This is a genomic window from Allochromatium humboldtianum (genome assembly GCF_013385175.1).
In the GTDB taxonomy this organism is placed as follows: domain Bacteria; phylum Pseudomonadota; class Gammaproteobacteria; order Chromatiales; family Chromatiaceae; genus Thermochromatium; species Thermochromatium humboldtianum.
The window spans coordinates 229603-285399 of sequence record NZ_JABZEO010000003.1 but is presented as its reverse complement, the minus strand read 5'-3'; the positions used below and the strand labels follow the sequence as shown (position 1 = coordinate 285399).

Annotated in this window: 58 protein-coding genes and 1 pseudogene (2 of these 59 cut by a window edge); 33 read left to right on the top strand and 26 right to left on the bottom strand. The window is 62.9% G+C overall.

Annotated features, from left to right (window positions below):
• The 12 genes from HW932_RS06015 to HW932_RS05960 form a co-directional block, all read right to left on the bottom strand.
• A protein-coding gene (locus HW932_RS06015; protein ID WP_176975581.1) for a BatD family protein crosses the window boundary here: on the bottom strand, window positions 1-187 show its beginning. Its footprint begins 1703 nt before the window's first position; the window shows 187 of its 1890 coding nt (coding positions 1-187); its start codon is at window positions 185-187; its stop codon lies off the left edge, out of view.
• Entirely contained in the window at window positions 181-1836 is a 1656-nt protein-coding gene (locus tag HW932_RS06010) for a tetratricopeptide repeat protein (protein ID WP_176975580.1), read from the bottom strand. The genes HW932_RS06015 and HW932_RS06010 overlap by 7 nt, the downstream gene beginning before the upstream one ends.
• 269 nt (window positions 1837-2105) lie before the next feature.
• The gene (locus tag HW932_RS06005) at window positions 2106-2645 is read right to left on the bottom strand and encodes a hypothetical protein (RefSeq protein WP_176975579.1); all 540 of its coding nucleotides are present in this window, start codon (window positions 2643-2645) and stop codon (window positions 2106-2108) included.
• Window positions 2642-3676 (bottom strand): tetratricopeptide repeat protein, encoded by a 1035-nt coding sequence (locus tag HW932_RS06000; protein ID WP_246296678.1) that lies wholly within the window; start codon window positions 3674-3676, stop codon window positions 2642-2644. The genes HW932_RS06005 and HW932_RS06000 overlap by 4 nt, the downstream gene beginning before the upstream one ends.
• Window positions 3639-4277, bottom strand: a complete 639-nt coding sequence (locus tag HW932_RS05995) for a hypothetical protein (protein ID WP_176975578.1) — start codon at window positions 4275-4277, stop codon at window positions 3639-3641. Before HW932_RS05995 ends, HW932_RS06000 begins: the two co-directional genes overlap by 38 nt.
• Window positions 4267-4716 (bottom strand): hypothetical protein, encoded by a 450-nt coding sequence (locus HW932_RS05990; RefSeq protein ID WP_246296677.1) that lies wholly within the window; start codon window positions 4714-4716, stop codon window positions 4267-4269. Before HW932_RS05990 ends, HW932_RS05995 begins: the two co-directional genes overlap by 11 nt.
• Before the next feature lie 26 nt (window positions 4717-4742).
• Window positions 4743-5561: a MotA/TolQ/ExbB proton channel family protein gene (locus tag HW932_RS05985; RefSeq protein WP_176975576.1), complete on the bottom strand. Its 819-nt coding sequence runs from the start codon at window positions 5559-5561 to the stop codon at window positions 4743-4745.
• Window positions 5562-5987 carry a hypothetical protein gene (locus tag HW932_RS05980; protein ID WP_176975575.1) on the bottom strand — a complete coding sequence of 142 codons (426 nt, stop codon included), beginning with the start codon at window positions 5985-5987 and terminating at the stop codon, window positions 5562-5564. It abuts the gene before it with no gap.
• A complete protein-coding gene (locus HW932_RS05975; protein ID WP_246296676.1) occupies window positions 5984-6604 on the bottom strand; it encodes a hypothetical protein in 621 nt (206 codons plus the stop codon). Before HW932_RS05975 ends, HW932_RS05980 begins: the two co-directional genes overlap by 4 nt.
• Window positions 6605-6619: 15 nt before the next feature.
• Entirely contained in the window at window positions 6620-7318 is a 699-nt protein-coding gene (locus tag HW932_RS05970) for a hypothetical protein (RefSeq protein WP_176975573.1), read from the bottom strand.
• Between the two features lie 46 nt (window positions 7319-7364).
• On the bottom strand, window positions 7365-8669 hold the full coding sequence (locus tag HW932_RS05965) for a TerD family protein (RefSeq protein WP_176975572.1): 1305 nt from the start codon (window positions 8667-8669) through the stop codon (window positions 7365-7367).
• Between the two features lie 115 nt (window positions 8670-8784).
• Entirely contained in the window at window positions 8785-9096 is a 312-nt protein-coding gene (locus HW932_RS05960) for a DUF1840 domain-containing protein (RefSeq protein ID WP_176975571.1), read from the bottom strand.
• Between the two features lie 148 nt (window positions 9097-9244).
• Here HW932_RS05960 and HW932_RS05955 point away from each other — a divergent pair, with 148 nt between their 5' ends.
• Entirely contained in the window at window positions 9245-10918 is a 1674-nt protein-coding gene (locus HW932_RS05955) for a glutamine--tRNA ligase/YqeY domain fusion protein (protein WP_176975570.1), read from the top strand.
• 11 nt (window positions 10919-10929) lie between these two features.
• Here the strand turns inward: HW932_RS05955 and HW932_RS05950 are convergent, their stop codons facing one another.
• Window positions 10930-12966 carry an ABC transporter substrate-binding protein gene (locus HW932_RS05950; RefSeq protein WP_176975569.1) on the bottom strand — a complete coding sequence of 679 codons (2037 nt, stop codon included), beginning with the start codon at window positions 12964-12966 and terminating at the stop codon, window positions 10930-10932.
• 102 nt (window positions 12967-13068) lie between these two features.
• Window positions 13069-13620, bottom strand: coding sequence for a Uma2 family endonuclease (locus HW932_RS05945; protein WP_176975568.1), 552 nt, complete (start codon window positions 13618-13620; stop codon window positions 13069-13071).
• Between the two features lie 197 nt (window positions 13621-13817).
• Between HW932_RS05945 and HW932_RS05940 the strand changes: the two genes are divergently transcribed.
• A complete protein-coding gene (locus HW932_RS05940; RefSeq protein WP_176975567.1) occupies window positions 13818-14492 on the top strand; it encodes a uracil-DNA glycosylase family protein in 675 nt (224 codons plus the stop codon).
• 45 nt (window positions 14493-14537) lie between these two features.
• Here HW932_RS05940 and pgl read toward each other — a convergent pair whose 3' ends face one another.
• Window positions 14538-15224: a 6-phosphogluconolactonase gene (pgl, locus tag HW932_RS05935; protein ID WP_176975566.1), complete on the bottom strand. Its 687-nt coding sequence runs from the start codon at window positions 15222-15224 to the stop codon at window positions 14538-14540.
• Window positions 15225-15335: 111 nt separating this feature from the next.
• Here pgl and HW932_RS05930 point away from each other — a divergent pair, with 111 nt between their 5' ends.
• From HW932_RS05930 to HW932_RS05910, 5 genes are read left to right on the top strand one after another with little or no spacing between them, the layout of a single operon-like run.
• Window positions 15336-16382 carry a response regulator gene (locus tag HW932_RS05930; RefSeq protein ID WP_176975565.1) on the top strand — a complete coding sequence of 349 codons (1047 nt, stop codon included), beginning with the start codon at window positions 15336-15338 and terminating at the stop codon, window positions 16380-16382.
• A gap of 24 nt (window positions 16383-16406) precedes the next feature.
• On the top strand, window positions 16407-16892 hold the full coding sequence (locus HW932_RS05925) for an ATP-dependent zinc protease family protein (protein ID WP_176975564.1): 486 nt from the start codon (window positions 16407-16409) through the stop codon (window positions 16890-16892).
• Window positions 16889-18346 carry a circularly permuted type 2 ATP-grasp protein gene (locus HW932_RS05920; protein ID WP_176975563.1) on the top strand — a complete coding sequence of 486 codons (1458 nt, stop codon included), beginning with the start codon at window positions 16889-16891 and terminating at the stop codon, window positions 18344-18346. The genes HW932_RS05925 and HW932_RS05920 overlap by 4 nt, the downstream gene beginning before the upstream one ends.
• A gap of 13 nt (window positions 18347-18359) precedes the next feature.
• On the top strand, window positions 18360-19379 hold the full coding sequence (locus HW932_RS05915; RefSeq protein WP_176975562.1) for an alpha-E domain-containing protein: 1020 nt from the start codon (window positions 18360-18362) through the stop codon (window positions 19377-19379).
• Entirely contained in the window at window positions 19379-19669 is a 291-nt protein-coding gene (locus HW932_RS05910) for a hypothetical protein (RefSeq protein WP_176975561.1), read from the top strand. The genes HW932_RS05915 and HW932_RS05910 overlap by 1 nt, the downstream gene beginning before the upstream one ends.
• Window position 19670: 1 nt before the next feature.
• Here HW932_RS05910 and HW932_RS05905 read toward each other — a convergent pair whose 3' ends face one another.
• Entirely contained in the window at window positions 19671-20990 is a 1320-nt protein-coding gene (locus HW932_RS05905; protein WP_176975560.1) for a YhjD/YihY/BrkB family envelope integrity protein, read from the bottom strand.
• Between the two features lie 291 nt (window positions 20991-21281).
• On the opposite strand from HW932_RS05905, the pseudogene dnaE reads away from it, so the two are divergent.
• The 6 genes and pseudogenes from dnaE to HW932_RS05880 form a co-directional block, all read left to right on the top strand.
• Window positions 21282-24872, top strand: a pseudogene (gene dnaE, locus HW932_RS05900) (DNA polymerase III subunit alpha); the annotation flags it as partial.
• Between the two features lie 75 nt (window positions 24873-24947).
• Window positions 24948-26204, top strand: coding sequence for a helix-hairpin-helix domain-containing protein (locus HW932_RS22165; protein ID WP_425485110.1), 1257 nt, complete (start codon window positions 24948-24950; stop codon window positions 26202-26204).
• A 79-nt stretch (window positions 26205-26283) separates the two neighbouring features.
• Window positions 26284-26592: a type II toxin-antitoxin system HigB family toxin gene (locus HW932_RS05895; protein WP_176975558.1), complete on the top strand. Its 309-nt coding sequence runs from the start codon at window positions 26284-26286 to the stop codon at window positions 26590-26592.
• A complete protein-coding gene (locus HW932_RS05890) occupies window positions 26582-26941 on the top strand; it encodes a helix-turn-helix domain-containing protein (protein ID WP_176975557.1) in 360 nt (119 codons plus the stop codon). Before HW932_RS05895 ends, HW932_RS05890 begins: the two co-directional genes overlap by 11 nt.
• A gap of 187 nt (window positions 26942-27128) precedes the next feature.
• Window positions 27129-27659, top strand: coding sequence for a metal-dependent hydrolase (locus tag HW932_RS05885; protein WP_176975556.1), 531 nt, complete (start codon window positions 27129-27131; stop codon window positions 27657-27659).
• Entirely contained in the window at window positions 27652-28719 is a 1068-nt protein-coding gene (locus HW932_RS05880) for an ADP-ribosylglycohydrolase family protein (protein ID WP_176975555.1), read from the top strand. The genes HW932_RS05885 and HW932_RS05880 overlap by 8 nt, the downstream gene beginning before the upstream one ends.
• Before the next feature lie 27 nt (window positions 28720-28746).
• Here HW932_RS05880 and arfB read toward each other — a convergent pair whose 3' ends face one another.
• Complete coding sequence (arfB, locus tag HW932_RS05875) at window positions 28747-29166, bottom strand: alternative ribosome rescue aminoacyl-tRNA hydrolase ArfB (RefSeq protein ID WP_176975554.1); 420 nt, start codon at window positions 29164-29166, stop codon at window positions 28747-28749.
• Between the two features lie 150 nt (window positions 29167-29316).
• Between arfB and HW932_RS05870 the strand changes: the two genes are divergently transcribed.
• The 5 genes from HW932_RS05870 to HW932_RS05850 all read left to right on the top strand — a co-directional run bounded on the left by HW932_RS05870 (window position 29317) and on the right by HW932_RS05850 (window position 33267).
• Entirely contained in the window at window positions 29317-30513 is a 1197-nt protein-coding gene (locus HW932_RS05870) for an RtcB family protein (protein WP_176975553.1), read from the top strand.
• Window positions 30514-30545: 32 nt separating this feature from the next.
• A complete protein-coding gene (locus HW932_RS05865; RefSeq protein ID WP_176975552.1) occupies window positions 30546-31028 on the top strand; it encodes a hypothetical protein in 483 nt (160 codons plus the stop codon).
• A gap of 44 nt (window positions 31029-31072) precedes the next feature.
• The gene (locus HW932_RS05860; RefSeq protein ID WP_176975551.1) at window positions 31073-31627 is read left to right on the top strand and encodes a hypothetical protein; all 555 of its coding nucleotides are present in this window, start codon (window positions 31073-31075) and stop codon (window positions 31625-31627) included.
• 202 nt (window positions 31628-31829) lie between these two features.
• Window positions 31830-32198 carry an HPF/RaiA family ribosome-associated protein gene (locus HW932_RS05855; protein ID WP_176975550.1) on the top strand — a complete coding sequence of 123 codons (369 nt, stop codon included), beginning with the start codon at window positions 31830-31832 and terminating at the stop codon, window positions 32196-32198.
• Window positions 32199-32337: 139 nt separating this feature from the next.
• Window positions 32338-33267 (top strand): SDR family oxidoreductase, encoded by a 930-nt coding sequence (locus tag HW932_RS05850; RefSeq protein WP_176975549.1) that lies wholly within the window; start codon window positions 32338-32340, stop codon window positions 33265-33267.
• Window positions 33268-33286: 19 nt separating this feature from the next.
• On the opposite strand, the gene HW932_RS05845 is transcribed toward HW932_RS05850, so the two are convergent.
• Complete coding sequence (locus HW932_RS05845) at window positions 33287-34543, bottom strand: glycerate kinase type-2 family protein (protein WP_176975548.1); 1257 nt, start codon at window positions 34541-34543, stop codon at window positions 33287-33289.
• 161 nt (window positions 34544-34704) lie between these two features.
• Between HW932_RS05845 and HW932_RS05840 the strand changes: the two genes are divergently transcribed.
• Window positions 34705-34947 carry a hypothetical protein gene (locus tag HW932_RS05840; RefSeq protein ID WP_176975547.1) on the top strand — a complete coding sequence of 81 codons (243 nt, stop codon included), beginning with the start codon at window positions 34705-34707 and terminating at the stop codon, window positions 34945-34947.
• A 6-nt stretch (window positions 34948-34953) separates the two neighbouring features.
• On the opposite strand, the gene tsaB is transcribed toward HW932_RS05840, so the two are convergent.
• The 3 genes from tsaB to HW932_RS05825 all read right to left on the bottom strand — a co-directional run bounded on the left by tsaB (window position 34954) and on the right by HW932_RS05825 (window position 37716).
• Entirely contained in the window at window positions 34954-35634 is a 681-nt protein-coding gene (tsaB, locus tag HW932_RS05835) for a tRNA (adenosine(37)-N6)-threonylcarbamoyltransferase complex dimerization subunit type 1 TsaB (protein WP_176975546.1), read from the bottom strand.
• Window positions 35635-35639: 5 nt separating this feature from the next.
• Window positions 35640-36566: a hypothetical protein gene (locus tag HW932_RS05830; RefSeq protein WP_176975545.1), complete on the bottom strand. Its 927-nt coding sequence runs from the start codon at window positions 36564-36566 to the stop codon at window positions 35640-35642.
• Window positions 36567-36729: 163 nt separating this feature from the next.
• Window positions 36730-37716: an adenosine kinase gene (locus tag HW932_RS05825; RefSeq protein WP_176975544.1), complete on the bottom strand. Its 987-nt coding sequence runs from the start codon at window positions 37714-37716 to the stop codon at window positions 36730-36732.
• Window positions 37717-37828: 112 nt separating this feature from the next.
• Here HW932_RS05825 and HW932_RS05820 point away from each other — a divergent pair, with 112 nt between their 5' ends.
• Window positions 37829-38311, top strand: a complete 483-nt coding sequence (locus HW932_RS05820; RefSeq protein ID WP_222932237.1) for a hypothetical protein — start codon at window positions 37829-37831, stop codon at window positions 38309-38311.
• A gap of 9 nt (window positions 38312-38320) precedes the next feature.
• Here HW932_RS05820 and cydC read toward each other — a convergent pair whose 3' ends face one another.
• From cydC to HW932_RS05805, 3 genes are all read right to left on the bottom strand, one after another.
• On the bottom strand, window positions 38321-40057 hold the full coding sequence (gene cydC, locus HW932_RS05815) for a thiol reductant ABC exporter subunit CydC (RefSeq protein WP_176975542.1): 1737 nt from the start codon (window positions 40055-40057) through the stop codon (window positions 38321-38323).
• A complete protein-coding gene (gene cydD, locus HW932_RS05810) occupies window positions 40054-41832 on the bottom strand; it encodes a thiol reductant ABC exporter subunit CydD (protein WP_176975541.1) in 1779 nt (592 codons plus the stop codon). The genes cydC and cydD overlap by 4 nt, the downstream gene beginning before the upstream one ends.
• Window positions 41833-41915: 83 nt before the next feature.
• Complete coding sequence (locus HW932_RS05805; RefSeq protein ID WP_281358187.1) at window positions 41916-43391, bottom strand: sigma-54 dependent transcriptional regulator; 1476 nt, start codon at window positions 43389-43391, stop codon at window positions 41916-41918.
• A 221-nt stretch (window positions 43392-43612) separates the two neighbouring features.
• On the opposite strand from HW932_RS05805, the gene rpsP reads away from it, so the two are divergent.
• From rpsP to sbcB, 5 genes are all read left to right on the top strand, one after another.
• Complete coding sequence (rpsP, locus tag HW932_RS05800) at window positions 43613-43873, top strand: 30S ribosomal protein S16 (RefSeq protein ID WP_176975719.1); 261 nt, start codon at window positions 43613-43615, stop codon at window positions 43871-43873.
• A gap of 29 nt (window positions 43874-43902) precedes the next feature.
• Entirely contained in the window at window positions 43903-44412 is a 510-nt protein-coding gene (gene rimM, locus HW932_RS05795; RefSeq protein WP_176975539.1) for a ribosome maturation factor RimM, read from the top strand.
• 63 nt (window positions 44413-44475) lie between these two features.
• Window positions 44476-45225 (top strand): tRNA (guanosine(37)-N1)-methyltransferase TrmD, encoded by a 750-nt coding sequence (gene trmD, locus HW932_RS05790; RefSeq protein ID WP_176975538.1) that lies wholly within the window; start codon window positions 44476-44478, stop codon window positions 45223-45225.
• Between the two features lie 20 nt (window positions 45226-45245).
• Window positions 45246-45590 carry a 50S ribosomal protein L19 gene (gene rplS / locus HW932_RS05785; RefSeq protein ID WP_176975537.1) on the top strand — a complete coding sequence of 115 codons (345 nt, stop codon included), beginning with the start codon at window positions 45246-45248 and terminating at the stop codon, window positions 45588-45590.
• 56 nt (window positions 45591-45646) lie between these two features.
• On the top strand, window positions 45647-47080 hold the full coding sequence (gene sbcB / locus HW932_RS05780; protein WP_176975536.1) for an exodeoxyribonuclease I: 1434 nt from the start codon (window positions 45647-45649) through the stop codon (window positions 47078-47080).
• A gap of 21 nt (window positions 47081-47101) precedes the next feature.
• Here the strand turns inward: sbcB and HW932_RS05775 are convergent, their stop codons facing one another.
• Window positions 47102-47470 (bottom strand): response regulator, encoded by a 369-nt coding sequence (locus HW932_RS05775; RefSeq protein ID WP_176975535.1) that lies wholly within the window; start codon window positions 47468-47470, stop codon window positions 47102-47104.
• Between the two features lie 168 nt (window positions 47471-47638).
• Between HW932_RS05775 and HW932_RS05770 the strand changes: the two genes are divergently transcribed.
• From HW932_RS05770 to HW932_RS05735, 8 genes are all read left to right on the top strand, one after another.
• Window positions 47639-48007, top strand: coding sequence for a type II toxin-antitoxin system TacA family antitoxin (locus tag HW932_RS05770; protein ID WP_246296675.1), 369 nt, complete (start codon window positions 47639-47641; stop codon window positions 48005-48007).
• Window positions 48007-48555, top strand: coding sequence for a GNAT family protein (locus HW932_RS05765; protein WP_176975534.1), 549 nt, complete (start codon window positions 48007-48009; stop codon window positions 48553-48555). The genes HW932_RS05770 and HW932_RS05765 overlap by 1 nt, the downstream gene beginning before the upstream one ends.
• 262 nt (window positions 48556-48817) lie before the next feature.
• Complete coding sequence (locus HW932_RS05760; protein ID WP_176975533.1) at window positions 48818-49066, top strand: hypothetical protein; 249 nt, start codon at window positions 48818-48820, stop codon at window positions 49064-49066.
• 26 nt (window positions 49067-49092) lie between these two features.
• Window positions 49093-49632 carry an NYN domain-containing protein gene (locus HW932_RS05755; protein WP_176975532.1) on the top strand — a complete coding sequence of 180 codons (540 nt, stop codon included), beginning with the start codon at window positions 49093-49095 and terminating at the stop codon, window positions 49630-49632.
• A gap of 123 nt (window positions 49633-49755) precedes the next feature.
• A complete protein-coding gene (locus tag HW932_RS05750) occupies window positions 49756-50424 on the top strand; it encodes a hypothetical protein (RefSeq protein ID WP_176975531.1) in 669 nt (222 codons plus the stop codon).
• 3 nt (window positions 50425-50427) lie between these two features.
• Window positions 50428-51810, top strand: a complete 1383-nt coding sequence (locus HW932_RS05745; RefSeq protein ID WP_176975530.1) for a ThiF family adenylyltransferase — start codon at window positions 50428-50430, stop codon at window positions 51808-51810.
• A gap of 2 nt (window positions 51811-51812) precedes the next feature.
• Window positions 51813-53717, top strand: a complete 1905-nt coding sequence (locus HW932_RS05740; RefSeq protein WP_176975529.1) for a sel1 repeat family protein — start codon at window positions 51813-51815, stop codon at window positions 53715-53717.
• A complete protein-coding gene (locus HW932_RS05735; RefSeq protein ID WP_176975528.1) occupies window positions 53704-55404 on the top strand; it encodes an NUDIX hydrolase in 1701 nt (566 codons plus the stop codon). Before HW932_RS05740 ends, HW932_RS05735 begins: the two co-directional genes overlap by 14 nt.
• 56 nt (window positions 55405-55460) lie before the next feature.
• Here HW932_RS05735 and HW932_RS05730 read toward each other — a convergent pair whose 3' ends face one another.
• Window positions 55461-55797 carry the 3' portion of an AAA family ATPase gene (locus HW932_RS05730; RefSeq protein WP_246296674.1) on the bottom strand. 1775 nt of this gene lie beyond the right edge of the window, so 337 of the gene's 2112 nt are visible here — the last part of the coding sequence; its start codon lies off the right edge, out of view; its stop codon occupies window positions 55461-55463.

The following is a 55797-nucleotide window of genomic DNA, read 5'->3' as shown; positions in this document are numbered from 1 at the left end:
GTTGGATCTGTGTCGGTTGCGGCGGCTGGCCGTAGTAAGGCTGTCCGTAATAGGGCGGAGCGTAATACGGCTGTCCCGGCGCACCCTGATAGGGTTGACCATAGTAGGGCTGAGCACCGATAGGGCTGCTCGCGACGATCAGGGCCGCAACCGCCGTTCGCCTGGACGATTCGCTTGGGATCACCATGGGCGCGTCTCCCGCCACTGGCCGGTCGTTCCAGGCATCTGGCGCATCTCCTCGATTCGGAACTGATTACGCATCAACAGGCTGGGATCGCCCTGGATCTGTCTGAGCCGTTGCTCCATGACCGCCATGCCGGGACCGCCCATGAGTCCGAGTCCGTCGAGCGCGGGCATCTGGCCCTCGCGCGTTTCGGACTGGCGCTCGCTGCCGGGCTGGAGTCCGAGCTGGTCGAACTGGTCGACGGCTTCGGTCTGGCTGGCGTCGAGCGAATCCGGGGGGCGCATGTCGGCGCGTTCGGCGCGACCGCCCGAGCGGCTGGACTTGGGCGGTTCGTCCTCGCCGCCGCCGGCGCGCTCGTCACGGCGTTCACGTCGGCCGGCCTCGCTGCCGCGTTCGTGCTCGTCGGCGCTGGGTTCCTGATCCGAGCGGCCGGGCGTGGTCGTATCGTCCTGCCGACCGCCCGCCTGATCCTCACGCTGTTCTTTGCCGCCGCCGGCTTCGTCCGTGCCGGGCTCGGTCTGCTCGGACTCGCGCTTGCCGCGTTCCTCGCCCTCGGCGCCCGATCCGTCTTCGCGCCGCTCGACTTCGGCTGAATCGGCATCGCGCTCGCCCTCGGGGCGGATCTCGCGCTCGGCGCCGCGTGCGTCCTGTTCGGTCGCGTCGCGGTCGCGTCCGGTCTGATCGCGGTCGGACCGCTGCGCGTCCGGACGCTCGCCAGCCTGCTGGTCGCGTGTCTCATCGCGATCGCCGCGCGCTTGGTCGCTGTCCTCACCGCGTTTGTCTCCAGTGCCTGTCGTCTCCTGACTCTGCTCGCCGGTCTGCTCCTGACTGTCAGCGCCTTCGCCCGGCGTGCTGTCCTGCTCGCGACCGGCGCTGGTCTCGGACGACTCACCGCCGGACTCGCCCGTCTGCGATTCTTGCCCGCCTTGCTGGCCAGTGCCCTTCTGGCCTTCCTGTTGCTCGGACTCGGAAACGGATTCGCTAGACTCCTGCGGCTGGCCCTCTCCACCGGACTGCTGTTGCTCGCTCTGTTGTTCCTGGCTGGATTGCTGTTGCTGCTCGGACGCCTGCTTCTGTTCCGATTCCTGCTGTTGCTCGGAGGCTTGCTTCTCTTTGTCCTGCGCTTGCTGAGAAGCGGGCTCGCGCTGTTGGGACTCCTGCTGCTGGCTGTCCTGACGCTGATCGCTGGACGACTTGGAATCCGGTTGCGATTCCTTCCGGTCTTTGCGCGAGTCGTCCGCTTTTTTAGCGTCGGGCTTCTGCTCGGTCTGTTCGCGGAACTGCTCCTGCTCCAGGCGCGCGAGCATGGCTCGGGTCAGGGCCAGGTTGTAAGCGGCGTCCTCGTGTGATGGATTGGTGGCGAGTACAGATTCATAGGCTTCGGCGGCGCCGATATAGTCGCCGAGTTTGAAGCGGGTGTTGCCCAGATTGTACCGGGCCGCTTCATCGAACGAGCCGCCCCGCGCCTGACTGAAGGCATGCTCGGCCTGCCGATAGTCGCCCTCGCGATAGAGCGCCACGCCACGCCGATAGGGATCGCTGAACGACTCGGCGGCGCTCGCATAATCACCGGCGCGATAGACATCGTAGGCGTGCTGCTCGTCGGTGCGGAACCAATCGGCGTGGACGCTCAGCGGGGCCGCCCAGAACACTAGAGCAACGATCCGGAATCCAGTTGGGCGCGCGTGACGCCCCCATGCCGGAGCCTGGAAACACGTTGGCGGCTGGAACTGGGGAGCCATCGAGTCTGTAGAGTTCAAGGGGCGAGGATGAACACAAGAGGCCTTCGGTCTCGCCTGATGGGGCGAACACCACGCGGCTCAGGATACAAGAATGGGATGCGATGGGCGTTATCCGTCATCTTGCGTTCGTCAGCTGATTGAGAGACGGCCAGTATCCCATAATCATAGGACGACGACATCTAAACCGCCGCTCGATGCATGGCGATCAAGCCGACGTACCAGACCGGATAGTCCCAGTGAAACCGCCCTGGCTCCCGAACCGGATCCATGAGAACTCGCAAGCTCGATCCGGCGAGCACGAGGATCGTGTGGACTCCGGCCACGAGGATGGATTCGCCGCTCTGTCCCAGGTTCGGCCAGGACTCCTGCAGGGGCGTCAGGATCAGCGACGCGCTCTCGTGCGCCAGCCCGAAGGCGGCCGCCGCCGTGAGTCCGCCGAGCAGATGGGACTCCAGCGCCCGGCGATCGAGCCGGCGGCTCAGGATCGGCAGCAACACCAGTATCCAGATGCTGAGATAGGCCGATTCGGGACCGGCCAGCGGAGGGGTTTCATGGCCCTGGAGCGCTCGCGCCACTGTCCACCAGAAATCCGAGACGAACAGCGTCGCCAGGGTCAGGCCCAGAGCCGACCGGCGTATCCAAGGCCCGGCACAGCGGGGGCGCCAGCCGGCCGTCCCGAGCAGCAGTATCCAGCCGCAGAGCATGATCGCCGTACTCATGGTTTCTGCTCCGTCGCCGGGGTCGATGCCGGCAATCCGGCGATCCGCTCCAGGATCAGACGCTCGCAAGCCTTCGGCAGCGATCCGCGCCGTTGCTCGGCGTGCTCCAGCGTGATGCGCGCGCGCTCCAGATCTCCCGACCAGTGATAGCCCAGGCCGGCGACTAGGGCGAGGGCGACATTGGTCGGTGCGCCCTGACGCGCGAAGCGGTCGGCGAGATCGCGGAACTGGGTCTGATCCTCGGCCAGGGCGGGCAGGGCGCCGAGATCCTGGATCAAGCGCCGCGTGCGGTCGAGACAGACGGCGGCGCGTTGGCGTGGCTCGGCCAGCCGGCGCGCCAGCACTTCGAGCCTCAGGCGGCGGGCGTCCCAGAATCCGGGGTCATCCGTGATGGCGGCATTCAACGCCGTCTCGGCCTCGTCGAGCCGATCCTGCTCCCAGGCGCTGTCGGCCAGGATGAACCAGGCGTCGGAGCGCAGCCGTTCGGGCAGCTCCGGCACCGCCAGCGCCGCGCGTGCAGCGATCCGCGCCGACTCGAAATCCTGTAAACGCCGCTGGAGACGCGCGCGTTCCAGATGGGCGCGGAAGCGGATCAACGGCTCTTCGGCCTGCGTCAAGGGTTCGATCAACGCCAGCTTGCGCGCGGGATCGCCACTGAGCGCGGCGAGCTGGAAGGCCAGACGCGCCTCGTCGTCGATCCGACCCCAAAGATTGCGATAGCGCATGAAGACCGTGTCACCCGCCGAACGGCGCGAGGAATCGCTCGCCGTGGGACTCAGGGCCGCGACGCCGCGCTCGCCCAGTTCCGACCACAGCGTTTCCCACGCCTCGACGGCCTGACGGGCCTCGGCCGAGTCACCCAGTCCGCCCGTCTCGGCGGATCGATCCGGAGCCTGCATCAGTCCCCAGAGCACACCGACCAGCACCGCCAACAGCGCCGGCGCGGCCAGACGCGGCGCAAGCCGTGGGACTGGGCGCGGCGCCTGTGGCGGACTACCAATAGAGGCCATAGTGCGTGAACTGGGCGACATGACGGCCGATCAGCACGGGTTCGTCCGGCCGCTGAGTGAACCAGCGAAACCGCTGACCACGGGTCTGTAGCCGTTCATAGATCGGCACGAAGGTCTCCAGACCGTCGGGATGGACGACGAAGACGGGCGCGATCCGGTCGCGTGCCGCGTCCTGGGCCAGTTCATCGACCAGTCGCTCGGTCTGCTCGGCGCTCCAGGGCGGCGACCGGCTCAGGATCGCCTCGCGATCGAGCCGGAACTCCAGCTGAAAGGTATCGATGTCGCGCGTCACCAGCGGCTCGGGTCGCCAGACGAAACGCCCCTGCCAGGTAGCGCCCGAGCGCGTGTCGGGCGCGGCGGTGAGAGCCGTGACCACGGCTTCCTGGTCCCAGATCGCCACCCGATCGGCGAGCACGAAATAGAAGCGCGAAAAGGGCGGAAAGCGTTCGCGCTGCGGCTCGACGAAGTGGGGTCCGGCGCTCGGACGGGCCGGGAGCTGGCTGGCCCCTTCATCGCGCTGACGCGGCGCGGCCAGCGCGAAGAGCGTCACGATCAGCAGGATCGCCAGCAGATTGGTGGCGATGTCGAGAAAGGCGCTCGGGGTCGCGCCGTCAGTCTCCATGTCCGCGCCACTCGGTCAGCAGACGGGGCAGCGCGTCGGGCGCCGTTGACAGCGGCCGGAAGCTCAGCCGGAACGCCCGGCGCGTTTCGGCGCGCGGATCGAGCCGGCTGGTGAAGCGGCTGAAGGCGTCCTCGAAGGCGCGGCGGGTGCCGAAACAGTCCTGGGTGAGCGCGAAGACCAGATTGCGGACGCCATCACTTTGAGCCGCGAGTCGTGCCAGCAGCGCATCGAGTTCGGTCTCGCGATAGACGATCGGCTCGGCCTCGGGTCCGGCATGGAGCGTCACCGCGCCCTCAGCCTGACAGACGATCAGATCGTCGATCGCCAGCGGACGCCCGGTCTCGGGCCGGTTGGGGGCTTGCAGGGCGAAGACGACGATCAGGATGCCGACGAAGGCCAGCACCAGATCGAGAAAGGGCAGCAGATTCGGCTCCGGCATCAGCGGCATCGATGGGCGCCGGCGCATCAGTCGGCCGCTTTCGGAACAACGGCGTCCCGCTCGGGGACATCCGGAAAGAGCCGGTCGAGCAGCCGCCGGTAATAGAGCATGTCGAGCGTCTGTGCCCGCGCGCGCAACACCAGCAGGGCCAGCATCAGCGGGATCACCAGTACCAGTCCGACGAAGGTGGTGTCGAAGGCGAACTGGAGTCCGCCGAGCACCCCGCCGAGTCCGCCCCCATCGACGGCCGTGACCGCGACGCTGTCGGCCAGTCCGCCGATGGCCTGGGTGATGCCGAGCACGGTGCCGATGAATCCGAGCATGGGCAGCACCCAGATGGCGAAACCGATGGGGGCGAAGTTGTGCTGATGCTGCTGTCCGCGCACCAGGAGTACATAGTCGCTCAGATGGACCGAGTCCTCACGCGCGTGGGTCCGGCCATGCCAGTGTCGCAGCGCTGTTGGAACCCGCTCGGCGTCGGCCTGTTCGCGTCCGGAGAGGAAGTCGATCCAGTCCTGGAGGCGAGGGCGGACGGACTGGCGACCGTCCTGGTCCGGCGTGTCTCGCCCGATCAAGGCGCGGCGCTCACTCTGGAGCCCCAGATATTGCAGGACGGCATAGAGCGCGCTCGCCACGAACAGCGCCAGCATGAAACGGCAGTAGCCGTTGCCCAGATAGCGCCCGATCCAGTCGGGCAGGGCGTCCGGCTCCAGAAAATGCATCAGGGTCGGATAGAGCGCCAGCGTGATGAGCAGGGCGACGATCAGCGGCCGGGCGATCTGGCGCTCGGAGAACAGCCCGACGGCCTGATCGAGATCGAGCGATGGCTGAGCGGGTGGAGACATCTACCGATCCGGTTGGGTCGTGGCGGAATCATCCAGGGTCTGTTCGAGCACCTGGAGTTGATGCGCGATGTCGCGCCGCGTGGCCCGCAGTTCCTCAATCCGGGCGCCGATCTCACCATAGAGGCGTTCCTGGCGCGCGCGTTCGTCGTGGTTCTGAGCGGCGTCGGCGCGGTCGAGCGCCTGCTCGGCCTGGGCGATGAGCTGGGTCTCCAAGTCATCGAGCCGGGTCAGCAGACGCTGGATGTCGTCGAGCCGGGCCTGGAGCGCCGCGCGGTCCGAGCCGATGTCGATGGCCGGTGGCGTTGTCGACACCGAGGCCGCCGGCTCAGGCGGCACGGCTCCTGAGTCGGCGGCCAACATCAGGCCCAGGCAGGACAGCAGGAGCCGGGACCGCACACGCGGTCCGGGAACGCCGGTCGGCTTCATGGCGCGATCGGCACCTGCTGCGCGTCGTTGGCGGTCTTGACGATGGCCTGCATGTTTTCGTTCAGGCTCGTCAGATTGGCGCCGACCTTCTGAAGACTCTCGATCGCCTTGTCGGCCTGACCCAGCTCATAGTAAGCAAGCACGATGTCGCGATCGGACTCGATGGCGCGCATCAGCGCCAGCGAGTTGGCGCGCTCGGTGCTGATCTGGTTGCGCAGCTCGCGCCCCTTGTCGAGCCGGCTCTGCCAGGCCTGAGCGATCGGCAGGAAGGCCGGATTGGACTCGGACTTGGTCAGCGTCTCCTGACGGCGCTGCTCCCAGAGTTCGAGCAGGGCGTCGAGTTCGGTCCAGATCTCGCTGTCCTCGTCCATGCTCGCGTTGACGCGCTTGACCGATTCGAGCATGGCGTCGAGCACCTCGCCGCCCTTCTCGATGGAATCGCGGCTGGCCTGGATGTTGGCCTCCAGTCCGCTCAGATTCTCCTGGAGCTGCGCCGCCACGGCGTTGACCTTGTTGAACAGCCGGCCCATGTCGGGCTGATCGGCCGTTTGGGCGAGACCGGCGGTGCTACCGAGCGTCAGGAGTCCGGCGAGCAGCAGGGCGGATGTCTTCTTCATCATGGGCAGTTCCTCTCAATTGGCGATGGGGACCGAGGCTTGCAGACTCTGCTGGGTCTTCTGTTCGACGACCGTCATGGCCTGGGTGATGTCGTTCAGGCCCTCGACCACCGAACGCGCGGCGGCGATGGCCTCCAGCACCTTGCCGATCTTCATCTCCTGGAGGATTACCCGGTGCTGGCGCATGATGGTCGAGAGCTTCTCCTGGGCCAGGGTGCGGCTCTGGTTCAGACGCTCGTCGACGATGTCGTATTCCTGGATGGCGCGCTCGAGCTGGGCGATGCTCTGCTCGCGGTTGGGATAGTCGGGCGGCTGGCGCTCATACCAGCTCTTGAGCACGATGGTGCCCTCCTTGGCGCGGTTGAGCGCGTCGGCGAAGTCGCTGTTGAGATCGAGCTTGTTGAGCACGCCGTAGACCTCGTCGCGCAGGGTGAAGAACAGGCTGTCGACCTGGGCTTCCTTCTCCTGCTCCGAGGTCAGGCGCGCGACCTCTTCGAGCTTTTCCATCGCCGTCTGGATGCGCGCGCCGAGCTGGGCGCTGGAGGCACGGATGTTGGACATCTCGGCTTCGAGGATGACGGTCGGATTGCTGCGGTTGGGATTGCGGGCGCTGTACTGGCCCTCCTGCGCCCAGAGCGGCGCGCTCAGGAGCAGGGCGCACAGCAGCAGCCCGGGCCGGAGTCGAAGGCGCGTTGGAATGGAACGATCGGGCATCTGGAGTCCTCGTGGTTGGTCGTCGGTCTCGCGGCGTCGGCGAGGCTCAGTGGCCGCAGGCTTCGATGTTCTCCTGGAAGCCGTCGAGCAGACGCGCGGTCTTGTTGCGCAGATAGGCCAGGTCGCGCGCGATGTCGGTCAGATCCGATTCGAGATTGCGCGCGCGGTCGGCCTCGCGCACCAGACGTTGGAGGATGATGGGCCTGGACTCCTGGTTCAACTCCTTGTCGAGACGCTTGATCAGGAGTCCGGCGCAGTTGTTGAGCTTGATCGACTCGTCCATCCAGGCGGCGATCGGTAGCTGGCCCAGTTGCTCGGCCTCCTGGCGATTGCCGTCGATGAAGGGCGCGGCGCACCCCGAGGTCAGTTGACGCAGTTCGTTGCGCCACTTGCCCAGGAGCTTGTTGCTGCGCTCGACCCGCTGCAGGATGCGGACATAGTTGTCGCCGAGGGCGTGATAACGCTCGAAGACCTGAGCATCCTCCCAGGGGCAGGTCGGCGCCTGATAGAGGGTCGGGAGGCGGCGCCAGGCCGTTGGGCCGTCGTCGCGCTCTGCCGTCGCGGGCGGCGGCTGAGGGGGATCGAGCGTCACGCCCGTGCTCGGGTCCGGGCTGAAACGTTCGCGTGCCTCGGCCCAGAGCTCGCCCGGTCGTTCGAGCCAGTCGGGCGCGAACATCCAGATCGCGCCGGTCGCGGTGGCGAGCAGGATCAGCAGGGCCAGACTCCAGGTCAGCCAGCCGGGGCGCGCGCGCCGGTGTCGTTCGGACGTTGGCGACGGAGCGGATTCGAGCGGAATCGGCATCGGTGGCGCCGGATCGCTCGGTGGCGGCCCGGATGACGCCTCCTCGGCGACGGCCACGCCGAAATGCTCGGCCAGCGGCTGGAGTCCGCCGCGAAAGCCCTGGCCGACGGCGCGCAGCTTCCAGCCCGCGCCGTGGCGATAGAGTTCGGCGAAGATGAGCGCCTGCTCGTCTCCGGCCTCGGTCAGTTCGAAGGCGAGCGGTTCACCTGTGGCAGGCGTGGTCGTGAGCCGGGCGCCGATGAGATCGCGAAACGCGCCGTGCGAGAGGGCGGCGGCGATGACGAGACGATCGACACCGGCCGGCAGATGTTCCGGTTGCACGCGAATCTCGGCGCGACCGGCGGCGGGTGTCGACAGCGCCACGACCCCGCCGGGCGCCTGGAGCTGGTTGTAGAACACGAACCAGTCGTCGTTTGGAATCCGCCCATCGGCACCGACGGCGAAGCACACGACATCCAGCGTATCCCGGTTTGGCGGCCAGCACAGTTCGATGCGCACCGTGCCCGCACTCGACAGCGGTGCGTTCGCGCCCTTCGGCAGTGTCTTCATCTCGGCGCCTCGCGCGGCAGAGAGTCCATGCACCTTCCTCGATAGTGTGTCGATCGACGCTCGCAAATCGGAACCGTCATGCTGCCGCAAGCGGTTCGGATACGCAACACGGCGCCTACTCCCACATGACGTTCTCGCCCTCGCGCGCGGCGGCGGTCAGCAGCTCGATCAGGGGCAGGGCGCGATGGGCGAGACTGACGTGGGGGGGGGCGTCGCCCTTGCGCGGGTTCGGCGTGGCCGGGTCGAGGGTGGCGTCCGGGTGCTCGGCGACGGCGGTCTTCAGGCGTTCGAGTGCGGCGGGTATGTCCTCGGCCAGCAGTGCGCCCGGCACCGCACCACTGTGTCCCATCAGCTTGATGAGGGTGACGGCCACGTCGCCGAACATGGTGATGGTGGCGTAGGCCGGGGTCTCGAAGCGGATCAGCATGAGCGATGTCCTCCGGAGTGTGGTCGAATGGGCTGGGTCGGGGACGAGTGTCCGACGAACCGGCATGATCCATCAAGACGCGCCTCGCCGTGCGGTTTAAAATGCGCCGATCGTTTTCACTCATTATCATCCAGCCCGCCGAGACACCATGACCGACGCCGCCGAGTCGCCACGTACCCATTTCATCCGCCAGATCGCCGAGGCGGATCTCGCCTCCGGCAAGCATGACCGGATCGTCACCCGTTTTCCGCCCGAGCCGAACGGCTATCTGCACATCGGGCACGCCAAATCGATCGTGCTCAACTTCGGTCTGGCCGAGTCGCTGGGCGGGATCTGCAATCTGCGCTTCGACGACACCAATCCGCACAAGGAGAACCTCGAGTTCGTCGAGGCGATCCAGAAAGACGTGCGCTGGCTCGGCTTCGACTGGGACGACCGGCTCTATTTCGCCTCCGATTACTTCGAGCGGCTCTATGGCTTCGCCGTCGAGCTGATCGAGAAGGGGCTGGCCTATGTCTGCGATCTGTCGGCCGAAGAGATGCGCGAGTATCGCGGCACGCTCACGGAGCCGGGCCGAGACAGCCCCTGGCGTGGGCGTCCGGTGGCCGAGAACCTGGATCTGTTCGCGCGGATGCGGGCCGGTGAGTTCCCCGACGGCTCGCGCACACTGCGCGCCAGGATCGACATGGCCTCGCCCAACATCAACCTGCGTGATCCGGTGCTCTACCGCATCAAGCATGGCGTGGTGCATCATCAGACCGGCAGCGCCTGGTGTCTGTATCCGACCTACGACTACACGCACCCGATCTCGGATGCGCTCGAAGGGGTCACGCATTCGCTCTGCACCCTGGAGTTCGAGGACCATCGCCCGCTCTACGACTGGGTGATCGCCAATGTCTCGGTGCCGAGCCGCCCGCGTCAGATCGAGTTCAGCCGGCTCAACCTCGAATACACCGTGATGAGCAAGCGCCGTCTGACCGATCTGGTCGGCGAGGCGCATGTCGACGGCTGGGACGATCCGCGTATGCCCACGCTTGCCGGATTGCGTCGGCGCGGCTATACGCCAGCGGCGATCCGCGTCTTCTGCGAGCGCATCGGCATCACCAAGTCCGACAATCGCGTCGAGATGGCGATGCTGGAGAACGCCATCCGCGAGGATCTGGATGCCAATGCCCCGCGTCGGCTGGCGGTTCTCAATCCGCTCAAGGTCGTGCTCACCAACTATCCGGAAGACCGGACCGAGAGCATCGAGCTGGCCAATCATCCCAAGGATCCCGAGCTGGGCACGCGCACGCTGCCCTTCGCACGCGAACTCTATATCGACCGTGCCGACTTCGAGGAGACCCCGCCCAAGGGCTTCAAGCGGCTGATTCCGGGCGGCGAGGTGCGGTTGCGCGGGGCCTATGTGATCCGCTGTGATGAGGTGGTCAAGAATGCGGACGGCGAGCTCGTCGAGCTACGGTGCTGGGCTGATCTCGACACCCTGGGCAAGAATCCCGAAGGGCGCAAGGTCAAGGGCGTGATCCACTGGGTGTCGGCCGAGCACGCGGTGGCAGCCGAAGTCCGGCTCTATGACCGGCTGTTCAACGTGCCCATGCCGGGCGCGGGCGGGAGCGACTATCGCGCCGATCTCAACCCCGAGTCGCGGCGGGTGCTGATCGGCGCGATGCTGGAGCCGAATCTGCGCGGCGTGCTGCCGGGCGAGCGCTTCCAGTTCGAGCGCGAGGGCTATTTCGTCGCCGATCCCGATTCGACGTCTGAGCGCCCGGTGTTCAACCTCACCGTCGGCTTGCGCGACACCTGGGGGAAGAGTCAGTCCTGAGCGCGACGAGTTCACCCGGCATGAGACGCGCGGCGATCCACATGGCTCGCCGCCTCGCGCTCCAACGCCTCGTCGGGTGAGCCGGTATCGACCGCGATCCGGTTGCGCCCTTCACCCTTGGCCGCATACATCGCCGTATCGGCGCGCCGCAGGATGTCTTCCTCGTCCGCCGCCTCGTTGAACACCGCCACGCCGAGGCTGGCCGTGCAGCGGTGTTCGATCGCCGTCTCGACCTGCGCACGCGCCAGCCGGTAGGGTTCACCAACCCGGTCGAGAATCTTGCGCGCGAGGCGTTCCGCCTGATTGCGTGCCAGTCCCTGATCATCATCCAGATTTCCCAGCAGCACGACGAACTCATCACCGCCGAAACGCGCGACCGTGTCCATGTCGCGCACGCACGCGCCGAGCCGCCGCGCCACCTCGACCAGCAACAGATCGCCGACCGCATGACCATAGCTGTCGTTGAGCGGCTTGAAGTTGTCGAGATCGAGGAACATCAGCGCGCCATGACCGCCATCGCGCCGCAGCGCGGCCAGCACGCGCCCGAGACGGTCGAGCAGCAGACGCCGGTTGGGCAGCCGGGTGAGGGCATCGAAGAAGGCCAACTGGCGGATCTCATTCTCCAGCCGCTGACGCTCGCTGATGTCGTTGGCCAGTGACACCACCTCGCGCGGCTCCCCCGGCCGCTCGGGCAGCCAGGCGTTGAACCACTCGCAGGTGATGACGCGCCCATCGCGGGTCAGATTGTCGTTGATGCCGTGGGGCAGGACGTTTTCACGGACCAGGCGTCCGAGACGTGGTGTCAGGCGTTCCCGGTCGGATGTCGGTACCATGAAGTCGATGAAGCTTCGGCCGAGCACCTCCTCGCGCGTCCAGCCGAACAGGGCCTCGGCTTGACGGTTCCAGTCGGTGACGATGAAGCCCTCGCGCCAGACGACCCCCGCCGAGGCCGTGGTCTGGAAGATGATGCGATGGCGTTCCTCGCTGCGTGACTTCTCGTCGAGCGCCAGACCAAGGCGGCGGTTGATGCGCGAGACATAGACAGCGATGACGCTCACCAGCGTCAGCAGGGCCAGGGCGATATACAGATTGGTCAGGTCGGGCCGGCTGTCCGGCTCGTACAGAAAACCGTCGAGCGCATAGTCGCGCGGCAGCAGACCCAGATCGGCATAGGTCGCGGCGATATGACGCCAGCGACCCCGGTTCATGTAGCCGACTTCGATCAGGTCGGTGCGTAGCAGCGGCACCATGCGCTCGGCCTCGAACAGATAGAACGCGCGCGGATGCTGTTTGGAATGCCGGGCGAGAATGAGATCGGCGATCTCATCGGGATGCTCCATCGCATACTGCCAGCCGCGCAGACTGGCCTCGCGGAAGGCGCGCACCCGTTGCGGATGTTTCTTCAATTCCTGCTCGGTGGTGAACAGATTGTCGCCGTAGAAATCGATACCGACGCTGCGGGGTGTGTAGGTCTGGTAGGCGATACCGGCGTCTTCCAGATAGTACAACTCGTTGGTGACGTAGGCCGACATCGCGTCGACCTGCCCGGCGATCAAATCCTTCGGCTCGAAGCTGTGGGGTACTTGGACGAGACGGTCGAGGTTGATGCCTTCTTGCTTCAGATAGGCGACCAGTTCGTCGGACTGGGGCTCGATCATCACCCGCTTGCCGACGAGGTCATGGATGCCCTGGGTACCCGGCCTGGTGAGATCCTGACGCGCCACCAGCACCAGCGGCGAATGCTGGAACACCACCGCCAGCACCACGACCGGCTGTCCGGCGGCACGCGCCAGCAAGAGGCTACTGGTGCCGACGCCATACTGCGCCTGACCGGACAGCACGGATTCCAGCGGATCAAGACCGGGACCGGCTTCCAGCAGGCGCACGTCCAGGCCGGCCTCGCGGTAGTAGCCCTGTTCCAGGGCCGCGTAATAGCCGGCGAATTGAAAGGCATGGCTCCACTTGAACTGAAGGCTGACGGTTTCAAGCGCCTGCGCCGGTTCGCCGGCCTGGGCCAGGGTGCAGACGCATAGGAGGCCGTAACACATCGCACGCACACAAGCCGAAATCTCGCCGCGAATCAACATGCGTGCTGTCCTCGGTGACGGATGGGAACGCCGGAGTCTGTTGCGCCGGCTCTCCCGTACCACTCAGCTCGTGCCGAGCAGGGCCTCCAGATCCAGTTCGATGGCCTCGAAGGGCGGGAGGCGGGCACGTCCACTCCCTTCGAGCATCGCGATCTCGCGCCAGTCGCCGTCGATGAGCCGGTAGGCGGTCAACCGTCGCTCCTCGGGCCAGATCAGCCAGTAATCGGGTACGCGATGCCGCTTGAGCAGTAGCGGCAGAACCAGGGTGTCTTTTTTCTCATGTCCGGGCGAGACGATCTCGCAGACCCAATCCGGCGGCAGATCGATGACGCCGCTGGGTAGCTGGGGCAGACGCTCCCGACGCCAGCCGGCCAGATCATGCGATGGGCACTCGTGCACCTCATAGGCAACGCTGACCTCGTTAGCGAACCACCAGCCGCCGCCGGAACCATCGCCTTCGTCGAAAGGCCCGAGCGCGAGCGTCGTGCGGTTCTGCGCACGACCGTGGGCAAACCGCGCCATCGGCCGACGCACGATGTCTCCGTTGATCAGTTCCACCCGATCTTCCGGGCACAGGAGCAGATCGTCGATCGTGTTGAGTTTCAGTGCTTCCATGGGATACCTCCGGCAAAGGATCGAAACGCCCGTATATTCGCGCAACCGACCAGCCGACTCCAGCGCCCCGGCCGGTCCACCGACGAAACACGATAGCGATTTCGTCATGCAGCGCCCAAAATAGCGACCCAAACGCCCGCACTCCAGACGCGGGAGCCGCCCGAACGAAATCTCACCTGAGACGCCCGATCATACCGATGACCACCGGATTGCCGAACACGAAGATTGAACGCGACACGCGCCAAGCGGCGCTGCTCGCCCTGCACGCCGACTTGGAGACCTGCCGCCGCTGCCCCAAGATGTACGGCCCGGCGGTCCACAGCGAATCCGTGCTCTCGCCCGTGATGCTGATCGGGCAGGCGCCCGGCACGCGCGAGATCGAGCAGCTCAAGCCCTTCTGCTGGACCGCCGGCAAGACGCTGTTCAACTGGTTCGCCCCACTCGGCCTCGACGAGACCGCCTTTCGCGCCCGCATCCTGATGAGCGCGGTCTGTCGCTGCTTTCCGGGCAAGAATCCCAAGGGCGGCGACCGAGTACCGGACCGCGACGAGGTCGCGCGCTGTGAGCGCTGGTGGCGTGGCGAACTGGAACTGTTGCGCCCGCGTCTGCTGCTGCCGGTCGGCAAGCTCGCCATCGCGCAGCTCATGCCGGTGCCGCGCCTGAACGACGTCATCGGCCGCCAGTGGACCTATCGTTCACCCGAGGGCTGGGAGGCCGACGTCATCCCGCTGCCGCATCCGTCCGGCGCCTCGACCTGGTTCAAGGTGGAGCCGGGGCGCACGCTCCTGGCCCAAGCGCTCGATCTGATCGCCGTGCATCCGGCCTGGCGCGCCGTGCTGGACGCCGAATCGGGGCAGGCCGCGCACACCTGAAGCGCTTTCAGGACGGTGTTCGTCCGCATGGTCGTCGGTAGCCCTTCAGCCGTCTGCCGCCTCGGCATCCATCAAGACCTCCAGACGACCGGACGTGACGATCCGGGACACCGGCAGATCCGCCCCGGCACGCCAGTGTGCCAGCGCCTCGCGCTTGCCTCGACCCGTGACCAGGATCAAAATGGCCCGACTCGACCCCAAGGCCAAAGGCGTCAGGGACACGCGATCCGCCGGCGGCTTGGGCGCGTCATGGACAGGCATCACCAGGGCCGCGTCCGGGATGGCGTGGCCTGGAAAGAGGCTGGCCGTATGCCCATCTTCACCGAGCCCCAGCAGCACCATATCGAAGGGGAGCCGGTCGCGGATCAGCTCGGCATAGCGCGCGGCGGCCTGCTCGGCCCCCAGCTCGGCGCGGATCGGGTGGATGTTGTCCGGCGGGATCGGTACCCGGTCGAGCCAAATCTCATGCGCGGCCAGACTGTTGCGCTCCGGATCGTCCGCCGGCAGACAGCGCTCGTCGCCGAAGAAGACATGCCAGCGCGACCAGTCCGCCGGCCGGTCGACGAGACGCCGATAGACCGCCAGCGGTGTACGTCCGCCGGCGAGTACGATCTGAAAGCGTCCGCGCTCGGCGATGGCGCGCTCGGCAGCGGCGAGCAGGCGCCGGGTCGTCGTCTCCGCGACCTGTTCGGTTGAAGCGAAAGACTGGAAGTCGGGGCTGGTATCAGGCATGGTTTGTTTATTCTATTGCGCGCTCGGCGTGGTTATGACTCAGCGAGGAACCGTCCTCGGTCAACTGGGTTCGCGTCAACCCGTTCATCTGATCATGGGAATGATGGGCCAATGAAGATACTCCTGGTCGACGACTCCAAATCCGCGCGTTATGCGCTCAGGCTGCAACTCCAGAAACAGGGCGCCGAGGTCGAGATGGCCGAGTCGGCCGAAGCGGCCTTCGAGAAGCTCAAGGGCGAGCTGCCCGATGCCATCCTCATGGATCACATGATGCCGGGACTCAATGGTTTCGAGGCTCTGGAGGTCATCCGCGACGATCCGCGCACGGCCGCCATTCCGGTCATCATGTGCACCTCTCACGAGGAACCCGAGTTCGTCGCCACGGCGCAGAAGAAGGGTGTCTTCGGCATCCTGCCCAAGTCGGCCGCGCCCGAACTGCTGCCGGAGATGATGGCCCGTCTGCAAACCGAACTCAGCGCCGCCGTCAGTCCGCCAGCGCCGACTCCAGCTCCCGCACCTGTCGCCGAAAAACCCGCCGCCCCTCCGCCTGCGGTGCCACCCGCCCAAGCGCCCGCCGTTCCGCCCGGTTTGTCGGAAGACGCCGTCGTCAAGCTGTTCGAATCGCGTCTGGAAGAACGTCTGCCACGCTTGATCTCGCCGATGGTGGACGAACTCAGACGCGATCTGAGCGAGGTGATTCTCAGCGAAACCAAGCGCCTGATCGAGGAGCGTCACACCGCCGAGCAGTCGGCCAGACAAGCGGCGCCACCCCAGCCGACCATGGCCGATCTCCAGGCCATCTCGACACGCCTGGCCACCGAGACTCTGCCCGATCTCATCAAGCGCGCCATTCAAGCCGAGCGCGTCCAGCTCCAGGAGTGGGTCGACAAGCGTATCGGCGACGCCCTGACACAGACAACGGCGAGCGAAGCCCAGGAACGCTCCGACGCCGACGAGATCGCACGCAAAGCCGTAGCCATGGCGCGGCGCGAATCCAAGGAGGCCGTGGACGCGGCGCTGGCGACCGCGCAACAGTCCATTCAGTCGCTGGAGCAGCGGCTCCCGTCGCTGGGGCCGGTCTATGCGCTCATCGTGCTGGCGATCGTGCTCGGACTGGGGGCGGCGGGCGCGGTTTACTATCTGCTTGCACCGATGTGAGACGAGCGCTGCGGAACACTGTCGATGCCTGATTCGGAATCGTCTTCGTCAGACTTGATCCTGGGCTGGCGCGAATGGCTGGCTCTGCCCGAGCTGGGTCTGCCCGCGATCAAGGCCAAGGTCGATACAGGGGCGCGCACCTCGACCCTGCATGCCTTCTATGTCGATACCTTCAGGCGTGACGGACGGCTGTATGCACGCTTCGGCGTGCATCCGCTCCAGCAGCGTGCCGATCTCGTCATCCACGGCGAGGCGCCCGTGATCGACCGGCGGCAGGTCTCGGATTCGGGCGGGCATCGCGAGGAGCGCTATGTGATCGAGACCCGGCTCGCCCTGGCCGGCCGGGAATGGCCGATCGAACTGACCCTGACCAATCGCGAGACCATGCTGTTTCGGATGCTCTTGGGACGGACCGCCATCAATGGGCGTGCCTTGGTCGATCCCAAGAAATCTTTCCTGACCGGCCAGATGCAACGGCCCTGGGAATCCTATGGAGTGACTGATTCATGAGCATCGACTGGAACGACTATGCCTGCGAGGGCTTCTACGACGAGCTTGTCGAGGCGCCCGGCCGGGGGCGCGACTGTGTCGATGGTCTGCTCCAGGATCTGGAGGATCTCGGTCATGACGAGCTGGTTGCGCGTCAGGAAGCGGCGGATGTGGCCATCAAGGAGATGGGTATCACCTTCACCGTCTATTCGGAGGAGGGCGGAGCGATCGACCGCACCTGGCCGTTCGACATCATCCCGCGCATCATCCCGCAGTCCGAATGGACGCGGGTCGAGGCGGGTCTGCGCCAGCGCGTCCAGGCGCTCAATCTGTTCATCGACGATCTCTACCACGATCAGCACATCATCGCCGACGGCGTCTTTCCGGCGGACGTGCTGGCCAAGTCGGTCAACTTCCGTCCGCAGTGCGTCGGCGTGGACCCGCCGCTCGGGATCTGGGCGCACATCTGCGGTTCGGATCTGGTGCGCGACGGCGACGGAACCCTCTATGTGCTGGAAGACAATCTGCGCGTGCCCTCGGGCGTGTCCTATATGCTCGAAAACCGGCTGGTGGCCAAGCGCGTCTTCCCCGAGCTGTTCGAGCATTATGCCCCGCTGCCGGTCGACGACTATCCCTCCCAGCTCTTCGACACCCTGGCGGCGCTCTCACCGCGTCCGGCCGACTATCCCGAGGTCGTGGTCCTGACGCCGGGGATCTACAACTCGGCCTATTTCGAGCACGCCTATCTGGCCCAGCAGATGGGCTGCGAGCTGGTCGAGGGCCGCGATCTGTTCGTCGACGATGACGATTGCGTCTATATGCGCACCGTCGATGGCGCGGCGCGGGTCGATGTCATCTATCGGCGCGTCGACGACCTCTTTCTCGATCCCGAAGCCTTCCGACCCGACTCGGCGCTTGGCGTACCCGGTCTGCTGCGGGCCTGGAAGGCGGGCAAGGTGGCGCTGGCCAATGCGCCGGGCGCCGGGGTGGCCGACGACAAGGTGGTCTATGCCTTCGTCCCCGAGATCATCCGCTACTATCTCGACGCCGACCCCATCATCCCCAATGTGCCGACCTATCGCTGTATGGACCCCGAGTCGCTGGCCTATACGCTCGAACACATGGAGGAACTGGTGGTCAAGCCGGCCAACGAGTCCGGCGGCTACGGGATGCTGGTCGGCCCGGCCTCGACCAAGGCCGAGCGCGAGCGCTTCGCCGAGCTGATCAAGAAAGATCCGCGCAACTACATCGCCCAGCCGGCGCTCAAGCTCTCGACGGTGCCGACCATCATCGGGCGCAAGCTCGAACCCCGGCATGTGGATCTGCGGCCCTTCATCCTCTCGGCGGATCGTCAGCAGGTCACGATGGGCGGACTGACGCGGGTGGCCATGCGCAAGGGGTCGCTGGTGGTCAACTCATCGCAGGGCGGCGGGAGCAAGGACACCTGGATCCTGCCGGATTGCACCAAAGACTGAGGGAGTCGGACCCATGCTGTCGCGTGTCGCTGAAAACATCTACTGGCTGTCGCGCTATGTCGAGCGCGCGGAGAACACGGCGCGCATCGTCAGCGTCAATGCCAATCTCCTGCTCGACCTGCCACGCGGCATCGCGCCCGGCTGGCGTCCGCTGATCGACATCACGGGCGCCAACGCGCTGTTCGAGGAGCATTACAAGGACTATGGCGAACGCCAGGTGGTGCGCTTCCTGATCGGCGACGAGCGCAATACCGGCTCCATTCTCTCGGCTTTGGGCGCGGCGCGCGAGAACTGCCGCACCATCCGCGACTTCGTGCCGCGCGAGTCTTGGGAGCTGCTCAACGAACTCTATCTCCATGCTCGCGACGATCTGTCCAAGGGACTGACCAAGGGCGGGCGCCATGTCTATCTCAAGTCGCTCATCCAGGGCGTGCAGACCATGGCCGGCATGCTCTCCGGAACCATGCTGCACGATCAGGGCTACGACTTCCTGCATCTCGGACGCTTCATCGAGCGCGCCGACATGACCACGCGCCTCATCGACGTGCGCTCGGCCAATCTGCTGCCCGAGGAGACCACGGAACTGCGTCCGTTCGAGACCATCCAGTGGATCAGCGTGCTCAAGTCGCTCACCGGCTATCAGGCCTATCGGCGCAGTGAACAGGTACGGGTGCAGCGCGATCCGGTGCTGCGCTTCCTGCTCCAGCACCCGGCCTTTCCGCGCTCGGTCGGCTACTGTCTGGAGTCGCTGCGCAAGAGCCTGGAGAAGCTGCCGCGCAACGAGTCGACGCTGCGCGTCACCGGACGGCTCAAGCGTACCCTGGAGGGCGTGGCGCCGGAGCGGTTGGATCAGCGTCAGCTCCATGCCTTCCTCGACGAGTTCCAGATCGGCATCGGCGAGCTGCATGGCGAGATCGCCCGCACCTGGTTCCCGCCGGTGCCCGAGTCGGAGCCCCAGTCTCACGCTCAATCCCAGTCGCAATCACAAGTACAAACGACGGCCAAGACCGACGACAAAGAGGAGAGAGGATGATGAATGTCGCTTCACTGCCCGCGATCCTGCTGACCCTGGCCGGCTGGACACTGACCGCCCTGAGCGCGGCGGCCATGCTCTCCGGCCCCTACGATGGACGCACCTGTCAGACCGACTGCGTCCAGGCGCTGTTCTTCTCCGGCATGGCGACCGGCGTCCTGGGGCTGATCCTGGGTATCGTCGGCCTGCGTTTCGCCACCGGGCGCCGGCTCAGTCAGGTCTCGCTGTGGCTGGCCGGGCCGCTGTGCGCCATCTTTGCCGCGCTCTTTCTGATCGGCAATCTGGCCTGACTCAACCCGCCGCCAGATCGCGCAGGCTCAGATCCTTCAGGCTCTCGGTCAGGGCCGTCTCGATCCGGGACTCGATCGCGGCGATCGCCGGCTCGACCGTTCGATCGGCCGCGACCACCCGATGCTCGCCCCACTGACGCACCCGCTCCAGGATGTCCAGCACCGCGATGTCCTCGGGCGGGCGCGTCAGCACATAGCCGGCCGGCGCCTCGGCGGTGCGCACGATATAGCCCGCCTGTTCCAGCAGATCCAGGGTCGCCTGGATGGTGCGTGCCGGCTGGCGCGCCGCCTTGGCCAGGGTCTCGCGATCCAGCGGCGGTTCGGCGGCCAGATGCGCGCGCGCGATACCGCTCGCGATGCTCAGGGCCAGACGTTCGCGCCGGCGCGGACTCGGCTCCGGCTCGCGCTCGGGTGAGTCGAGCAGTTCCGGGTGCTGCTGGTAGAAGGCGATGCTGCTGCCGACGAGCAGGATCAGCCAGCCGAGATAGATCCAGATCATCAGCAGGATCAGGATCGCCAGACTCGAATAGATGGCGGTGTACTGGGTCGAGCCGGCCATGAAGTGCGCGAACAGCGCCCCGATCGACTGCCACAGCAGGCCCGCGACCAGACCGCCGATCAGCGCCGAGACCAGCCGCACCTGGGTGTTGGGCACGAAGCGGTAGATGAAGGCGAAGGTGGCCGAGATCATCAGATAGGGCGCGAGTAGCCGCACCAGCTCCATCAACCAGCTCACCGGCTCGTAGTCCATCGCCGAGCGCATCAGCGGGTTGCCGCCGAGCGAGGCCGAGACGCCGACCGCCGAGAAGAACAGCACCGGCCCGATGGTCAGCACGCTCAGATACTGGGTGAAGCGCTGGGCGAACGGGCGGACCTCGTCGACGCGCCAGACATGGTTGAACGACTGCTCGATCTTCTGGATCAGCGAGACGACGGTATAGAACAGCATCCCCACGCCCAGCGCCCCGAGCACCCCGACCTGCATCCGGTCGACGAAGCCGATGAGCTGCTGTGTGATCTCCACGCCCGATTCGCCGAGCGGTTCGAGTGCACCGGAGAGCAGCGGCTCGATCTGGTTGTGCACGCCGAAGCCCTTGAGCACCGAGAAGCTGACCGCCAGGAGCGGCACCAGCGAGAGCAGGGTGGTGTAGACCAGGCTCATGGCATAGAGCGTCAGGTTTCCCTGAGTCAGATCGCGCGCCACGGCATGGACGAGCCGTCCGAGCCGGATGGCCTGGGCCTGCCAGCGCGGCAGTTGGCGTGGATCCTGTCCCCAGAGCAGGGTTTCCATACGGGTCTGGAGGCTTGGGTTCGATGTCATCGTGTGCGGCCTTATGGATCGATACTTGGATTCCATCGGTTCAGCCTAATCAGAGTTTTGGGGTATTTCAAATGCCGGGGCCGTTCGGTTCCGGATCATTCGCGCCGCCGCTCGGAGCCGATCCAATCCAAGTCACGGATCTAGCGAGGCTTTCCGCGACCCTCCGTCAGACACCTATCCCAAACCCGATTTCGATGGATTTTTCCGTCTCGGACAGGGGCGGGTCCGGCCGTTAGACTAGCGTCCCCCGTTCGGGGTCGCCCCCCTTCTCAGCCGTCGCGCAGGACTTCCGTGGACCCAACCTTCGTACATCTGCATCTGCATTCCGAGTATTCGCTGGTCGATGGGCTGGTGCGCATCAAGCCGCTGGTCAAGGCGGTCGCGGCGGCCGGGATGCCGGCGGTCGCCGTCACCGATCAGGGCAACCTGTTCTCGCTGGTGCGCTTCTACAAGGCCGCCGTGGGCGCTGGGGTCAAGCCGATTGCGGGCGCGGATCTCTGGGTGCGGAATCCGGAAGACGCCAATCATCCGCATCGCCTGGTGCTGCTGGCGCAGGACGAGCCGGGCTATCGCAACCTGACGCGGTTGATCTCGCGCGGGTTCGTCGAGGGGCAGCATCTGGGGGTGGCGCAGGTCGAGCGTGACTGGGTGCTGGAGGCGCATCAGGGCTTGATCGCACTCTCGGGCGGGCCGCGCGGCGACGTGGCCGAGGCGCTGCTCAAGGGTCGACCCGAGATCGCCGGTCAGCGGCTCGATGCCTGGCTGTCGGTGTTCGAGGATCGCTATTACCTGGAGCTGATGCGTACCGGACGCCCCCAGGAGGGCGAGCTGGTCGAGGCGAGCGTGGATCTGGCCATCCGGCGCGGCGTGCCCGTGGTGGCGACCAACGACGTGAGATTCCTGGCGGCCGGTGACTTCGAGGCCCATGAGGCGCGTGTCTGCATCCATCAGGGCCGCACGCTCGACGACCCGCGCCGTCCGCGCGATTACAGCGAGGAGCAGTATCTGCGCACCCCGGCGGAGATGGCTGAACTCTTTGCCGATCTGCCCGAGGCGCTGGAGAACACGGTCGAGATCGCCAAGCGCTGCAATCTCGAACTCCGGCTGGGGAAGAATTATCTGCCGGTGTTCCCGGTGCCCGAGGGCATGACCACCGACAGCTTCTTCGCCGAGCAGTCGCGCCGGGGGCTGGAATGGCGGTTGGAGCGGATTCTCGATCGCGCCGCGCCTGAGTATGCCGAGCGGTGTCGGGTCTACGAGGAGCGGCTCGAAACCGAGCTTGCCGTCATCATCCAGATGGGCTTTCCCGGCTACTTCCTGATCGTGGCCGACTTCATCCAGTGGGCCAAGGACAACGGCATCCCGGTCGGGCCGGGGCGCGGTTCGGGCGCCGGCTCGCTGGTCGCCTATGCGCTCAAGATCACGGATCTCGACCCGATCGAGCATGAGCTGCTGTTCGAGCGTTTTCTGAACCCCGAGCGCGTGTCCATGCCCGACTTCGATATCGACTTCTGCATGGAAGGGCGCGATCGGGTCATCGACTATGTGGCGCGCAAGTACGGGCGCGAGGCGGTGTCGCAGATCATCACCTTCGGCACCATGGCGGCCAAGGCGGTGGTGCGCGATGTCGGGCGCGTCATGGGGCATCCTTACGGCTTCGTCGACAAGATCGCCAAGATGGTGCCCTTCGAGCTGGGGATGACGCTCGATAAGGCGCTCAAGGAGAGCGAGGATCTCAAACGCGCCTATGACCAAGACGAGGAGGTGCGGGCCATCCTCGACATGGCGCGCAAGCTGGAGGGGCTGACCCGCAACGCCGGCAAGCACGCGGGCGGCGTGGTGATCGCGCCCACGGTGCTAACCGATTTCGCGCCGCTCTATTGCGAACCGGGCGGGGTGAATCTGGTCACGCAGTACGACAAGGACGATGTGGAGCAGGTCGGGCTGGTCAAGTTCGACTTCCTGGGATTGCGCACGCTCACCATCATCGACTGGGCGCTCAAGACCATCAATGCCGGGCGTGCGGCCAAGGGCGAACCGCCGCTCGACATCGAACGCATCGATCCGCGCGATCAGGAGGCGTTCGATCTGCTCAAGCGCTGCGAGACGACGGCGGTGTTCCAGCTCGAATCGCGCGGCATGAAGGAGCTGATCAAGAAGCTCCAGCCCGATTGTTTCGATGAGATCACGGCGCTGGTGGCGCTGTTTCGGCCCGGCCCGCTGCAATCGGGCATGGTCGACGACTTCATCGAGCGCAAGCATGGACGCGCCGAGGTCGCCTATCCGCATCCGGACCTGGAGCCGATCCTCAAGCCCACCTACGGCATCATTCTGTATCAGGAGCAGGTGATGCAGATTGCGCAGGTGTTGGGCGGCTATACCTTGGGCGGAGCTGACTTACTTCGAAGAGCCATGGGCAAGAAAAAGCCCGAAGAGATGGCCAAGCAGCGCGAGACCTTTGAGCAGGGTGCGCTAGCGCGTGGAATCGATGGTCAGCTGGCGTCGCATGTATTTGATTTGATGGAGTATTTCTCCGGTTACGGCTTCAACCGCTGTGTCGTTGGTGACACGCTCGTTGCCGACCCGGCGACCGGTGAACGCCGCAAGGTCAAAGAGATCTACCGTAACGGTATCGCCTCGGTCGCCAGTCTGATGCCGGATCACCGCATGGGCCGGAGTTCGGTGGTCCAGGTGATGGAGAACGGCATCAAGCCGGTCTTTCGGCTCAGAACCTCGCTGGGCAAGACGCTGCGTGCGACCGGCAATCATCCGCTCCTGACGGCGAGTGGCTGGAAGCGTCTGGATGAGCTGAAGGAGGGCGACCGCATTGCCTCACCGTCACGGCTGCCGATCGAGGGTCAGGAACGCTGGCCCGAGCACGAGCTCATCACGCTGGGCTGGGTCTTGTCGGAGGGCAATACCTGTCATCCGAGCGGCTTCTATTTCTACAACAAGGATGAAGTCGCCAGAGACGATTTCCTGGCTGCTGCGAGCGCCTTTCCCGATACGCAACCCACGGTGCGTCTCAGGCCGGAACGGGCTGATACCTGGTGCGTCTATGTCGGAACCGGGCGCGATACGCGCATTCGTGTCGGCGGTGGTCATAGTTTCACGTCGCGCTCGGGCGCGCGTCTGTGGCTCGAAGAGCTGGGGATGATCGGTCACAAGGCGCCGGACAAGCATTTTCCCGCTGGTGTGTTTCGCCTCGACAACGCTTGTTTAGCCGTCTTGCTCGGACGGCTCTGGTCTGGGGATGGCTATATCGCAGGCGCTTCTAGAAACAACATGACTCCCTATTTAGCGAGCGCCTCACAGCGTCTAGCTAGCGAGACTCAGCATCTGCTGTTGCGCTTGGGTATTGTCAGCCGACTGACCGAAAAGCGCTTTCCCTATAAAGATGGACGCATCGGATATACGCTTTATCTTGTCGGTCGACGCAGCATCGAGACATTCGTCCAGGTCATCGGTCCACATCTGGTCGGACGAAATGTTCAGCTCAATTATTTGTGTGACTATCTAGCTCAGACACCCGCTGATCGCGAGTCGATCGATACGCTGCCGTTTGAAATCAACGAAACGATCAGACGCTATAAAGACATCAGCGGTTTGACTTGGAGTCAAGTTGCTGGTGGTAGCGGTGTAACTGTTAGCATCAATGGATTTTATGGCTCAGAGAGGAATAGGGCGCCAAGAAGAGGCTTTCGTCGCGCCACGATCCGCAAGCTGGCTGATTTCTTCGGGGCCGACGATCTGAGACAGGCCGCCGATGCTGAGATCTTCTGGGAGCGTATCGTCGCCATCGAACCCGATGGCGCGGCCATGACCTATGACCTGGAAGTCGACCACACTCATAACTTCGTCGCCGACGACATCATCGTCCATAACTCACACTCAGCCGCCTACGCCCTAGTCAGCTACCAAACCCTCTGGCTCAAGGCGCACTATCCGGCTGCCTTCATGGCCGCCGTGCTCTCGGCGGACATGGACAACACCGACAAGGTCGTCACCCTGATCGACGAATGCCGGACGATGAAGCTCAGGGTCGAGCCGCCGGCCATCAATCGCTCCGACTATCACTTCACCATCGCTGACGACAAGACCGTGGTCTATGGTCTGGGCGCGGTCAAGGGCGTGGGCGAGTCGGCGATCGAGGCCATGCTGGAGGCCCGTCGTGCCGGCGGTCCTTTCCGCGACCTCTGGGACTTCTGCGGACGCATCGACCTGCAACGGGTCAATCGCCGCGTGCTGGAGTCGCTGGTCCGCGCCGGCGCGCTCGACGAACTCGGACCCAACCGCGCTACGCTCATGGCTCATCTGCCGCTGGCGCTCAAGGCCGCTGAGCAGTATCACAGCACCCGTGCCGCCGGTCAGGTCGACCTGTTCGGTGCGCTCGAACCCAGCGGGCCGCCCACGCCGGACCCGCAACTCGCCCGTGAGACCCTCGCCGACTGGGAGGACGAACAGCGTCTCCAGGGCGAAAAGGAGACGCTCGGACTCTATCTCACCGGACATCCGATCGACCGCTACGAGGACGAACTCAAGGCGATGGGCGGGGCGCGCATCGCCCGCTTGCTGGAGACCGATCGCGAACTCGGGCGCCGCGACCGGCGCGACCGCGAAAAACGCACCGTCGTCGGTCTGGTGGTCGGTGTGCGACATGGCAAGACCCAGCGCGGACGTATGGGCTCGGTGGTGCTCGACGATCGCACCGGACGCATCGAGGCCACGGTCTTCTCCGAACTCTATGAACAGGCGCGTCATCTGCTGGTCGCCGATCAGATCCTGAGCATCACGGGCGCGCTCAACTTCGACGAGTTCCGCGACGCCTGGTCGCTGCGCGCCGACAGCGTGCGCACCTTCGAGGAAGCGCGCGCAACCGCCGCCGACCATCTGCTCCTGACGCTGGATCTGTCCGATCCGGCCGTCCATGCGCGCGGACTGGAGCGGGTCGAGGAACTGCGCGCCGTGCTGCTCGCCCATCGCGATACGGCGCGCGAGACCAGTGTGCCGATCCGGCTGATCTACCGTCGCCCCGGTGCTGTGGGCGAGCTGATGCTGGGGAGTGCCTGGCGCGTTCGTCCGGCCGATGCCCTGCTCAAGCAGTTGCGCCAGTTGTTGGGTGCCGAGAGTGTCCGCGTCTCTTACGAGCGCCCGGTCCAACAGGCCCCCATGCCCGATTTACAGCCACCGCCACGCCTGCGGGCGGTGTCCTGAGGGCGTCCGGTATGTCCTATCACCCCCAAGATACCTCACTTTCTTGCTGTCCTCCCGTAATGGGAGGTAAAGTGACCCTATGCGTATCATTGCCAAGAGCACCTTGAGAAAGTTCTGGGAGCAACCTCAGTACGCCGATGCAAAAGGGCCGCTGGAGAGTTGGTACGACGAAGCCGTGCAGGCGCGCTGGATCTCACCGCAGGATGTCAAGGCCCAATACCGCCATGCCAGCATCTGCGGCAATCACCGTGTCGTCTTCAATATCGGCGGCAACAAGTACCGGCTCGTTGTGGAGATGCAGTACCGGGCCGGCATTGCCTGGGTCAAGTTCATCGGTACCCATGCACGGTATGACGAAATCGATGTGGAGACCGTCAATGAATATTAAGCCGATTCGGAACGATGACGACCTGCGCACCGCTTTCGAGCGTCTCGAAGCCATTTTCCAGGCGCCCGAAGGATCGCCGGAAGCGGATGAAATGGAGATCCTGGTCGCTTTGGTCGAAGCCTACGAGAACCGGCACTATCCAATCGGGCCGGCCGATCCGGTCGAGGCGATCAAATTTCGCATGGAGCAGCAGGGGTTGGCCGCAAAGGATCTGGAACCCTATATCGGTTCGAGCGGTCGGGTTTCGGAGGTCTTGAACCGCAAGCGACCCCTGAGCCTGCGGATGATCAAACGCCTGCACGATGGTCTGCGCATCCCCTATGAAAGCCTGCTGTCGCAAGCTCATTGAATTTGATCCGGCTCGCTCGTCCCGCCGATACCCTTTCTGCACCATCAACTTTTGCGGCCTTCAAGGACATGGCTAGCTGTCGAGTCCCGCCCCGGACTGTCCGGGAGTCTTCGGTGAAGCTCGGTTCCGTGTGTAGCGGTTTGCGCTAAACTGGCCGGACCCGCACTGACTCAGCATGAGCGCACCCATGCCGTTCACCCCCCTGCATCTGGGACCGGGAATCGCTCTCAAGGCCGGACTCGGCGAGCGCTTCAGTCTGCTGGCCTTCGGTCTGGCCCAAGTGGCCATGGATCTCGAACCACTGATCGGACTCATCTCCGGTGCACCGATCCTGCATGGCGTCACCCATACCTATCCGGCCGCGCTGGTCATCGGACTGGCTGTGGCCGCCATCACGCCACCGCTGGGACGTCCGATCCTGCGCCGCTGGAATCGAGAGCTGACCTATTACCGTCTCGACCGACTGGTTCGACCGGCGATCCTGGTACGCGGATCAGTCATGCTGGGCGCCTTGAGCGGAACCCTCTCGCATGTGGCGCTCGACAGTCTCATGCACGCCGACATGCAGCCACTGTCACCCTGGTCGTCGGCCAATGGCTGGCTGGGAGCGATACCGATGTCGGCGCTGTTTTGGGGCTGTGTGATCAGCAGCGTCCTCGGAGCCGCTGTCTGGCTGATCCGCCGTTGGTTCGAGCGTTCTGGAGGCCGCCATGCCTGATCCATCCATCCCGGATTGCAAGGCTATCGTCGGCTGCTTGCTCGGCACAGCCGTTGGCGATGCACTGGGCCTGCCCTACGAGGGATTGTCGCCCCGACGCGCCGCGCGATTGCTCGGCCCACCGGAGCGTCAGCGACTGCTCGGGCGCTGGGGCCTGGTATCGGACGATACCGAGCACACGGCCATGGTCGCGCAGGCCCTGATCGCCAGCGGCGGCGACCCGGAACGCTTCCGCCGCTCACTGGCCTGGCGGTTGCGCTGGTGGTTTCTGGGGCTGCCGGCCGGTGTCGGCTGGGCCACACTGCGGGCGATCCTGCGTCTCTGGATCGGGATTCGCCCCGAGCGCAGCGGGGTCTATTCGGCGGGCAATGGTCCGGCCATGCGCGCGGCCATCCAGGGCGTGACGATCGCCGATCCTGAATCACTGCGCGCCCTGGTTCGCGCCAGCGCCCGTCTGACCCATACCGATCCCCTGGCCGAGCAGGGAGCCTGGGCCGTGGCCTGGGCGGCACGGATGGCCAGCGCGGGTCCAGTCGACCCGGCACGCTATCTCGCCGAGGTGCGCACGTCACTCGGCACCGAGGGTCAGACGCTCACGACCCTGATCGAACGCACCGTCGATTCGGTCAGCCAGGGCGAGTCGACCGAAGCCTTTGCTCAAAGTCTGGGATTGGCGCGCGGCGTCTCGGGCTATGTCTGTCATACGGTGCCGGTGGCCCTGCACGCCTGGTTGTCGCATCCGCGCGATTACCGGGCGGCCGTCGTGGCCGTCATCCGCTGCGGCGGCGATGCCGACTCGACGGCCGCGATCGTCGGAGGGATTCTCGGCGCGTCCGTGGGGCGGGAGGGGATTCCCGGCGACTGGCTCAACGGGGTGATCGAGTGGCCGCGCTCGGTCGTCTGGCTGGAACGGCTCGGCGAGCGTCTGGCCGAGAGCCGGACACCAGGAGCAACGGTGCGACCGCTACCGCTGTTCGTGCCCGCAGTGCTGATCCGCAATGCGTTCTTCCTGCTGGTGGTGCTGGCCCATGGCTTCCGGCGTCTGGGGCCGCCGTACTGAGGCGCGCATCGACCAACGCCTCAAGCATCAGTCATCCGACGGTCGACGCCGCTGCTGCTTGAGCCGACTCTGCACCTGCTTGGCTTGGAGCCGCCGTTCGCGCGAGGCCCGGGTCGGCTTGGTGGCGATACGCCGCTTGGGACGGTGGAGCGCCTGACGGATCAGACCGGCCAGCCGCTCGCGCGCATCCTCACGATTGCGCTCGCGTTCGCGGAAGCGATGGGCCTCGATGGTGATGACGCCGTCCTGATCCGCGCGCCGTCCCGCCAACTGCACCAGACGGCGGCGGACGTCCTCGGGCAAGGCCGATGAGCCGGCGGCATCGAAGCGCAGTTGCACGGCGCTCGCAACCTTGTTGACGTTCTGACCGCCGGGTCCGGGCGCGCGGATGAAACGCTCGGACAACTCGGCATCGGGGATGAACACTGTGGGCGTGATCTGGAGCATGGTTGGATTGTGACAGGCACGGGCGAAGCGCGACAGGGTGTCGTGAATCGGCGCGTTATACTTTTCCTCAGAGCCGGCCTGAGTCCGCCGCTGCTCAAGGCCGTGAAGCCATACAGTCCCACTTCCGTCGCTTCGAGCACAAGAACCGACATGACCATCAAGCAAGTCATCACCGACGGCGACAAGCCGATCAAGGTCTGGACCGACGAGCTGGACGCGCTCTCGCGCGAGCAGTTGGTCAACCTCTCCACATTGCCGTTCATCCACCGTCATATCGCCGCCATGCCCGATGTCCATGCCGGCATGGGCGCCACCATCGGCAGCGTGATCGCCACCGACAAGGCCATCATCCCGGCGGCCGTCGGCGTGGATATCGGCTGCGGCATGGCGGCGGCGCGCACCTCGCTGACGGCCGATCGGCTCGACCCCTCGGCACTCAAGCGCGTCTTCGACCAGATCAGCCGCGACGTGCCGGTCGGACGCGATCAGCACCGCGACGACCGCGCCCGCACCCAGGCCGCCGAACCCTTCGCCGACCCTCTGGCGGCGCTGACCGACAAGCATCCCCAACTGCGCAAGGCGTTCAAGCGCTTCGACAACTGGGTCAACCAGCTCGGCACGCTCGGTAGCGGCAATCACTTCATCGAGGTCTGCCGCGATGAGGACGATCGGATCTGGGTCATGCTGCACTCGGGCAGTCGCGGCATCGGCAACGCCATGGGCACCTATTTCATCGATCTGGCACGGCGCGAGATGCAGCGCTGGATGATCCAGCTCCCCGACCGCGATCTCGCCTACTTCCCCGAGGGCACCCAGTACTTCGACGACTATGTCGCCGCCGTGTCCTGGGCGCAGGCCTATGCGCGCGCCAATCGCGAACAGATGATGCTCCTGGTGCTGGCCGCGCTCGAACGGCATCTGCCGGCCTTCGAGCTGACCGACGCGGTCATCGACTGCCACCACAACTATGTCGAGCGCGAACATCACTTCGGGGCCAATGTCTGGGTGACGCGCAAGGGCGCGATCCGGGCGCGTGAAGGCGAACTGGGGATCGTGCCGGGCAGCATGGGCGCGCGCAGCTACATCGTGCGCGGCAAGGGGAATCCCGAGAGCTTCTGTTCCAGCGCCCACGGCGCCGGGCGGCGCATGAGCCGCACCGCCGCCGAGAAGCAGTTCACGGCGGCTGATCTGGAGGCCCAGACCCAAGGCGTCATCTGCCGCAAGGACAAGGGCGTACTCGACGAGATCCCCGGCGCCTACAAGGACATCGATCAGGTCATGGCCAATCAGGCCGATCTGGTCGAAGTCGTGCATACCCTCAAACAACTGGTCTGCATCAAGGGGTGAGGTCGCCAATGCCGATCATCTGGATTTTATCCGTGTGTTGGTTGAGCCTGAGCCTGCCGACCCAGGCCGACGACTGGAACGCCCGGCTGTCGGATGGCTCCGGCGTCGAGGTCGATGCCTCCACCCATCGCGCCTGGCGCTTGGAGGACGGCCGACGCACCCCACTTTGGGATGGTGTGCATCGCCTGGAGGACGGCTCGGTCGTCATCGTGCGCGACGGCGTGGCGGTGCCGAATCCCGACATGCTGAAGACCTGGAACGAAGCGCCGCCACGCCGAACGGACGTGACGGAACGCGAGTCCGAGACCTGCCGCGAACTGGTCCGGCGCGTCTGCGGCGAAGGCGAGGGTGAGAGTGCGGCCTGTGCCGGCAGCGAGCCATGCCGGCTGGCGCGCGAGCTGCTGAAGATGTCCGCCGAATCCCTACCCCTGGAGGCCGAGATCCAGGCCGAATCGTCCGTCGGCGCCCAGTGTCGCGAGGCCCTGACCAACCCCTTCTTCGCGCCCTGCCGCTGAACCGTCCAACCCTCGAAACGCTCTACTCATATTGGAATCGATTCATGGCATTACGCATCAAGAGTCACTGGAAGGACGACGAACGCGAGCGCTCGCTGCCCGAGATCGCCAGCGCCTTGGCCTACATCGCCTGGCGCATCGCGCTCGACAAGACAATCAACCTGCACTGTGAGCGCTTCGTCTATCGCGACGACGTCCAGCGTCTGGCCGTGATCCAGGAATATCTGGTGTTCCTGGTCCAGATCGCCGACCGTCTGGCGCACGCCGATCTGGACGAAGCCGACCGGCGCACCCTCATCGTCGAATTCGCCAAGAAGCTCTTCGGTCATGTCCAGGACAACAGCCAGGATCTGCTCGGCCCAGGCGACTACGGCGCACCCTTCATCGCCCTACTCGACACCCGCTCCGGCGAGTATGCCGAGTTCCAGTTCGCCGACGACGGCCCCAGCTACGCCTTCCTGCGTCATCTCGGCCATGAGATCCAGTCCATCATGGGCGAGTCGGAGGAGAATCGCTGGGTCATCGATCAGGTCATGGACAAGGACGGTTGGGACGCTTACAAGCACTTCGCACGCGCCTATCGCAACCTCTTCGAGTGATTCGGTCTTGCATTTCGCGCGCTCGGACGCCATGATCCGCCTGCCGTCGCGCGTCTCATGCCGTGCCCCCCTTGCCTCCAGAGACACTTCAGCGACGTGTTCAATCGACGAGGCGCTTGCCCTCAGAGTCAATCCGCTCGATCCCCGTCGTCGCGATCACACGCGCCCAGACCGGCGACCGAGTCCATGGAGAATGTCACGTATGGTCCTAAAGATAGGCGGCGATATGCTGGCGCTGGACGCCGCTATCCGTCGTCAGATCGAAACGGAAGCCCGTAAACTCACGGATCGCTTCCCCGGCGAGCCGATCGAGGCCCAGGTCAATGTTCAGGAAGAGTTCGACCAGTTGCACGGTCATCGCGTGCGCTGCGAACTGAGCGCCAAGCTCGGCGCCGGTCGTCAGGTGGTGGTGCGTGAGGCGCGCAAGGTGGCCTCCGAGGCTATCAGTGAGGTTTTCACCACCGCCCGCCGCAATGTGCGCCGTCTGCGCCGTCAGAGTGTCCTCGATCTCGCGCCCGCACCCAAGACGGTCGCCGTGCGCGCTGCCAGTGCTCAAGTCGCAACCCGTTGACGCCTGCGATCGCACCGACGCCGATCTTGAGCGACAGGTCTCCGCACCCATCTAGTGGGCATTCGGCCATGCGTGGTCCGGCGCTCGTCCATCCATTCGACGCCGGCGCGGACTGGATTCAAACAGAGGAGAGCCTCCAATGAAGGTTGCGATCATCGGCGGGACCGGATTCGTCGGTCTGCACATCACACGTCATCTGCTGGCGGCCGGCCATGTGCCGCGACTGCTGGTGCGTCCGGGCAGCGAGCCCAAGGTCGAGCGTCCCGAGTCGTGCGAGATCGTCCACGGCGATGTGACCGATCTGCCCTCGCTGGTGGAGTGCGTGCGCGGCTGTGACGCGGTCATCTATCTGATCGGCATCCTGCGCGAGTTTCCCGCTCAGGGCATCACCTTCGAGGCGCTCCAGTATCAGGGCGTGGTCGACACCATCGCCGCTGCGCAGGAGAACTGTGTCGGGCGCTTCGTTCTGATGAGCGCCAACGGCATCCGTGCCGACGGCACCGCCTATCAGCGCACCAAGTACCGGGCCGAGCAGGCGCTCAAGGAGTCGGGATTGCGCTGGACGATCTTCCGTCCGTCGGTGATCTTCGGCGATGCCGAGGGGCGGATGGAGTTCTGTTCGCAGCTCAAGAAGGACATTATCGACAGTCCGCTGCCGGCGCCGCTGTTCCACGCCGGTCTGCTCCCGACCAAGGCCGGACTCTTCGAGCTGGCGCCGGTCAGCATCGAGGACGTCGCCGCTGCCTTCGTGCTGGCGCTCAGCGAATCGCGTACCGAGTCCCAGACCTATTCGCTGTGCGGTCCCGAGCGGCTGAGCTGGAAGGCGATCCTGGCCACCATCGCGGCGGCCTCGGGGCGCACCAAGATGATGGTTCCGGCCCCGGCGCTGGCGATCAAGGCGGCGGCCGGTCTCCTCGACCGCTTCCCCTGGTTCCCCATCTCGCGTGATCAGATCCAGATGCTGATGGAAGGCAATGTCTGCACCGAGAACGACGGCTTTGCACGTCTCGGACTGACGCCGACGCATTTCGGGGTCGATCAGCTCGGCTATCTGGCGCGCCGCGACTGAGCGAGTCGGGTCATCGGGTTCAGAGCGGCGACGGGGCCTTGTAGCCGAAGATCAGATCCATGACATTGGTTCCGGTCGGCCCAGTGCGGATGAGATCCCCGCTCGCCTCCAGGAAGCGCCCGGAGTCGGCTCGCGCCAGACAGGTGCGGGCATCGAGCTCGATGCCACCGAGTTCGGCCCGCTCCAGCGTTCCGCCATCGACCAAGGCTCCAGCGTCCTCGGTCGGTCCATCGCTGCCATCGGTACCGGCACTCAGAAGCCAGACGTCATTGCGTCCCGCCAGCTCGATCGCGGCCGCCAGCGCCAGATGCTGATTGCGACCACCGCGTCCGGGGTGTTCAGGGAGCCGGATGGTCGTCTCACCGCCCCAGACATGCAGACCCGGTGCGCCGTCGATGAGCGTCCGGGCGAGCGCGCGGCCCTGGCCGGCGGCGTCACCCTGGATGAGATCCGGATGCAGCCGGACGCGCCACCCCTTGGACTCGGCGGCCTTGGCAACCGCCGCCTTGGCCATCGACAACGTAGCGACCAGTTCCATCTCGGGACCGTACTCCGGTAAAGTACCGCGCTCGGCGAGTCCGCGCGCGACCCAGCCCGCCAACCAATCCGGTAGAACGAGTCGCCCGACCTGATCGGCCAGATCCGGCACGGGCGCCAGCGGTCCCGAACCGATGACGCCCGGCGTATCACCCGGTACGTCCGAGATGGCCAGTTGCCGGATGGGCCGCCCACCGAGGTGCCGCAGCAACCCGCCCGCCTTGAGACGCGAGACCGACTGACGCACGCGATTCATGCGGCCGATCGGCAGTCCGCTACCGAGCAACCAGGCATTGATGGCGCGCAGTTCGGCCAGTCCCAGGCCGCTGACCGGCGCCTCGATCAGCGCCGAGGCGCCGCCGGAGAGTAGGAACAGGAGTCGGGTTTCAGCGGGTAGCCGGTCGAGGCTCGCCAGAAGACGTTCGCCGGCCGCGAGACTGCCGGCATCCGGCAGCGGATGGCCGCCGAAATGGATCTCGATGCCCAGCCCTAGCAAACGCCCCGGATCGGCATGTCCGGGCTTGGTGACGAGCATCCCGCCCCGGCAGGCATCGCCGAGTACGTCGAGTGCGCCCAGGGTCATGGATTCGGCTGCCTTGCCGATGGCCGCGATCCAGACCGGCCCCGTGATCGGGCGCGTACTGAGCGCACGTTGCACCGAGCGCGTGCCGGAGACGGCGTCGAGCGCGACGGCCAGTAGTTCGAAGAGTGTATGACGCGGGTTCAGCGTAGGCTGCATCGATGGCCGTCAATTGACTGATTTCAATGTGTTCGCATCGGTTTAGGGTTCAGACTGCTGGTTCCTGGGCGATCGGACGTCGCTCGTTTCGTCGCGCCGCACGTCCCGGTCATGGGGTTGTCCGTGGCGGCCGACTTTTCGCCCAATGGAGCCGTATCCGGATGAATCTCTGCCCCAAATGCGACCGCCCGCTCTGGCCGTTCGCCATGATCCTGACCATCACCAGCGTCATCGCCTTTCTGACCTGGCTGATCCTGGGCCTCTCAGCGATCGAACCCTGGCAGCGCCTCCTTGTGACGCTGATCGCCTTCATCGTGGTCGGAGCGACCCTGCTGCACTATGTCGTCAGTTGTCTGAGACGTCACTGCCGACACGACCATCCCATCGTCCAGGGACGCTCCTGAGGCATCCTAGGCGGGCGCCTGTGTGACCCGGTCGCGCAGATAGACCGGAAGCGCCTGCTCGGCCGGAACCCAGCGCCCGGCCGTCAGCTCGGCGGCGGCCAGGAGCGCGATGTCCTGGGCCTCGCAGACCCCATCGGGATTCGTCCCGCTCAGGGCCGGCCCGAGCCGCTCTGTCAGCACCTCACCATGCACGCCCCAGCCTGGCCCCACACCTTGCCAGCCGTCGCCCGTGGGCCGCGTGACCCGATCGGGTGCGCAGACCTGCTCGGCGCAGCACAGCTCGGCCAGATCGCGCGCGCCGATCTCGTAGCAGCCCCAGTAGACTTCGTCCATGCGCGCGTCCAGCGCGGTCAGCAGCCGACGCTGCCCCTCGCGCCTGAACTGGCCCTGGGCCATGGCCGCGAGCGTGGAGACCGGCACCACGGGCAACTCGGCCCCAAAGGCGGCGCCCTGGATGACCGAGGTCGCGATGCGGATGCCGGTGAAGGAGCCCGGACCACAGCCGAAGGCCAGGGCATCCAGAGTGCGTAGCTCCAGGCCTGCCTGTTCCAACAGGCGCTGCATCATGCCGAGGATGAGTTCGCCATGGCGGCGGGGGGCAAGGGTGAGTTCCTGAACGACGCCCTGGTCGACGAGGAGCGCGGCTGAACAGGTTTCGTTCGAGGTGTCGATGGCGAGTAGTTTCATGTGATTCAAAGACTTTCGAGCCCGAGCGGCCGTCCACCGAAGACGCTCGCTCCGAACGGGCCGCTTTCGAGTTCATGGATATAGGGGTAGGGTGGTCGCAGTACCCAGCCGCGAAAGGCCGTGTCCAGACTGCCCATGAGCTGGCGCGGCGGCTCGTCGGCCGAGACCTCGACGATGAACAGGCGCAGACGACCCAGCATGGTATGCGGATCCTCCAGTCGGGTCTGGACCGCCCAGGCCGGCAGTCCGTCCATGAAGTATTCGCTCTGAGGCGCCGAGTCCTTGAGCTTGGCGGCCAGACCCAGCAGCAGCAGGGTCTTGTACTCGATCTCATGATCGAATTCGCCGATGGTCTCCGGCCGTTCGTCGAGATCCCAGAGTGAAGTGGGCCGGCGCGAGGTCAGGTAGAGATGCAGCTCGTGCAGATCGCGCCAGGTGCCCGCCGGCGGCGTCTTCTTCCATAGGATCGCATAGCGGATCTGGCGGTTGGCGAAGCGGAACAGATTGCGGATCAGCCACAGGCGCTGGTGTTGCCGGCGTTCGTTCGGGACCGGATGCTCCTTGTCGAGCTGGTGCAGCGCACGATCGAGGTTGACGAACATCAGGCGTCCGAGCCGCTGCTCCATGGTGAGACCGCGGGCGCCGTCGGTTTCGCCCGCCTCGTCCGTATAGGGCTTGGGCAGTCCGGCACAGGTCTTGAGCACTGGAACCTTCAGCAGCGACAGGATGCTGAGGCGGCGGCTGGCCGACAGCTCAGCCTTGCGCAGACTCTCCAGCGCCAGGACGAGCGCGGGACCGGCCTGACGTCCGCCGCGCGTCCTGAGTCCGGCCAGCCAGTCCTTCAGCGCCTCCAGATCCGTGTCGAAGCGCGGCCGCGCGCACTCGCGGATGGCGAGCGGCGAAGGGATGGATTGGGCGTCGAAGCTGAGCATTGGATTACTCCTGTCATGTGGACTCCAGCCGGTTGCCATGCGTGACGGGGCTGGAACCCATGACCGGGACATGGATACCTGATCGTAATGCTAGCTTTATTCGATCGCGCAGTGTGTCGACTCGGTCGCAGTTTCGCGACCGGATCGACCGCACCGGCGCAGCTCAGAAGGCCTTCAGGATGGACAGGGTCTCTTCGGTCGGGAGGCGCGGCCCGAGCGTCGTCACCAGTCTGGCAGAGGCGGCCGAGGCAAGATCGCCCGCGCGCTGGTGGCTCCAGCCCTGGCTCAGCCCGTAGAGGAAGGCGCCCGCGAACATATCCCCCGCACCGACCGTGTCCACGGGCTCGACTCTGACAGGGTCGATCTCGATCAGCGCCCGACCGTCCCAGACCAGCGCCCCCTTGGGACCGCGGGTGATGGCGAAGTGGCGCGCGATGGTCTTGAGATAATCGACCGCCTGATGCAGATCGTCCGAGCCGGCCATGCCCATGGCCTCGAACTCGTTGGCGAACAGTAGATCCACGCCCGAGCCGATCATCTCCAGCAGTCCGGGCTTGAAGAACTTGACCATGTTGGGGTCCGACAGCGAGATGGCGGTCTTGACGCCCGCCGCCTCGGCGATCCGCTTGGCCTCGATCGAAGCCGCGCGCGCCGAGTCGGATGTGACCAGATAGCCTTCGGTATAGAACCAGTCCGAATCGCACAGTGCCTCCTCGACCAGCTCCTGGGTCGAGAGGTTGCCGCTCACGCCCAGGAAGGTGCACATGGTGCGATCGCTGTCCGGCGTCACCAGCACCACGCAGCGCCCGGTGTGGCCCTGATCCTTCTCGGTATGGTGATTGGTGTCCACGCCGCCCTCGATCAGATCCTTCATGTAGAAGTGGCCCAGCTCGTCGTCGGCGACCTTGCAGGAATAGAAACCCTTCCCGCCGAACTGGCTGAAGGCGATGATGGAGTTGGCGGCCGAGCCGCCCGAGCCGCGCTGAGGATGGTGCGACTTGAGATGCTCCATGATGCTGAGCTGCTGGTGTTCGTCGACCAGGGTCATGACGCCCTTGTCGATGCCGAGGATGCCCAGATCCTCGGGCGTGACTTCGTATTCCATGTCGACCAAGGCATTGCCGATGCCGTAGATGTGATATTTCGCCATGATGGTTCCATGAGTGCACAAAAAAGTGGACCATTGTACCGAGCCATCGAGCCGCTGGCGCGTTCCGGCGGCGATTTACCATCTGAACGGAGCGGTTTTTCGCGCAAGACTGATGAAACGTAAGATGAATCTGTTGATGATCATCGGGTTGGTGGGCACCCCGATCGCCGGGACTCAGTTCGGCCTGGACTATGGCCGTGCCATCTGGGGCGCGCCCCAGGTCGAATGGACGCCCATCGAAATGGCCCTGCCGCTTGAGCAGACCAGCGGGAACTTTCAACTCTTGCTCGACAATGAGCCGCTTGCCGACCATTTGGCGCGTAACTCGCTAACGGCGCTGGGATCGGAGGGGCTGGCCTATTTCGTCACTCCCGAGATGGTCCGGGTGCGTCTCAACAACTGGCCTCAGATCCAGGCGTGGAAGGCCCAGTTGCTGCACATGGCGGTGTACTCCGCGCTCGGACTCGGCGTGTCGCTGACCTGTCTGATCGTGGGGCTGGTCGAGTTCTTCCGCCAGACGCCCGAGCCGCGACGGCGACCGCCCGAGGCACAGGCGGCGCGTCCCGTCCGTCGTCGTGATCCGAGTGTGTTCTAGCCTCGAAACTCAGCGCGTCTCGGCTTCGGCACGCAACGGTAGCAGGGCGGCCTGCATCGCCTGCGGAACGACCGAGACATCACCGCGCGCCAGCTCGCGTCCCTGATCGAGCACCAGGACCTGATCGACCCAGTCCAGTCCGGCCGGACGATGGGTGATGAGCAGCACGGTGCGTCCGACCATGAGGGTATCGAGCGCCTGCATCAGATCGCGCTCGGTGGCGGCGTCCAAACCCTCGGTCGGCTCGTCGAGCAGCAGGATGGGCGCGTCCTTGAGCAGGGCGCGCGCCACGGCGATCCGCCGTCCCTGACCGCCCGAGAGTCGCACGCCGGTCTCGCCGACCCAGGTGTCATAACCCTCGGGCAGTTCGGCGATGAAGTCGTGGATCTGGGCCACGCGGCAGGCTGCTTCGATCGCCGCCTGCGGAGCGTCCGGGTTGGCGATCAGCAGATTCTCGCGGATGGTGGCGTCGAACAGATGGGTGTGCTGACTGACCACGGCGATGTGGCGGCGCAGGTCGTCGCCATGGAAGTCCAGGATGTCGTGACCGCCGACGCGGATGCTGCCCGAATCCGGCGCCCAGAAGCGCAGCAGCAGATTGAACAGCGTGCTCTTGCCCGAGCCGGTCGCGCCGATCACCGCCGCGCGCGTGCCTTGGGGCACCTGGAGCCGGATGCCTGAGACGGCCGGGCGTGGCGTGTCCGGGTAGCTGAAGCGCACATCCGCGAACTCGATATCGAAGCGTTCGGGCCGGGGCGAGGGGGTGCTCGGTTCGGCGACGGCCGGCTCAGTGTCGACGATGGCGAACAGCCGGTGCGCGGCGGCCAGGGTGCGCCCGAGCATCTGGAACGCCTGGGGCAGGGGGGCGACGGCTTCGAAGCTGGCGAGCGTAAAGAGCGCCAGCATCGCCAGTTGCGGCGGCATGAGCCGTCCGTCGTCGACCAGCGGGATGGCGATCCACAGCAGCACCCACAGGCTCAGGCTGGCGCAGAGTCCGACGGCGGCCTGAGTCAGGCCATGATCGCTGGAGAGACGGGTCTGATCGGCGATCAGACGTCGGCTCAGACTGTCGATATGCTGGGCCTGACGCTCGGCGGCTCCATAGAGCGTGAGTTCGGCCAGACCCTGGACACCATCGATGACCGCCGTGCGCAAGGCCGCCTCGTCCTCGGCGATGCGCCGTCCAGGGACCAGGCCGCGTGCCTGAGACCAGATCGGCAGTCCCACCCCGGCCAGTACCAGAAAGGTCAGGCCGGAGAGCGCCAGCAGTGGATGGTAGAAGAGCAGAAATATCGTGAACAGCACGATACTGACATTGGCCACCGCGACCGGCACCAGCACCCGCACATAGAGATTGTCGAGCGCGTCGATGTCGGCGCGGATGCGGCTCAGCAGATCGCCGCTGTGATACTGCTGGAGCCGCGCCGGGGCGAGCGGTTCGAGATGCTGATAGAACCAGACGCGCAGACTGGCGATCAGCCGGAAGGTCGCCTCATGGTTGACGAGCCGCTCGCCATAGCGTCCGGCGGTGCGGATCATGGCACTGCCCCGGATCAGCGCCGCCGGGGTGAAATAGTTCATGGCCACGCCCGCCGCGCCGGCAGCGGCCATCGCGGTCAGGAACCAGCCGGCGGCGGCTATGAGCGTCACATTGGCCAGCAGGGTCAGGATGGCAGCCAGGGTGCCGACCAGCATCCAGACTCGATACGGCCGGAAGAGTTGCCACAAGCGGCGCAGTTCGTTCATGCCTGCTCACCCTCATGTGCGCGCGGGCCGTGGGCGGCGATCATCCGCGCATAGAGTCCGCCGGTGCCGGCCAGTTCATCATGTGTTCCCTGTTCGACGATCCGCCCCTGGTCGAGTACCAGGATGCGATCGGCGCGGCGTACCGTATTGAGCCGGTGCGCGATCACCAGCAGGGTGCGGTCGAGCGCCAACTCGTCGATGCCTTCCTGGACCAGACGCTCGCTCTCGGGGTCGAGGTTGGCCGTGGCCTCGTCGAGGATCACCAGCGGGGCATCGCGCAGAAAGGCGCGGGCCAGGGCGATGCGCTGGATCTGCCCGCCCGAGAGTCCCGCGCCGCGCTCGCCGACCGGGCTGTCATAGCCCAGCGGCAGGGCGTCGATGAATTCAGCCGCCCGTGCGCGCCGGGCCGCCTCGCGCACGGCGTCCGGCTCGGCCTCGGGACGCCCGAGTCGGATGTTGTCGGCGATGCTGCCCTGGAACAGGCGCGGCTGCTGCGGCACCCAGGCCAGATGACGGCGCCAGTCCTCCAGATCGATCCCGGCGAGCGCCTGTTCGCCGATCAGGATGCGTCCTCCGGTCGGAACCAGGAACCCGAGCAGCAGATTGACCACCGTGGTCTTGCCCGCGCCGCTGGTGCCGACCAGCGCAATGCGTTGCCCCGGCGGGATGTCGAAGTTGAGACCCTGGAGCGCCTCGCGTCCAGGCTCATAACTGAAATGCACGTCCTCGAAGCGCACACCGAGCGGACGGGCGGCGGCCAGCGGCTCGGTGCCCGGATCGATGCGGGTCGGCTCGGCGTCCAGCACCTGGATCAACTGTTCGGCGGCGGCCACCGCGCCCATACGCGCATGATACTGGGTGCCCAGATTGCGCAGCGGCGCATAGAACTCGGGGGCGAGCATCAGCACGAACAGCCCTTGCAGATAGGTGATCTCGGGGATGGGGATCCAGGCCGGCACCGGCACCGCCAGACCATAGAGCCGGAAGCCGATCAGGACCGCGACGATGGCGATGCCGACGCTGGCGAAGAACTCCAGCACCGCCGAGGACAGAAAGGCCACGCGCAGCACCTGCATGGTGCTGTGGCGATAGTCGTCGGAGATGCGCGCGATGACAGCGACCTCGCGCCGGCTGGCGCCGAAGAGCTTGAGCGTGGTCAGCCCCTGGATGACGTCGAGGAAGTGCGCGCTCATGCGCGCGAGCTGTTTCCACTGGCGCTGATTACGTGCCTGGGCCCCCGAGCCGATCAGGATCATGAACAGCGGGATCAACGGCGCCGTGAACAGCAGCACCAGCCCGGCGAGCCAGTCCATCGGCATCACGGCGGTGAGGATGGCCAGGGGCAGGATCATCACCAGCGTCATGGCCGGGACGAAGCGGGCGTAATAGCCCTCCAGGTCGTCGATGCCCTTGGTCAGGGTCTCGACCAGGGCGCCGCTGCGCTGGCCGGAGAGGTAGGTCGGCCCGAGCCGTTGCAGATGACGGTGCACCTGATCGCGCAGTGTGGCGCGCACCGAGGCGGCGGCCTGGAAGGCCGAGCGCTCGGCGAGCCAGACGATGAGCGCGCGCGTGCCGAAGAGCGCCAGCAGTCCCCACAGCCAGTGGTGGACCTCGCTCAGGTCGGCGTCCTTGAAGATGACGGCATCCAGGACCACGGCCAGCGCCCAGGCCTGATTGATGGCCAGCAGACCGTTGGCCGTGTTGAGCCAAACGGTCAGCAGGAGTGCCTTGCCGGCGAGCGGTCGTTGCGATTTGAGCCAGGCGTTGACTGACATGAACCCTTACCCTATCTGTCCTCGGTCGGGAGCGGATAGGGGAGGATACGTAACCCGAGCCCCTCTGGGCAATGCGCGTGATGTCAGTCCGGGCTGGTGCGTGCCACGCCGTGCTTGGCCATGAGCCTGTAGAGCGTCATCCTGGAGACGCCCAGATCCTGAGCGGTCCGCGTGATGTTGCTGCCGTTGCGTGCCAGGGCGTATTCGAGATTGCGCTTCTCGGATTGGGCGCGGATGCTCTTGAGCGTCGAGGCTCCGTGATGGCTGGCCGTGCCGTTGAGCCTGTCGGGCAGTTCCATATGGTTTGGTTCGTGTCCGGGCGCGACGAGGCCCTGATCCATGCTCATGATCTTCAGATCCTCGGGGCGGATCGATAGTCCTTCGCAATTGAGTGCGGCCTGAAAGATCACGCTACGCAGCTCACGCACGTTGCCGGGCCAATGATGGGCGCGCAGGGCGGCGAGCGCATCCTGTCCGAACTGGAGACGACGCAGTCCGAGATCGCGCATGACCTCTTCGAGGAATTGCCGGGCCAGTAGCTCGATGTCCGCCCCGCGCTCATGGAGCGGCGGGGTCTGTACGGTCAGGAAGGCCAGCCGGTAGTAGAGATCGGCACGAAAGGCGCGCTCGGCGATGGCGCGTTCCAGGTCGACGTTGGTCGAGGCGATGATGCGGACATCGACCGCCGTGCCGCGCGTGCTGCCGATGGGCGTGACGATCTTGTCTTCCAGGAAGCGCAGCAGGGTCGCTTGCGATTCCAGCGGCATGTCGCCGATCTCGTCGAGAAAGAGCGTACCGCCGGCCGCACTGTGGATGTAGCCGCTCTTGCGCGCGTTGGCGCTGGTGAAGGAGCCTTTCTCGTGGCCGAAGAGTTCCGATTGCAGCAGGGTCGGCGGGATCGCGGCGCAATTGATGGCGACGAACGGCCCGCTGGAGCGCGGCGAGTAGTCGTGGATGGCGCGGGCGGCGAGTTCCTTGCCCGTGCCCGTCGGACCTGTGATGAGCACTGAGACGTCCGATTCGGCCGCGCGCTGGAGCAGTCGGTAGTGATGTCGCATCACTGGACTCTCCCCGATCAGGCCGAAGTGATTCGGGACGCCCTTTGCGGTCGCGTCGCGTAGGTCGTGCTCGACCCTGGCCATGCCATAGGCGTGACCGAGCACGATCGCCAAGCGCTCGGCATCGACTGGCCGCACATGGAAGTCATAGAGACACTCGGCGACGAAATTTCTGAAATCAGGCTGCTGGATCTGACCCTCGTTGACGATCGCGACCCATTTGAGTCCTGTCGAACGGCTGATCTGCCGGCATAGATGGGTCTCGTGACGGGTGTCGCGCGCGACCGGGAAGACGATGAGGCCAACGAGGATGTGTTCTTCCTGGACCAGTCGCTCGAGCGCGTCGGTCTCTCGCACATGGCGGATCGACCAGTGCTTTTCCTGCAAAGCCGTGGCGACATCGTCCGAGAGGTCGTCCGGGGAGATGACGAGTAGCTTGCGCATGGGAGTGTCCTGGTTCTGGTCAGAGTCGTTTGTGGGAAGATCCTCGCTGCCATTCAGCTTAACAACTCTGAGGCGAAAGTGTCACTCCCAAGAGACGATTCGGGTCGTTTCTTCACGAAACTGTGACACGCATGCCATTTTTGGTCTGGTCCGCCGGCTGGCAGGAGCGTCCGATGTTCGATCGGGTCTTCCATTTCGCGCATAATTCTGTATATTTGCGCGTTTACCCGCGGGCCTTCCGCGAGACTCCCTATCCAGCTCTTGAGCCAGGACAGCACATGGTCACGATTCGTTTGTCACGTGGTGGTTCGAAGAAGAACCCTTTCTACCAGATCGTCGTCGCCGACATCCGCTCCAAGCGTGATGGTCGCTATATCGAGCGACTCGGTTTCTTCAACCCGAACGCGCGCGGCGGCGAGATCCCGCTGCGGCTCGACACCGCGCTGGCACAGGAGTGGATCCGCAAGGGTGCGCAGCCGACCGATCGTGTCAAGCAGTTGATCAAGCAGGCGACGCGCGAGGCCGCGGCGGCCGCTTGAGTTCGGTTCGCTCGCGAGGCTCGATCAGGGTGTCCGAAGAGCCGCCGTCCGCTCGGATCGTGCTTGGGCGCGTGTCAGGGCTCTATGGCGTCAAGGGATGGGTCAAGGTCTATTCCGAGACCGATCCGCGCGAAGGCATCCTGCGCTACTCGCCTTGGTTGTTGGGGCCTGAAGGTGCAGTGCGTCGCGTAGCCGAAGGCAAGCTGCATGGCAAGGGACTCATCGCCCGTCTGGATGGGTGTGAAGACCGCGATCAAGCCGCCGTTCTGATCGGCCAGGAAATCGCGATTCGACGCGATCAGCTTCCGCCGCCACGTCCGGACGAATTCTATTGGATCGACCTGGAAGGTCTGGCCGTCGTCACCCAGTCCGATGTCGAACTTGGACAGGTCTCGCATCTGTTCTCGACCGGTGCGAACGACGTGCTGGTGGTCGAGGGTGAACGCGAGCGTCTGATTCCCTTCGTCTGGGGCGACGTGATTCTGGACGTGGACTTCGATCAGCGTCTGATCCGGGTCGACTGGGATCCGGAGTTCTGAGTCCGGGTCGGCCCAAAGGTTCGTTCTCAGTTCTCGATCGAACCTCCTGGATTCCAGACACCCATGCGCTTCGACGTCATCACGCTCTTTCCTGATCTGTTTCGCATCCTCTCGGATCAGGGCGTGACGGGACGGGCGCTGGCGCGCGGACTGGCCGAGCTGCATCTGTGGAATCCGCGCGACTTCACGCACGACGTCCATCGCACCGTCGACGACCGTCCCTATGGCGGCGGGCCGGGGATGGTGATGAAGGTCGAGCCGCTGCGTGAAGCGATTCGGGCCGCGCGGGCGGCGGTGCCACAGAGCCGGGTCGCCTATCTGTCGCCCCAGGGGCGCGTGCTCGATCAGGCCGCGATGCTGGAGATCGTCGCGCGTCCCGGTTGGATCCTGCTCGCCGGACGCTACGAAGGCGTCGACGAGCGTCTGATCGAGTCCCACGTCGACGAGGAATGGTCGATCGGCGACTATGTCCTGAGCGGTGGCGAGCTGCCGGCGATGGTGGTCATGGACGCAGTCATCCGGTTGCTGCCGGGCGCGCTCGGTCACGTCGATTCGGCGCGACAGGATTCGCACATGGATGGGCTCTTGGATTGCCCACATTACACCCGCCCGGAGCGGATCGAGGAAGGCTCGGTTCCCTCCGTGCTGCTCGGTGGCGACCATGCCGCCATCGAGCGTTGGCGGCTGCGGCAGGCGCTGGGACGGACCTGGCGGCGCCGTCCGGATCTACTCGAGCGCCGCGGGCTCAGCGAGGCCGAGCGCACGTTACTCGATGAATTCATACTGGCCCATCGCGAGGGTGGCGCCGGCTGAGAACAGGAGCCAAGGAAACCATGAGCAACATCATTCAGCAGCTCGAACAAGAGCAAATGTCCCGCGAAGTCCCGGATTTCGCCCCGGGCGACACCGTCGTCGTCCAGGTCAAGGTCAAGGAGAAGGATCGCGAGCGTCTCCAGGCGTTCGAGGGTGTCGTCATCGCCATCCGCAGTCGCGGTCTGAACTCGGCCTTCACCGTGCGCAAGATCTCGCATGGCGAGGGCGTGGAGCGCGTGTTCCAGACCTACAGCCCGTCGATCGCCGGCATCGAGGTCAAGCGCAAGGGCGATGTGCGTCGCGCCAAGCTCTACTATCTGCGCAATCTCACCGGCAAGGCCGCTCGCATCCGCGAGAAGGTCTGAGCCGTTCCGGCCGTCCGGACCAGGGCGGCCAGCGTCCGGCACTGGAGGTTCGGCCCATGTCCGACACCTTCTACTGGCACGATTACGAAACCTGGGGCGCCGATCCGCGCCGCGATCGTCCCTGTCAGTTCGCCGGAGTCCGCACCGACGCCGATCTCAACGAGGTCGGCGATCCGCTCGTTCTCTTCTGTCGTCCGACGGACGATCTGCTCCCTCATCCGGATGCCTGTCTCGTCACGGGTCTCACGCCTCAGCGTGTCGCACGCGAAGGGGTGATTGAGGCCGAGTTCGCGCGCGCGATCCATGATGAGCTGAGCCGGCCCGGAACCTGCGGCGTCGGCTACAACAGTCTGCGCTTCGACGACGAAGTCACCCGTCATCTGTTCTACCGCAATTTTTTCGATCCTTACGCGCGTGAATGGCGCTCCGGCAACTCGCGCTGGGATCTGATCGATGTGCTGCGGCTGGCCCATGCACTGCGTCCCGCAGGGATCGAATGGCCGCTCAACGACGAGGGTACGACCTCGTTCCGGCTGGAGCAGCTGACCGTCGCCAACGGCATCGACCATGGTCAGGCGCATGACGCGCTCGCCGACGTGCGCGCGACCATCGCGCTGGCGCGCCGGCTGCGTGATGTCCAGCCCCGACTTTTCAGCTATGCGTTGACGCTGCGCGACAAGCGCCGGGTGCGCGCGCTACTCGATGAACGCCGACCCTTGCTGCATGTCTCGGCGCGCTTCCCGGCAGCGCTCGGCTGTATCGCGCCGATCTTTCCGGTCGCGGCTCATCCGACCAACGGAAATGGCGTGATCTGTTTCGATCTGCGTGCGGATCCGGCCCAACTGCTGGAGCTGTCGGTGGACGAGATCCGCCGTCGGCTCTTCACGCCGAGCGAGGAACTGCCGGCGGGTGTCGAGCGCGTCCCGCTCAAGACCGTGCATGTCAATCATGTACCCATGCTCGCGCCGCTGGCGACCCTGCCCCCGGAGAGTGCCGAGTGCTGGCGGATCGACCCCGATCGAGTCGTGCGTCATGCGCGCTGGATCGCGGATGCAGCCGGCGAGATCGAGCAGCGCGTGCGCGAAGTCCATCAACGACCGCTGCCGGTCGAGACCGATCCCGAGCTGATGCTTTATTCGGGCGGTTTCCTCTCCGACGCCGACCGTCGCGCCTGCGATCAGGTCGTGCGCTCTAACCCCGCCGAGCTGGCGACCGCGCCGCCGCGTTTCAGCGACCCGCGTCTTGGCACGCTGCTGTTCCGCTATCGCGCCCGTAACTGGCCTGAGACTCTGAGTCCGGATGAGCGTGAGGACTGGGACGCCTATCGCTTTGCGCGCCTCACTGACCCCGAGGGTGGGGCCAGTCTCCAGATCGAGGATTATGAGGTGCGGCTCGCCGAACTGGCCGAGATCCATGACGACGATCCGGCCAAGCTGGCGATTCTCGACGCTCTGGGTGATTGGGCCGGGCGCGTGCTCGATGCCGGTTGACCGGCTATCGGCGCTCTGGCTTTAACTCAGTGCGCCAGCGATGGCTTCACGCAGTTGTTCGCGCGTGAAGGGCTTGGGCAGGGTGGCGCGCACGCCCATCAGCTTGGCCGACTCCAGATTGAATTCCAGACTGATCGAGCGGCGTCCGCCCGAGACGGCGATGATGGGAATCCGCGCGTCGCGTCGCGCCAGCTCCATGATGAGCTCGATGCCGTCTTTTTCGGGCATCAGGATATCGGTGATGATGAGATCGGGGCGACTGTGCTCGATGGCGGTCAATGCCTCGTTGCCGTTGGTCGCGGTGCCGACCTGATGGCCCTCGCGCTGGACCATCTCGGTGAGCATGGTCCGAAAGAGTTCGTCATCGTCGACGATCAGTACCTTGGTCATGATTGCATAAGGTGTCGGCCGAAAATGGAATTCAGTATGGCATAAAAGAGCGAATCAGGCTCTGAATCGACCGCGATGCGCGTGGATTGGAAGGGCGCTGAGGGAGCTTTGCCGTTGATGCCAATCGTGGCGTCTTGCTTCTATATCCTGGGTGACTCGGTTCGGTTGATGCGTACGCTCAATCGGCGTACATTGTTCCGTATCATGCCAAACAGTGGGAGATCGATCATGCGGCCGGCAGAAGACCTGACGAACACGATCAACGAGCGCAATGATGCGCGGATGCATTTTCGCACCAAGCCGAGGATCAAGGAGACGATCCACAGAGCGGCCGTGCTGTCGGGCCTGGATGATTCGACCTTCGCCATGAATGCCGCCTATCAGGCCGCCTTGGAGACCATTGCGGCCCATGAGCTGACGATCCTGCGTCCTGAGGACCAAGCGGTGTTCTTCGCGGCGCTGGACCAGCCGCCCGAGCCGACCCCCGAGCTACGCGCAGCCCTGAAACGCAGTCGTGAGCGGACCCGGTCGAAATAATGCCGGATCGAAGCGCTCAGCCCTATTGCATCGAGCCGTTCGACTCCGCGCGGCATGACCGGGACGGTTTCAGTTGCGGCATTGCGGCGATCGACAACTACTTTCACAAGACAGCCAACAAATTGGCCAAGGCCGACAATATCCGGCTGTATGTGATGGCGGCGCCCGAGGGCGCCGTGATGGGCTTCTATGCGATCAACGCCCATGCCGTCAGCTACGAGGCGCTGCCGCCACGCTATGCGCGCGCACGACCGGCGCATGGTGCGATTCCCGCCGCGTTCATCTCGATGATCGGTCGAGATCGGCGGTATCGGAATCAGGGTTTCGGCAGCGACCTGCTGGTGGACGCCCTGACGCGCATTGCTCGCGCATCCGAGGCGATCGGCATCGCGGTGGTGATGCTGGACGTGTTCGACTGCGGCGATCCGGAGCGCGTGGAGCGGCGCAAGGCGATGTACCAGGGATTTGGTTTCATGCCGCTGCCGTCCAATCCACGGCGGCTTTTCTTGCCCATAGCGACCGTGCGTCAGTGGCTGGCCGAAGGGTGACGCAAGCTCGAAGCCACGCCGGTCCGAAATTTCCCGATCGGATTGGTTTGCGATCTGCCGGATGTCCATCAGGTGTCAGTCGGCGCTGTGCACTCAGCTACGGACGCAAAGCAAAAGGCGCCGAATCAACTCGACGCGCGCGCTAGAAATACTTGGTGTCTTGACGCCGAGCTTCCTCTTTTTCCCCCAATTCTCCCTACCCGCCTCGAATTGGCCATCTTAAATTACTGCTCCAAGCCCAGCCGCTCAGGAGCATGTACCTATGGCCAACATCCCCAACGCGAACAAATACCGAAACCGCCAGTTCAACCAGAACCGTGCACCTGGATATCGGAACAATTCAGGTAGAGCAAGACGGCCCGCCGCAACGAACAAAATCCCTGATTGGGCCATCGGATCAGGGGTCGGCCTGCTGTGCGGCACCATACTGCTGTTTATGATCGATTTTCACTTCATCGCGGTCGCCGCCGCCGCACTGATTGCGGCGGCCTTAACCAAAGCCTCCAAATAATACCAGCCAACCACCAGGAGATCACCATGGAAAAGCTCGTCGTCTTCAATGACTATGCAAACACCAACGCCGCTTTTCGCAACCAAGGAACCGTACCTGACTACCATGATCTGCTGAACTATCTCAGTGAGGGGCGCTTCCTGGTCGAGGCGCATGCTTTCGTTCCCATCGATCCACGCAATCCTCATGCGCGCGATCAGAGCATTGAATCTCTGTGGGAGCAGAGCTATCTGGTCCACAGTAAGGTAGGGGCGATTGCGGGCGATAGCTACAAGTGCGACTTCGATGTCGAGATCACGCTTGCGCTGATGCGTACTGCGGAAATCGTCAAGCCCGAAATCATCGTCCTGATCTCTGGAGACAAGGATTTCGTGCCTGTGATCCTTGAGTTGCGTGAGCGCGGCATTCGTGTCGAGGTCGCAGCTTTCCCAGGCATCAATGCTGCCAACGAAATCAGGCTCAAAGCTTCCGGCTTCATCGATCTGGCCGTCTATCTGCAAGAGCGCGCAGATCAGGCCGTCGCTTTTGAAGAGATGGCGGCAGAAGCGGACGACGATAGGCTGTAAACCAGAATCGCTGTGGAGAACGTCGGTTTTCCCGACGTTTTCCCCTGACAGGTCATTGGTTGCAGAGATAGTCTATCCGCCAGATTTTCACCTTCCCCCCCCATCCAATCCAGGAGCAACATCATGGCCATCATGAACGGCAGACGTCTCGACCCCAACAGCCTCAATAACGGCGCACATGGCAGTGAATTGGCTCGGCTGGCCAAGGTCGCGCCGGGGCGTCGCGCCATTTTGGAGTGCGGTGGCAAGGTGCAAACGATCGATGAGCATCGCCACTATGCGCGACACGAACTCATCGACAAGCAAGGGCGCGGTGCCAAGCCAACGACCATGCCCAAGCGGTACAAGGGTGGATTCGGCGGTCGCCGTTCCCATCAGTCCAAGCAGATCATCACGGAACAGGTCACTGACATCAGTCGCACTCTGTTCAGGTCGCAGGGTGTCGATTTCGATCATACTGACGCCCACTGGATGGTGGTCCCTACCTATAATCTACCGCCGCGCTGGCATCGTATCGCGCGAACCACGGCGCTGATGGTCGTCTTCCCTGACGAATATCCGGCCTTGCCGCCGATCGGGTTCTATATGATGGCCGATATTCCGCTCTCACCGGATGGCCATTTCTTTCAAGGTGTTGCGCATAGCGCTTGGCAGGCGCCGATCGAGCAGGGGTGGAAGTGGTATTGCGTCTACATCGACAATGGCGCTTGGCAGCCGGCGCAGAATTGGCGTGATGGCGACAATATCTACACTTACTTTCATCTCATCCGTGAAGCGCTGGGGAACGATTGAGTCATGAGCACGCTTCCTCTTCTGCGGTTTCCGCAAGGGCTTTTTCCCGAACTGCGTGCGCAGCTTCTGACGGATTCGAGTCGGGAGACCTTTGCGCTGCTGTTCGGGCAGCGTCATCGGGTCGGTGAGCATGAGTTGATCAAGATCGTCTCTGCGCACTACCCGCGTCCACAGGATTATGAGGATCAGGGCTTGGCCCATTTGCGTCTGAAGCGCCAGTATATCTATGATCGGCTGGTCGAGGTGCAGCAGCGCGGGGATGTGGATACGCTGATCGATGTGCACACGCATCCGTTCTGTTCGCAGGGAGCGGCTTTCTCAGGGACCGATGATCGTGATGAGCGGGCGTTTCATAGTTGGCTGACCGATACCCTCGACGATATACACTATGCCAGTATCGTACTGTCGCGGTCGGATTATGCGGCGCGTCTGTGGCGGCGGGAAGCCGAGGGTTCCGTCGCCTGTCCGGCACGGATCAAGACTCAGGTCGTGTCGGAGAACTGGCCATGCGCGGGAGATCCGGCGCTTGCCGACATTGCGTTGGCGGAGGCTGATCCGGAGCATGGATTTCTTGCACGAAGTGTACTAGCCTTGGGGCTGGACAATCTGCGCCGGATGACTCATGGGCAGCGGTTGGCGGTCGTCGGTGTTGGTGGGCTGGGGTCGGTGATCGCTGAGAATCTGATCCATACCGGGTTTCAGGCGCTTGATCTGATTGATCCGGATCGAGTCGAGATCACTAATCTCAACCGTATCGTTGGTGCCTATTATCAGGATGCGGTCGAGAACCGGCTCAAGGTGGAGGTCGTGCGGGATCATTTGCAGCGCATCAATCCTCGGGCCGAGATCGGTGCTCATGCGTTCGGTGTCGAGGACGAGGCGGCGCTTTCTGTGCTGGCGCAGGCCGACTGGATCATGCTGGCGACGGATAGCCAGTACAGTCGCTTCAAAGCTCAGGAGATTGCATTGCGATTTGGGATTCCGCTGATTTCCAGCGGTGTGAATATCACGGTGACGGATGGTGAGATCACGGATATGAGCGGTGAGGTCATCGTGGCGCGCACGGGGGATCGGTTGTGTCTACACTGCCTTGGTCGAATCAACCCGACTGAAGTGGCAGCGGAACAGCACAAAAACGACTTTCTTGGGCAAGAGTTGGTACGGCGTGGATATGTTGATGGACAGGAGGTTAAGGAGCCAGCGGTTAAGACGCTTAATTCATTAATTTCTTCTATGGCTGTCGATGCTTTAGTTAATCAATATACTGAGCGACAGTTGCACAAACCGCTTTGGATTTATGAAAATAATGAGGGCGCATGTATTTATCCAGATTATCATAGTGTTGAAACAAGAAAAAAATATTGCTATTTCTGTGCAGGAGAATAAAGATGAAACAATCTAATTGTGATTTTGCCGACGAAGAAGTTAATGAATTAATCGGTAATTTTTTTGAATTAGAACTTATAGATTCACTTTGCGATTCTTTAGAGCAAACCATACATGAACTTGCTTTTATAAACAATGATGAATCGCGCAATTCACATTTAGAAAAAGCAAAATCTGGAAATTCTCGCTCAATGCTCATATTGGCTTTTTGGGATTTTCAAGAAAAAAAATCAATTACAATAGAAGGAAAAAAGCTTTTAGAAAAAGCAGCAGATTTAGATCCAAGTTTTTATGAGGCTAAGTATGCTATTGAAATGATTAATAGCGAAGGAAAACCACTTCTTTTCAAGGATAAACTTGAAGAGTTTGCTAGAAATCTTCCTCAAGCACAGTTTGATCTGGGGAAAATTTATGAAAAAAACATAAAAGATGCATTAAAGCTTTACAATGCTGCGGCAAAATCTCACTATCTATATGCTCAAGAGCGATTAGGCGACATTTCATTTGATAATGGAAACTACAAGGATGCTGCTAGGTGGTATTCTATGGTATTTTTGCGAAGTAAAAAAACGGGAAGCAAAATAAAAGAAAGCGTAGCTAGCTACAAGCTAGCTAATTCTTACTTTTTGGCTTATTCTACTAATCAATTAATGTCAAATAGCGTCAAAAAATCTAGCTATGAAGCCGCAATAAAAAGATATCAAAAAGTTGCAAAATCCGAATTTGGCGACCGCTCTGTTAGATTTAAATCCGCCCTTATTTTGCTGACACTTTATTTTGAAAAAGAAATTGATTTACCTACTGATGAAATAAAATGCTTTTTTGATGTGGTTGCAGAATATGTACTGTCTGATTTTTCAGATGGAAAAGTTAACGAAATTTTAAATGATCAATACGACAACCTAGAAATAGATATCAAGAAAACTGGCAGATCTTTAATCGCAATTCGCCAGTGGATATATTTTCAGGAAATGCTAAACCAAAAAGAACTTAATGAGCAGGATGGCAAAATAAAAAAACTGATATTGGAAGTCGTGGAGCAATTTAAAGAAAAAGATAAAATAAATTCAATTTATTATGATGTTACTAATCATCATGTCGCTAAAAATACTCCGCCAAAAAAAATTGCTGAAATTTTTAATTCTTTGCTGTATTGTCAGCAATCCCAAAAAGGAGGGGTAGAATTTAAATGGGAGACTTTGTTGGGCAAGATTGCTAATGTTTGGGACAGCTCTAATTATAAAGAAATAAATAAATTTATTGATAAGAAGCTCCCCGATTATAAACAATTTCCAGATCGTTTTGCATATGCTTGGATCTTGCAGAACTTTAGGCATCTTATGGTGCATTATAAAAATGAAATTGAAGCGAGCTTTCCTGGATATTCATTTTTGGCGTTTATTCTTCTTGTTTTTAAAAAAGCAACATTTAATTGCTCTATGGACAGTGAAATAGATAATCAGTTGCTTGATATGATTGGTTTGCCAGATGAAGATTTAAATTCTTCCAGTGTCGAGCATAAAATACAAGAAAGTCACATTTATATTTCAAAAAAAATAGCTGTTATTGAAAAAGATACTCTCTGTGGAAATATACAGAAAATTTCAAACGTTAAGCATCCTAATGACATTGGCTGGACCTATGCTGCTGCAGCAAATTTTGTTGCTAGTTATGAGTACAAATATGGTTATTATGAATATGATAATGGCGATAACAAAAAAACGCCCCTGGATTATTTTTATGTCTACATTTTTTCATCTATTATTTTTGGCAAGCAAAAAAATAGATATGATTTTCAAAGCCCGATTATTAAAAAAGATTTTGATAATTATCTTTGCAGTGATAAAGAAGATATAAAATTTATTTCTAGTTTAGCCAAAAGAATTTTTTCTTATGTCAAATTTTGATTGCTTGATTTCTAATATAATTGATCATTTGCCTCGCTTTTCTGAAGAAGGTGGCGCATTTTCTTGTGTTGAAAAAAAGATTCTTCATCAAGAGATGACGAGAAATCTGCATATCGCCAATCCAGAAAAATTTGCTCAAGAGTTTTTGAATATTATCGAATATCTGTTTGATACGCTTTCCTTGCTTGATAGAGTAGAGCTTTCAAAGGGATTTTGGAAGTTTGTCTCTTATCCGGCTCAGCTTTTTGCTTTATCTTTGTTGCACTCATTAGCTGATCCAAAGCAGCGACTTTTTCCTCCGGATTTTTGGCAAGTTGCAGGAGTTTCTGATGACGTAAAACAAAAACAAAAAGCTGTTTTAAAAGCTGTTGAGGACAGAAGACTTGATCATAGACTAGATGGTTCTCTTCCGCCGCCGATTCGATTTATCTATGTGGCATGGGGAATTATTAAGCTGAACGGAAAAATTCTTTTTCATCGCCGAGAGGCTAGAGAGCATGCAAATGAATATGGCTTAGTTGGAGGTCGATCTAATCTCCAAGATTTAAAAGAAGTAATGGGGGAAACAACGCCAATCGATTGCTTGCTGGAAACATTGCAATCGCCTGACTCAAAGCCCATGTTCGACGCTATGGAACATACATTGATCCGTGAGTTTGAAGAAGAAACTCACCTGATCAAAAGTGAAGGCCACTATACAGCGGTTCCCTGGCGAGATTTGAAGCCTTACAGCCAATGTATGGGTGCCGCGCCAAATTACGCTTTCACACAATACTTTTTTCGTCTTTATTTGATCGAATTGACAACAAAGGGTTACTTTGCTTTACGACAAGCTGTCGAAAAGTCATCGGGATACCTGATCGAATGTTCTATACCAGAGGTCGTTTCTGGAAAAACAATGGATGGCGGGAAAGAGTTTAGTATCGAAGCCATTTATCGTGACTTTTTAGATGATCGCCTTGCCTTGGAAAAGGCTTTGGATGATCTGCCGTCGTCTTACAAAAACAATTACAGATACAATTTTGCTAATAAAAAATATTATCATGCTGCTCGCGATGAAGGTTTTATTTTCTCGCTAAATAATGATCTGCTCAAAGGCAAATCCGGCCAAGAAAAATCCATTTTGATTAATTTGGATATCGAGGATAAAAAACTACTACTTGCCTTAGCAGGACACGCACGGTCCTGGAAGTTGAGCCAAGCCGAAGATGGTTTGCTGACATGCCATGATTTTGGCTGGATAGAATTTCATGATGCAGAAAAAAGAGAGCAACTGAGCCAGCTTGCAGAAAAGCTACGCTCCGCAAATGAGCCATTGATCGAAGTCAGTGATGCCCGTTATTTTCGTCTCTCCATTGCGCCCGAGTTGATCTTCCTGGATCGAGCTTGGTTTGAATATTCGATTTCGGCGGACACCCCGCAAGGCAAACCCAAGATCACGATTCGGCGCCTCCCGATAGACACGCCAATCGGCCTTCTCCAAGGCGATCAGAAAACCCGGGAGATCGAATGCTCATTAGCCAAAGACTTGCAGAAGGTCGCCGCTGCCGAGCTGATGGCGCCCGAGAAGGATAGTTTAACTCGCAGTATACGATCAGCGCTGCAAAGCACATATCAGTCGCTCGGCTTGCGTCTGCTTCTCGTAACTCAGGAAAAGCTCTATACACTATCCTGCCGCCTTGCATGAAAGAAACGCCATTCCCTGTAGGCGTCGAACTCTCCGGGAATGGCGGCTGACCGGCTTTACAGCTCAGCCGTAAAACCAATGGGACGATGAGTCGCCTGCTGGTCTTTCAACGCGATCTCTGACGCCAGATCTTCATATAACTTGTCTGGAGTGAGCGACGTCGTAAACAGACGCTGGCTTCTCAGGACTACAGCAAAGTCCCCCGGCGTGAGACCCTTCAAACCGCTCAATCTCTCCTGCCAGATAGCCGCCTGTGTCAACCGCCCCCCGGTTTGACGCAGGGTCTCGCGAAACAGTATCCACGCCTGATCCGGACGCAGATAGTCGAAACGGATCTTGAGGTCGAAGCGACGCAAAGCCGCCGCGTCGAATGCCTCGAACAGATTGGTCGAG

Coding starts and splice junctions, on each gene's coding strand:
- rplS (WP_176975537.1), top strand. CDS start 45,246: ATGAGCAACATCATTCAGCAGCTCGAACAAGAGCAAATGTCCCGCGAA.
- HW932_RS05890 (WP_176975557.1), top strand. CDS start 26,582: ATGAATATTAAGCCGATTCGGAACGATGACGACCTGCGCACCGCTTTC.
- HW932_RS05735 (WP_176975528.1), top strand. CDS start 53,704: ATGTCAAATTTTGATTGCTTGATTTCTAATATAATTGATCATTTGCCT.
- HW932_RS05955 (WP_176975570.1), top strand. CDS start 9,245: ATGACCGACGCCGCCGAGTCGCCACGTACCCATTTCATCCGCCAGATC.
- HW932_RS05770 (WP_246296675.1), top strand. CDS start 47,639: ATGCGTACGCTCAATCGGCGTACATTGTTCCGTATCATGCCAAACAGT.
- HW932_RS05910 (WP_176975561.1), top strand. CDS start 19,379: ATGAATGTCGCTTCACTGCCCGCGATCCTGCTGACCCTGGCCGGCTGG.
- HW932_RS05920 (WP_176975563.1), top strand. CDS start 16,889: ATGAGCATCGACTGGAACGACTATGCCTGCGAGGGCTTCTACGACGAG.
- HW932_RS05880 (WP_176975555.1), top strand. CDS start 27,652: ATGCCTGATCCATCCATCCCGGATTGCAAGGCTATCGTCGGCTGCTTG.
- HW932_RS06000 (WP_246296678.1), bottom strand. CDS start 3,676: ATGTCGCCCAGTTCACGCACTATGGCCTCTATTGGTAGTCCGCCACAG.
- cydD (WP_176975541.1), bottom strand. CDS start 41,832: ATGTCAGTCAACGCCTGGCTCAAATCGCAACGACCGCTCGCCGGCAAG.
- HW932_RS05850 (WP_176975549.1), top strand. CDS start 32,338: ATGAAGGTTGCGATCATCGGCGGGACCGGATTCGTCGGTCTGCACATC.
- HW932_RS05825 (WP_176975544.1), bottom strand. CDS start 37,716: ATGGCGAAATATCACATCTACGGCATCGGCAATGCCTTGGTCGACATG.
- HW932_RS05860 (WP_176975551.1), top strand. CDS start 31,073: ATGGCATTACGCATCAAGAGTCACTGGAAGGACGACGAACGCGAGCGC.
- HW932_RS05945 (WP_176975568.1), bottom strand. CDS start 13,620: ATGGAAGCACTGAAACTCAACACGATCGACGATCTGCTCCTGTGCCCG.
- HW932_RS05775 (WP_176975535.1), bottom strand. CDS start 47,470: ATGACCAAGGTACTGATCGTCGACGATGACGAACTCTTTCGGACCATG.
- HW932_RS05895 (WP_176975558.1), top strand. CDS start 26,284: ATGCGTATCATTGCCAAGAGCACCTTGAGAAAGTTCTGGGAGCAACCT.
- HW932_RS05750 (WP_176975531.1), top strand. CDS start 49,756: ATGGCCATCATGAACGGCAGACGTCTCGACCCCAACAGCCTCAATAAC.
- HW932_RS05970 (WP_176975573.1), bottom strand. CDS start 7,318: ATGCCCGATCGTTCCATTCCAACGCGCCTTCGACTCCGGCCCGGGCTG.
- HW932_RS05995 (WP_176975578.1), bottom strand. CDS start 4,277: ATGGAGACTGACGGCGCGACCCCGAGCGCCTTTCTCGACATCGCCACC.
- HW932_RS05855 (WP_176975550.1), top strand. CDS start 31,830: ATGGTCCTAAAGATAGGCGGCGATATGCTGGCGCTGGACGCCGCTATC.
- cydC (WP_176975542.1), bottom strand. CDS start 40,057: ATGAACGAACTGCGCCGCTTGTGGCAACTCTTCCGGCCGTATCGAGTC.
- HW932_RS05950 (WP_176975569.1), bottom strand. CDS start 12,966: ATGTGTTACGGCCTCCTATGCGTCTGCACCCTGGCCCAGGCCGGCGAA.
- HW932_RS05905 (WP_176975560.1), bottom strand. CDS start 20,990: ATGACATCGAACCCAAGCCTCCAGACCCGTATGGAAACCCTGCTCTGG.
- HW932_RS05840 (WP_176975547.1), top strand. CDS start 34,705: ATGAATCTCTGCCCCAAATGCGACCGCCCGCTCTGGCCGTTCGCCATG.
- HW932_RS05755 (WP_176975532.1), top strand. CDS start 49,093: ATGGAAAAGCTCGTCGTCTTCAATGACTATGCAAACACCAACGCCGCT.
- HW932_RS05925 (WP_176975564.1), top strand. CDS start 16,407: ATGCCTGATTCGGAATCGTCTTCGTCAGACTTGATCCTGGGCTGGCGC.
- HW932_RS05745 (WP_176975530.1), top strand. CDS start 50,428: ATGAGCACGCTTCCTCTTCTGCGGTTTCCGCAAGGGCTTTTTCCCGAA.
- HW932_RS05845 (WP_176975548.1), bottom strand. CDS start 34,543: ATGCAGCCTACGCTGAACCCGCGTCATACACTCTTCGAACTACTGGCC.
- HW932_RS05930 (WP_176975565.1), top strand. CDS start 15,336: ATGAAGATACTCCTGGTCGACGACTCCAAATCCGCGCGTTATGCGCTC.
- HW932_RS05820 (WP_222932237.1), top strand. CDS start 37,829: ATGAAACGTAAGATGAATCTGTTGATGATCATCGGGTTGGTGGGCACC.
- HW932_RS05765 (WP_176975534.1), top strand. CDS start 48,007: ATGCCGGATCGAAGCGCTCAGCCCTATTGCATCGAGCCGTTCGACTCC.
- HW932_RS06005 (WP_176975579.1), bottom strand. CDS start 2,645: ATGAGTACGGCGATCATGCTCTGCGGCTGGATACTGCTGCTCGGGACG.
- pgl (WP_176975566.1), bottom strand. CDS start 15,224: ATGCCTGATACCAGCCCCGACTTCCAGTCTTTCGCTTCAACCGAACAG.
- HW932_RS05885 (WP_176975556.1), top strand. CDS start 27,129: ATGCCGTTCACCCCCCTGCATCTGGGACCGGGAATCGCTCTCAAGGCC.
- tsaB (WP_176975546.1), bottom strand. CDS start 35,634: ATGAAACTACTCGCCATCGACACCTCGAACGAAACCTGTTCAGCCGCG.
- HW932_RS05740 (WP_176975529.1), top strand. CDS start 51,813: ATGAAACAATCTAATTGTGATTTTGCCGACGAAGAAGTTAATGAATTA.
- HW932_RS05960 (WP_176975571.1), bottom strand. CDS start 9,096: ATGCTGATCCGCTTCGAGACCCCGGCCTACGCCACCATCACCATGTTC.
- HW932_RS05980 (WP_176975575.1), bottom strand. CDS start 5,987: ATGAAGCCGACCGGCGTTCCCGGACCGCGTGTGCGGTCCCGGCTCCTG.
- HW932_RS05830 (WP_176975545.1), bottom strand. CDS start 36,566: ATGCTCAGCTTCGACGCCCAATCCATCCCTTCGCCGCTCGCCATCCGC.
- HW932_RS05975 (WP_246296676.1), bottom strand. CDS start 6,604: ATGAAGAAGACATCCGCCCTGCTGCTCGCCGGACTCCTGACGCTCGGT.
- trmD (WP_176975538.1), top strand. CDS start 44,476: ATGCGCTTCGACGTCATCACGCTCTTTCCTGATCTGTTTCGCATCCTC.
- HW932_RS05990 (WP_246296677.1), bottom strand. CDS start 4,716: ATGCCGGAGCCGAATCTGCTGCCCTTTCTCGATCTGGTGCTGGCCTTC.
- HW932_RS05760 (WP_176975533.1), top strand. CDS start 48,818: ATGGCCAACATCCCCAACGCGAACAAATACCGAAACCGCCAGTTCAAC.
- arfB (WP_176975554.1), bottom strand. CDS start 29,166: ATGCTCCAGATCACGCCCACAGTGTTCATCCCCGATGCCGAGTTGTCC.
- rpsP (WP_176975719.1), top strand. CDS start 43,613: ATGGTCACGATTCGTTTGTCACGTGGTGGTTCGAAGAAGAACCCTTTC.
- sbcB (WP_176975536.1), top strand. CDS start 45,647: ATGTCCGACACCTTCTACTGGCACGATTACGAAACCTGGGGCGCCGAT.
- HW932_RS05870 (WP_176975553.1), top strand. CDS start 29,317: ATGACCATCAAGCAAGTCATCACCGACGGCGACAAGCCGATCAAGGTC.
- HW932_RS05985 (WP_176975576.1), bottom strand. CDS start 5,561: ATGTCTCCACCCGCTCAGCCATCGCTCGATCTCGATCAGGCCGTCGGG.
- HW932_RS05965 (WP_176975572.1), bottom strand. CDS start 8,669: ATGAAGACACTGCCGAAGGGCGCGAACGCACCGCTGTCGAGTGCGGGC.
- HW932_RS22165 (WP_425485110.1), top strand. CDS start 24,948: ATGGCCGCCGTGCTCTCGGCGGACATGGACAACACCGACAAGGTCGTC.
- HW932_RS05940 (WP_176975567.1), top strand. CDS start 13,818: ATGACCACCGGATTGCCGAACACGAAGATTGAACGCGACACGCGCCAA.
- HW932_RS05915 (WP_176975562.1), top strand. CDS start 18,360: ATGCTGTCGCGTGTCGCTGAAAACATCTACTGGCTGTCGCGCTATGTC.